General features: G+C 52.5%; 64 protein-coding genes and 1 riboswitch (2 of these 65 cut by a window edge). Of the genes, 16 read left to right on the top strand and 48 right to left on the bottom strand.

Annotated features, from left to right (window positions below; all coding sequences use genetic code 11):
- The 3 genes from NSQ24_RS11565 to dxs form a co-directional block, all read right to left on the bottom strand.
- Window positions 1-58, bottom strand: partial view of an NAD(+)/NADH kinase gene (locus NSQ24_RS11565; protein WP_024984906.1) — the 5' end (the start) only. It extends 800 nt beyond the left edge of the window; 58 of the gene's 858 nt are visible here — the first part of the coding sequence; the start codon lies at window positions 56-58; the stop codon falls past the left edge of the window.
- A 110-nt stretch (window positions 59-168) separates the two neighbouring features.
- Window positions 169-981, bottom strand: a complete 813-nt coding sequence (locus NSQ24_RS11560) for a TlyA family RNA methyltransferase (RefSeq protein ID WP_172920381.1) — start codon at window positions 979-981, stop codon at window positions 169-171.
- Window positions 978-2,864 carry a 1-deoxy-D-xylulose-5-phosphate synthase gene (gene dxs / locus NSQ24_RS11555; protein WP_024984905.1) on the bottom strand — a complete coding sequence of 629 codons (1,887 nt, stop codon included), beginning with the start codon at window positions 2,862-2,864 and terminating at the stop codon, window positions 978-980. Before dxs ends, NSQ24_RS11560 begins: the two co-directional genes overlap by 4 nt.
- Window positions 2,865-3,070: 206 nt before the next feature.
- Between dxs and NSQ24_RS11550 the strand changes: the two genes are divergently transcribed.
- Window positions 3,071-4,777, top strand: coding sequence for a M3 family oligoendopeptidase (locus NSQ24_RS11550; protein WP_039070837.1), 1,707 nt, complete (start codon window positions 3,071-3,073; stop codon window positions 4,775-4,777).
- 62 nt (window positions 4,778-4,839) lie between these two features.
- On the opposite strand, the gene NSQ24_RS11545 is transcribed toward NSQ24_RS11550, so the two are convergent.
- The 21 genes from NSQ24_RS11545 to NSQ24_RS11445 form a co-directional block, all read right to left on the bottom strand.
- Window positions 4,840-5,736 (bottom strand): polyprenyl synthetase family protein, encoded by an 897-nt coding sequence (locus tag NSQ24_RS11545; RefSeq protein ID WP_003387255.1) that lies wholly within the window; start codon window positions 5,734-5,736, stop codon window positions 4,840-4,842.
- Window positions 5,736-5,990 carry an exodeoxyribonuclease VII small subunit gene (locus NSQ24_RS11540; RefSeq protein WP_003387257.1) on the bottom strand — a complete coding sequence of 85 codons (255 nt, stop codon included), beginning with the start codon at window positions 5,988-5,990 and terminating at the stop codon, window positions 5,736-5,738. Before NSQ24_RS11540 ends, NSQ24_RS11545 begins: the two co-directional genes overlap by 1 nt.
- Window positions 5,959-7,338 (bottom strand): exodeoxyribonuclease VII large subunit, encoded by a 1,380-nt coding sequence (xseA, locus tag NSQ24_RS11535; RefSeq protein WP_003387259.1) that lies wholly within the window; start codon window positions 7,336-7,338, stop codon window positions 5,959-5,961. The genes NSQ24_RS11540 and xseA overlap by 32 nt, the downstream gene beginning before the upstream one ends.
- A gap of 107 nt (window positions 7,339-7,445) precedes the next feature.
- Entirely contained in the window at window positions 7,446-8,297 is an 852-nt protein-coding gene (folD, locus tag NSQ24_RS11530; protein ID WP_003387260.1) for a bifunctional methylenetetrahydrofolate dehydrogenase/methenyltetrahydrofolate cyclohydrolase FolD, read from the bottom strand.
- 92 nt (window positions 8,298-8,389) lie between these two features.
- Window positions 8,390-9,349: an O-sialoglycoprotein endopeptidase gene (locus NSQ24_RS11525; protein ID WP_024984903.1), complete on the bottom strand. Its 960-nt coding sequence runs from the start codon at window positions 9,347-9,349 to the stop codon at window positions 8,390-8,392.
- Between the two features lie 16 nt (window positions 9,350-9,365).
- The gene (gene nusB, locus NSQ24_RS11520; RefSeq protein WP_003387262.1) at window positions 9,366-9,770 is read right to left on the bottom strand and encodes a transcription antitermination factor NusB; all 405 of its coding nucleotides are present in this window, start codon (window positions 9,768-9,770) and stop codon (window positions 9,366-9,368) included.
- A 39-nt stretch (window positions 9,771-9,809) separates the two neighbouring features.
- Window positions 9,810-10,022, bottom strand: a complete 213-nt coding sequence (locus NSQ24_RS11515) for a DUF2273 domain-containing protein (RefSeq protein ID WP_003387263.1) — start codon at window positions 10,020-10,022, stop codon at window positions 9,810-9,812.
- Window positions 10,023-10,034: 12 nt separating this feature from the next.
- Window positions 10,035-10,601 carry an alkaline shock response membrane anchor protein AmaP gene (gene amaP / locus NSQ24_RS11510; RefSeq protein WP_171506318.1) on the bottom strand — a complete coding sequence of 189 codons (567 nt, stop codon included), beginning with the start codon at window positions 10,599-10,601 and terminating at the stop codon, window positions 10,035-10,037.
- Between the two features lie 95 nt (window positions 10,602-10,696).
- Window positions 10,697-11,107, bottom strand: coding sequence for an Asp23/Gls24 family envelope stress response protein (locus NSQ24_RS11505; RefSeq protein ID WP_003387265.1), 411 nt, complete (start codon window positions 11,105-11,107; stop codon window positions 10,697-10,699).
- 60 nt (window positions 11,108-11,167) lie between these two features.
- Window positions 11,168-12,523 carry an acetyl-CoA carboxylase biotin carboxylase subunit gene (gene accC / locus NSQ24_RS11500; RefSeq protein WP_024984902.1) on the bottom strand — a complete coding sequence of 452 codons (1,356 nt, stop codon included), beginning with the start codon at window positions 12,521-12,523 and terminating at the stop codon, window positions 11,168-11,170.
- 16 nt (window positions 12,524-12,539) lie between these two features.
- Entirely contained in the window at window positions 12,540-13,049 is a 510-nt protein-coding gene (accB, locus tag NSQ24_RS11495; RefSeq protein ID WP_003387267.1) for an acetyl-CoA carboxylase biotin carboxyl carrier protein, read from the bottom strand.
- Between the two features lie 177 nt (window positions 13,050-13,226).
- Complete coding sequence (locus NSQ24_RS11490) at window positions 13,227-13,892, bottom strand: SpoIIIAH-like family protein (protein WP_003387268.1); 666 nt, start codon at window positions 13,890-13,892, stop codon at window positions 13,227-13,229.
- A 13-nt stretch (window positions 13,893-13,905) separates the two neighbouring features.
- Complete coding sequence (gene spoIIIAG / locus NSQ24_RS11485) at window positions 13,906-14,544, bottom strand: stage III sporulation protein AG (RefSeq protein ID WP_339167828.1); 639 nt, start codon at window positions 14,542-14,544, stop codon at window positions 13,906-13,908.
- 31 nt (window positions 14,545-14,575) lie between these two features.
- Window positions 14,576-15,244, bottom strand: coding sequence for a stage III sporulation protein AF (gene spoIIIAF / locus NSQ24_RS11480; RefSeq protein ID WP_339167826.1), 669 nt, complete (start codon window positions 15,242-15,244; stop codon window positions 14,576-14,578).
- Window positions 15,245-15,253: 9 nt separating this feature from the next.
- Complete coding sequence (spoIIIAE, locus tag NSQ24_RS11475) at window positions 15,254-16,438, bottom strand: stage III sporulation protein AE (protein ID WP_003387272.1); 1,185 nt, start codon at window positions 16,436-16,438, stop codon at window positions 15,254-15,256.
- Window positions 16,439-16,455: 17 nt separating this feature from the next.
- Entirely contained in the window at window positions 16,456-16,845 is a 390-nt protein-coding gene (gene spoIIIAD / locus NSQ24_RS11470) for a stage III sporulation protein AD (RefSeq protein WP_003387273.1), read from the bottom strand.
- Window positions 16,846-16,858: 13 nt separating this feature from the next.
- A complete protein-coding gene (gene spoIIIAC / locus NSQ24_RS11465; protein WP_003387274.1) occupies window positions 16,859-17,062 on the bottom strand; it encodes a stage III sporulation protein AC in 204 nt (67 codons plus the stop codon).
- Window positions 17,063-17,078: 16 nt separating this feature from the next.
- Window positions 17,079-17,597, bottom strand: coding sequence for a stage III sporulation protein SpoIIIAB (spoIIIAB, locus tag NSQ24_RS11460; RefSeq protein ID WP_003387275.1), 519 nt, complete (start codon window positions 17,595-17,597; stop codon window positions 17,079-17,081).
- Window positions 17,585-18,547, bottom strand: a complete 963-nt coding sequence (gene spoIIIAA / locus NSQ24_RS11455) for a stage III sporulation protein AA (RefSeq protein WP_339167824.1) — start codon at window positions 18,545-18,547, stop codon at window positions 17,585-17,587. The genes spoIIIAB and spoIIIAA overlap by 13 nt, the downstream gene beginning before the upstream one ends.
- 244 nt (window positions 18,548-18,791) lie before the next feature.
- Complete coding sequence (locus tag NSQ24_RS11450) at window positions 18,792-19,286, bottom strand: CD1247 N-terminal domain-containing protein (protein ID WP_003387277.1); 495 nt, start codon at window positions 19,284-19,286, stop codon at window positions 18,792-18,794.
- 78 nt (window positions 19,287-19,364) lie between these two features.
- Window positions 19,365-19,628: a YqhV family protein gene (locus NSQ24_RS11445; RefSeq protein WP_003387278.1), complete on the bottom strand. Its 264-nt coding sequence runs from the start codon at window positions 19,626-19,628 to the stop codon at window positions 19,365-19,367.
- Between the two features lie 152 nt (window positions 19,629-19,780).
- On the opposite strand from NSQ24_RS11445, the gene NSQ24_RS11440 reads away from it, so the two are divergent.
- Genes NSQ24_RS11440 through NSQ24_RS11430 form a run of 3 tightly spaced genes read left to right on the top strand, consistent with a single transcriptional unit; the run spans window position 19,781 to window position 21,813 of the window.
- Window positions 19,781-20,602 (top strand): phosphosulfolactate synthase, encoded by an 822-nt coding sequence (locus tag NSQ24_RS11440; RefSeq protein ID WP_003387279.1) that lies wholly within the window; start codon window positions 19,781-19,783, stop codon window positions 20,600-20,602.
- Window positions 20,593-21,309 (top strand): 2-phosphosulfolactate phosphatase, encoded by a 717-nt coding sequence (locus NSQ24_RS11435; protein ID WP_003387281.1) that lies wholly within the window; start codon window positions 20,593-20,595, stop codon window positions 21,307-21,309. Before NSQ24_RS11440 ends, NSQ24_RS11435 begins: the two co-directional genes overlap by 10 nt.
- A 42-nt stretch (window positions 21,310-21,351) precedes the next feature.
- Window positions 21,352-21,813 (top strand): DUF441 domain-containing protein, encoded by a 462-nt coding sequence (locus NSQ24_RS11430; protein ID WP_003387283.1) that lies wholly within the window; start codon window positions 21,352-21,354, stop codon window positions 21,811-21,813.
- 106 nt (window positions 21,814-21,919) lie between these two features.
- Here NSQ24_RS11430 and efp read toward each other — a convergent pair whose 3' ends face one another.
- The 4 genes from efp to NSQ24_RS11410 all read right to left on the bottom strand — a co-directional run bounded on the left by efp (window position 21,920) and on the right by NSQ24_RS11410 (window position 24,706).
- Window positions 21,920-22,477, bottom strand: coding sequence for an elongation factor P (efp, locus tag NSQ24_RS11425; RefSeq protein WP_003387284.1), 558 nt, complete (start codon window positions 22,475-22,477; stop codon window positions 21,920-21,922).
- Window positions 22,478-22,518: 41 nt separating this feature from the next.
- The gene (locus NSQ24_RS11420) at window positions 22,519-23,589 is read right to left on the bottom strand and encodes a Xaa-Pro peptidase family protein (RefSeq protein ID WP_024984897.1); all 1,071 of its coding nucleotides are present in this window, start codon (window positions 23,587-23,589) and stop codon (window positions 22,519-22,521) included.
- A 78-nt stretch (window positions 23,590-23,667) separates the two neighbouring features.
- Window positions 23,668-24,108, bottom strand: a complete 441-nt coding sequence (gene aroQ, locus NSQ24_RS11415; protein ID WP_003387286.1) for a type II 3-dehydroquinate dehydratase — start codon at window positions 24,106-24,108, stop codon at window positions 23,668-23,670.
- 97 nt (window positions 24,109-24,205) lie between these two features.
- Window positions 24,206-24,706 (bottom strand): YqhR family membrane protein, encoded by a 501-nt coding sequence (locus NSQ24_RS11410; protein ID WP_024984896.1) that lies wholly within the window; start codon window positions 24,704-24,706, stop codon window positions 24,206-24,208.
- 134 nt (window positions 24,707-24,840) lie between these two features.
- Between NSQ24_RS11410 and NSQ24_RS11405 the strand changes: the two genes are divergently transcribed.
- Together NSQ24_RS11405 and NSQ24_RS11400 are read left to right on the top strand one after the other, a co-directional pair.
- On the top strand, window positions 24,841-25,776 hold the full coding sequence (locus NSQ24_RS11405; RefSeq protein WP_172920383.1) for a DUF1385 domain-containing protein: 936 nt from the start codon (window positions 24,841-24,843) through the stop codon (window positions 25,774-25,776).
- A gap of 29 nt (window positions 25,777-25,805) precedes the next feature.
- Entirely contained in the window at window positions 25,806-26,150 is a 345-nt protein-coding gene (locus tag NSQ24_RS11400) for a hypothetical protein (protein ID WP_003387289.1), read from the top strand.
- Between the two features lie 14 nt (window positions 26,151-26,164).
- On the opposite strand, the gene NSQ24_RS11395 is transcribed toward NSQ24_RS11400, so the two are convergent.
- The 3 genes from NSQ24_RS11395 to NSQ24_RS11385 form a co-directional block, all read right to left on the bottom strand.
- A complete protein-coding gene (locus NSQ24_RS11395) occupies window positions 26,165-27,109 on the bottom strand; it encodes a patatin-like phospholipase family protein (RefSeq protein ID WP_003387290.1) in 945 nt (314 codons plus the stop codon).
- A gap of 185 nt (window positions 27,110-27,294) precedes the next feature.
- On the bottom strand, window positions 27,295-27,732 hold the full coding sequence (gene mntR / locus NSQ24_RS11390; RefSeq protein ID WP_172920384.1) for a transcriptional regulator MntR: 438 nt from the start codon (window positions 27,730-27,732) through the stop codon (window positions 27,295-27,297).
- Window positions 27,733-27,827: 95 nt separating this feature from the next.
- Complete coding sequence (locus tag NSQ24_RS11385) at window positions 27,828-28,385, bottom strand: NADPH-dependent FMN reductase (RefSeq protein WP_003387293.1); 558 nt, start codon at window positions 28,383-28,385, stop codon at window positions 27,828-27,830.
- Between the two features lie 155 nt (window positions 28,386-28,540).
- Between NSQ24_RS11385 and NSQ24_RS11380 the strand changes: the two genes are divergently transcribed.
- On the top strand, window positions 28,541-29,554 hold the full coding sequence (locus NSQ24_RS11380; RefSeq protein WP_003387294.1) for a hypothetical protein: 1,014 nt from the start codon (window positions 28,541-28,543) through the stop codon (window positions 29,552-29,554).
- A gap of 9 nt (window positions 29,555-29,563) precedes the next feature.
- On the opposite strand, the gene NSQ24_RS11375 is transcribed toward NSQ24_RS11380, so the two are convergent.
- The gene (locus tag NSQ24_RS11375; protein ID WP_024984892.1) at window positions 29,564-31,297 is read right to left on the bottom strand and encodes a PAS domain-containing sensor histidine kinase; all 1,734 of its coding nucleotides are present in this window, start codon (window positions 31,295-31,297) and stop codon (window positions 29,564-29,566) included.
- A gap of 231 nt (window positions 31,298-31,528) precedes the next feature.
- A complete protein-coding gene (locus NSQ24_RS11370) occupies window positions 31,529-32,803 on the bottom strand; it encodes a PA domain-containing protein (RefSeq protein ID WP_003387296.1) in 1,275 nt (424 codons plus the stop codon).
- A 315-nt stretch (window positions 32,804-33,118) separates the two neighbouring features.
- On the opposite strand from NSQ24_RS11370, the gene dat reads away from it, so the two are divergent.
- Complete coding sequence (dat, locus tag NSQ24_RS11365) at window positions 33,119-33,970, top strand: D-amino-acid transaminase (protein WP_003387297.1); 852 nt, start codon at window positions 33,119-33,121, stop codon at window positions 33,968-33,970.
- A gap of 78 nt (window positions 33,971-34,048) precedes the next feature.
- Here dat and NSQ24_RS11360 read toward each other — a convergent pair whose 3' ends face one another.
- The 4 genes from NSQ24_RS11360 to gcvT all read right to left on the bottom strand — a co-directional run bounded on the left by NSQ24_RS11360 (window position 34,049) and on the right by gcvT (window position 38,946).
- Window positions 34,049-34,879 (bottom strand): biotin/lipoate A/B protein ligase family protein, encoded by an 831-nt coding sequence (locus NSQ24_RS11360; protein WP_003387298.1) that lies wholly within the window; start codon window positions 34,877-34,879, stop codon window positions 34,049-34,051.
- Between the two features lie 112 nt (window positions 34,880-34,991).
- Complete coding sequence (gene gcvPB, locus NSQ24_RS11355; protein WP_031931795.1) at window positions 34,992-36,458, bottom strand: aminomethyl-transferring glycine dehydrogenase subunit GcvPB; 1,467 nt, start codon at window positions 36,456-36,458, stop codon at window positions 34,992-34,994.
- Window positions 36,451-37,800, bottom strand: coding sequence for an aminomethyl-transferring glycine dehydrogenase subunit GcvPA (gene gcvPA / locus NSQ24_RS11350; protein ID WP_003387300.1), 1,350 nt, complete (start codon window positions 37,798-37,800; stop codon window positions 36,451-36,453). The genes gcvPB and gcvPA overlap by 8 nt, the downstream gene beginning before the upstream one ends.
- A gap of 42 nt (window positions 37,801-37,842) precedes the next feature.
- Entirely contained in the window at window positions 37,843-38,946 is a 1,104-nt protein-coding gene (gene gcvT / locus NSQ24_RS11345; protein WP_039071165.1) for a glycine cleavage system aminomethyltransferase GcvT, read from the bottom strand.
- A 191-nt stretch (window positions 38,947-39,137) separates the two neighbouring features.
- Window positions 39,138-39,231, bottom strand: a riboswitch (glycine riboswitch).
- Between the two features lie 222 nt (window positions 39,232-39,453).
- Between gcvT and NSQ24_RS11340 the strand changes: the two genes are divergently transcribed.
- From NSQ24_RS11340 to NSQ24_RS11330, 3 genes are all read left to right on the top strand, one after another.
- Window positions 39,454-41,157: an SNF2-related protein gene (locus tag NSQ24_RS11340; protein ID WP_003387302.1), complete on the top strand. Its 1,704-nt coding sequence runs from the start codon at window positions 39,454-39,456 to the stop codon at window positions 41,155-41,157.
- A 39-nt stretch (window positions 41,158-41,196) separates the two neighbouring features.
- The gene (locus NSQ24_RS11335) at window positions 41,197-42,372 is read left to right on the top strand and encodes a YqhG family protein (protein ID WP_003387303.1); all 1,176 of its coding nucleotides are present in this window, start codon (window positions 41,197-41,199) and stop codon (window positions 42,370-42,372) included.
- Window positions 42,373-42,482: 110 nt separating this feature from the next.
- Window positions 42,483-43,343 carry a hypothetical protein gene (locus NSQ24_RS11330; RefSeq protein ID WP_003387305.1) on the top strand — a complete coding sequence of 287 codons (861 nt, stop codon included), beginning with the start codon at window positions 42,483-42,485 and terminating at the stop codon, window positions 43,341-43,343.
- A 103-nt stretch (window positions 43,344-43,446) separates the two neighbouring features.
- On the opposite strand, the gene NSQ24_RS11325 is transcribed toward NSQ24_RS11330, so the two are convergent.
- From NSQ24_RS11325 to NSQ24_RS11305, 5 genes are all read right to left on the bottom strand, one after another.
- Window positions 43,447-43,701: a YkuS family protein gene (locus NSQ24_RS11325; protein ID WP_003387306.1), complete on the bottom strand. Its 255-nt coding sequence runs from the start codon at window positions 43,699-43,701 to the stop codon at window positions 43,447-43,449.
- Window positions 43,702-43,723: 22 nt separating this feature from the next.
- Window positions 43,724-43,885 carry a YqzE family protein gene (locus NSQ24_RS11320; protein ID WP_003387307.1) on the bottom strand — a complete coding sequence of 54 codons (162 nt, stop codon included), beginning with the start codon at window positions 43,883-43,885 and terminating at the stop codon, window positions 43,724-43,726.
- 61 nt (window positions 43,886-43,946) lie between these two features.
- Window positions 43,947-44,471, bottom strand: a complete 525-nt coding sequence (locus NSQ24_RS11315; protein WP_122958429.1) for a shikimate kinase — start codon at window positions 44,469-44,471, stop codon at window positions 43,947-43,949.
- Window positions 44,472-44,474: 3 nt separating this feature from the next.
- A complete protein-coding gene (locus tag NSQ24_RS11310) occupies window positions 44,475-46,340 on the bottom strand; it encodes a stalk domain-containing protein (RefSeq protein ID WP_003387309.1) in 1,866 nt (621 codons plus the stop codon).
- A gap of 135 nt (window positions 46,341-46,475) precedes the next feature.
- A complete protein-coding gene (locus tag NSQ24_RS11305) occupies window positions 46,476-47,444 on the bottom strand; it encodes a helix-turn-helix transcriptional regulator (RefSeq protein WP_172920388.1) in 969 nt (322 codons plus the stop codon).
- A gap of 170 nt (window positions 47,445-47,614) precedes the next feature.
- Here NSQ24_RS11305 and modA point away from each other — a divergent pair, with 170 nt between their 5' ends.
- From modA to NSQ24_RS11290, 3 genes are read left to right on the top strand one after another with little or no spacing between them, the layout of a single operon-like run.
- Window positions 47,615-48,442, top strand: coding sequence for a molybdate ABC transporter substrate-binding protein (gene modA / locus NSQ24_RS11300; RefSeq protein ID WP_003387311.1), 828 nt, complete (start codon window positions 47,615-47,617; stop codon window positions 48,440-48,442).
- A 38-nt stretch (window positions 48,443-48,480) separates the two neighbouring features.
- A complete protein-coding gene (gene modB / locus NSQ24_RS11295; RefSeq protein ID WP_003387312.1) occupies window positions 48,481-49,164 on the top strand; it encodes a molybdate ABC transporter permease subunit in 684 nt (227 codons plus the stop codon).
- Window positions 49,165-49,181: 17 nt separating this feature from the next.
- On the top strand, window positions 49,182-49,811 hold the full coding sequence (locus NSQ24_RS11290; RefSeq protein ID WP_031931792.1) for an ATP-binding cassette domain-containing protein: 630 nt from the start codon (window positions 49,182-49,184) through the stop codon (window positions 49,809-49,811).
- A gap of 82 nt (window positions 49,812-49,893) precedes the next feature.
- Here the strand turns inward: NSQ24_RS11290 and NSQ24_RS11285 are convergent, their stop codons facing one another.
- Together NSQ24_RS11285 and NSQ24_RS11280 are read right to left on the bottom strand one after the other, a co-directional pair.
- A complete protein-coding gene (locus tag NSQ24_RS11285) occupies window positions 49,894-50,658 on the bottom strand; it encodes a 5-oxoprolinase subunit PxpA (protein WP_024984885.1) in 765 nt (254 codons plus the stop codon).
- Window positions 50,659-50,800: 142 nt separating this feature from the next.
- Window positions 50,801-51,157, bottom strand: coding sequence for a DUF2129 domain-containing protein (locus NSQ24_RS11280; RefSeq protein ID WP_003387315.1), 357 nt, complete (start codon window positions 51,155-51,157; stop codon window positions 50,801-50,803).
- A 52-nt stretch (window positions 51,158-51,209) separates the two neighbouring features.
- Here NSQ24_RS11280 and NSQ24_RS11275 point away from each other — a divergent pair, with 52 nt between their 5' ends.
- Window positions 51,210-51,557, top strand: a complete 348-nt coding sequence (locus tag NSQ24_RS11275) for a hypothetical protein (RefSeq protein ID WP_003387317.1) — start codon at window positions 51,210-51,212, stop codon at window positions 51,555-51,557.
- Here the strand turns inward: NSQ24_RS11275 and NSQ24_RS11270 are convergent.
- Complete coding sequence (locus NSQ24_RS11270; RefSeq protein ID WP_003387318.1) at window positions 51,552-52,007, bottom strand: YlbF family regulator; 456 nt, start codon at window positions 52,005-52,007, stop codon at window positions 51,552-51,554. The genes NSQ24_RS11275 and NSQ24_RS11270 overlap by 6 nt on opposite strands.
- A gap of 177 nt (window positions 52,008-52,184) precedes the next feature.
- Window positions 52,185-53,963, bottom strand: a complete 1,779-nt coding sequence (locus NSQ24_RS11265; protein ID WP_339167811.1) for a hypothetical protein — start codon at window positions 53,961-53,963, stop codon at window positions 52,185-52,187.
- Window positions 53,964-54,015: 52 nt separating this feature from the next.
- On the opposite strand from NSQ24_RS11265, the gene NSQ24_RS11260 reads away from it, so the two are divergent.
- Window positions 54,016-54,441, top strand: a complete 426-nt coding sequence (locus NSQ24_RS11260) for a protease complex subunit PrcB family protein (protein ID WP_003387320.1) — start codon at window positions 54,016-54,018, stop codon at window positions 54,439-54,441.
- Window positions 54,442-54,535: 94 nt separating this feature from the next.
- On the opposite strand, the gene NSQ24_RS11255 is transcribed toward NSQ24_RS11260, so the two are convergent.
- Window positions 54,536-54,964: a hypothetical protein gene (locus NSQ24_RS11255; protein WP_003387321.1), complete on the bottom strand. Its 429-nt coding sequence runs from the start codon at window positions 54,962-54,964 to the stop codon at window positions 54,536-54,538.
- Window positions 54,965-55,031: 67 nt separating this feature from the next.
- Window positions 55,032-55,614, bottom strand: partial view of a thermonuclease family protein gene (locus NSQ24_RS11250; protein ID WP_122958433.1) — the 3' portion only. 230 nt of this gene lie beyond the right edge of the window; only the last 583 of its 813 coding nucleotides appear in the window; the start codon falls outside the window, past its right edge — the gene reads right to left on this strand; the stop codon is at window positions 55,032-55,034.

Below are 55,614 nucleotides of genomic sequence, written 5' to 3'. Positions count from 1 at the left end.
TGGCCACAATGCGGGCCTCAGGTTTTCCTTTATTCGCTACGATACCAAACGTCTTCAACATGGCCCACCCCAAAACTTCGTCGGTTGGAAATCCTTATACAAGTATACAACTTTTCATGCATACAAAAAAAGCCTCGACTTCCCGCATCGAGGCTTTTTGTCCTACTTTCACTTCAATTCGCGGTGAGCGATAGCCACAGTCTCACTCACCTTTTTCAGCCATTCCTCCGAAGCGAAGCCTCCGCCTGCCTTTTTTGCGTGCAGCAAAAACTCGATGTTTCCTTCTCCTCCGGTAATGGGCGAGTAAGAAAGACCGTGCAACGAAAAGCCGATTTGCATCGCGGCTTGTCCAATGTCGATCAACACAGCCTCGTGAATGTCCGGGTCACGAACAATGCCGTTTTTCCCGACGTTTTCCTTGCCTGCCTCGAACTGTGGCTTTACGAGGGCAACGACGTCGCCGCCTTGTTCCAAAAAACGATACAAGACCGGCAATATCAGTTTCAACGAAATGAAGGACACATCAATGGAAGCGACTTCCGGCCGCTCATCTTCAAAGCTGTCGGGGTCCATGTGACGGAAATTCGTTCGTTCCATCACCACGACCCGCTCGTCCTTCCTCAGCGACCAGGCGAGCTGATTGTAGCCAACATCAATCGCATACACTTTTCTCGCGCCATTTTGCAGTGCGCAATCCGTAAATCCGCCTGTTGAGGAACCGATATCCATCATGACTTTGCCGTCTATGACGAGGTCGAATATGTTCAATGCTTTTTCCAGCTTTAATCCGCCGCGGCTCACATACGGGTGAACCTCGCCCTTTACCGTGATGGCAATATCCTCGGGAAATTTGGTGCCCGGCTTGTCGCACCGCTCCCCTTTCACCTGTACGAGACCGGCCATTACTGCCGCTTTTGCCTTTTCTCTGGTGTCATACAATCCGCGTTCTACCAGCAGAACGTCCAGCCGTTCCTTTTTCATGCCTCGACAACGCCTTTCGATACGGGCAAAAATGCGCGGACACAGGCGACGATTTGCTCAGCCGTCAATCCGACCTCCAGCCGTTGTTCTTTCACGCTGCCATGCTCGACGAAATAGTCGGGAACGCCTATTGTTTTGACTCGGATATGATGGTACCCCGCTTCAGCCAAAAACTCGCGGACAGCACTTCCAAAGCCGCCCATCTCGGAGCCTTCCTCAACTGTAATGAGGTCATAGCCTTCCCGTGCCAGCCTGGTCAGCAGCTCCGCATCAAGCGGCTTGCAGAAGCGGGCATTTACCAGCATCGGATGGATCCCTTCGCGGCTGAGCTGTTCCACCGCGTGTTCCGCGATTTCGAAAATATGACCAAATGACAGGATCGCGACGTCTCTTCCTTCGCGGACGATTTCAGCCTTTCCGATCGGAAGCGGCTTCATCTCGTCATCGATCTTTACGCCTCGGACGCTTAGGCGGGGATAGCGGAAGGATATCGGACCGTCCTCGTACGCGACCGCCGTTTTCATCATATGGCGCAGCTCGTTTTCATCCTTCGGCGCCATGATGACCATATTCGGGATGGCCCTCATAAATGCGATGTCATACACGCCCTGATGCGTCTCCCCGTCAGCACCGACCAGGCCTGCCCGGTCAACGGCAAAGATCACGTTCAGCTTTTGCCGGGCCACGTCGTGAATCAACTGGTCGTAGGCCCGCTGCAGGAATGTCGAGTAAACCGCGAAGACAGGCTTCAAGCCTTGTGTTGCCAAGCCTGCGGCAAACGTGCATGCGTGCTGCTCTGCAATCCCTACGTCAAACAGCCGATCCGGGAAGCGCTCGCCAAACGGGATCAGACCGGAGCCCGCGGGCATAGCCGGTGTTACCGCCACGATCCGCTCGTCCTCTTCGGCCAGACTGATCATCGTGTCCGCGAACACCTTCGTATACATAGGTGCCGATTTCGGGGTATCGCCAGACTCGATTTTGTACGTGCCGATACCGTGCCATTTGACCGAATCCGCTTCTGCAGGCGCGTAGCCTTTGCCTTTTTTGGTGATGGCATGGATCAGCACCGGCCCCTTCGTCTGTTTCGCCGTTTTCAGGGTGTCGAGCATGAGCTCCATGTTGTGTCCATCAATCGGACCGATATAGGTAAAGCCCAGTTCCTCAAACAAGATGCCGGAGACGAGCAAATACTTCATGCTGTCCTTGAATCGCTCCGCCATATGGGCAAGCCTTCCGCCTACCGCCGGAATCGATTTCAGCAAATGCTCAAGCTCTTCCTTTGCTCGTTTGTAATTGGTCGCGGAGCGCAATTTGCCCAAATAATTGTGCAGGGCACCCACGTTTGGCGCGATGGACATTTCATTGTCGTTGAGCACAACGATGACATTTTTGCCTTCATGGCCGATGTGGTTCATCGCTTCCAGCGCCATACCGCCAGTCAGGGCACCGTCGCCGATGATCGCCACGACGTGGTTCTTTTCCTTTTTCAAATCGCGTGCGGTTGCCATTCCCATAGCGGCGGACAGGGACGTACTGCTGTGCCCTGTTTCCCAGACGTCATGCGGGCTTTCGCACATTTTCGGAAAGCCGCACAATCCTTTATACTGGCGAAGCGTCGGAAACATTTCGCGCCGGCCCGTCAAAATTTTATGTACATAGGCTTGATGTCCTACGTCCCAAATCAACTTATCTACCGGGCTGTTAAATACATAGTGTAGGGCGAGCGTCAATTCCACTACACCAAGATTAGGTGCCAGATGGCCGCCCGTTTTGGACAGGTTTTCCACAAGGAACTGTCGGATCTCGTCTGCCAGTGCGTATAGCTCAGGCAATGAGCATTTCTTCAGATCTTGAGGATTGTTGATGCTAGTTAGCAGCATTACTATTCCTCACTTTCACTCATTCTTGGGTCATTGGGTATGCTGCAATCCGAATCACTTTCGGACAACCTTGGTTCATTTAGCTTGCTTCATTATAACGGTTTCTTCATAAAAACTCCACTTTCATCTGTTTTCAAGAGAAATCGCGTCCAGCTTCTGGTAAAATAAAATCAATCCATCAAACCTTTTATGGGAGGGTTTCGTCCATGAGCACAGCAGTACCTTTTTCACAAATCAACTATGAACGCATCCCGCTGGCAGCGATCGAAGCCCGATTTGAAGAGCAGCTTGCTGCCTTCCAGCGGGCGTCCACCTGGCAGGAGCAAGACGAGGCGATGCTCCGCATCCAGGAGATCCGTCAGGAGGTAGAGTCTGCACGTGAAATTTCTCACATCAGACACACGATCGACACAACCGATTCGTTTTACAAGGACGAACAGGATTATTGGGATGAAGCAGGACCACAGTATCAAGGATTGGTGACAAAGTATTATGAGGCGATTGTCCAGTCCCGTTTCCGCAAGGAGCTGGAGGCCAAATGGGGAGCGCAGCTCTTCCGCATCGCCGAAACCAAGATTCGCACCTTTTCTCCCGAGGTCGTTCTCGACTTGCAGGAGGAAAACCGGCTAAGCAGCCAATACATGGCTTTGATCGCTTCGGCCCGCATTCAGTTCGAGGGCGAAGAGCGGACACTGCCGCAATTGATCCCGTTCCAGACATCTATCGACCGGCAGATGAGAAAGAGAGCGCACGAGGCTCGCTACAGCTTTTTCCGCGAGCATGGCGAAGAGCTTGATCGCATCTATGACGAGCTTGTGAAGGTGCGTACCCGAATCGCCCGCAAGCTCGGCTATCAAAGCTTTACAGAGCTGGCCTATGCCCGTCTGAATCGGACGGATTACAATGCAGAAATGGTGGCCGTCTTCCGCAAACAGGTGCTGGAGCATATCGTTCCTGTCGCCAGCAGCTTGTATGAAAGACAGCGTGAAAGAATTGGCGTGGAGACTTTGCGCTACTATGACAAGCCGTTCCAGTTCGCTACCGGAAATCCTACGCCCAAGGGCTCTCCCGAATGGATCGTGGAAAACGGCAAGCGAATGTACAATGAGCTTTCCAAGGAAACCGGGGAGTTCTACTCTTTCATGCTTGAGAACGATTGCATGGATCTGTTGAGCAAGAAGGGCAAAGCGACAGGCGGTTATTGCACGTACATCAGCCAATACCGACTCCCTTATATCTTTGCCAATTTCAACGGCACTTCCGGCGACATCGATGTCTTGACACACGAGGCCGGACACGCTTTTCAGGTTTACATGAGCAGGGACTTCGCCGTTCCGGAGTACCATTTCCCTACCTATGAGGCTTGTGAAATTCACTCCATGAGCATGGAGTTTTTGACCTGGCCGTGGATGGAGCTGTTTTTTCAGGAAGATACGGAAAAGTACAAGTTTTCCCATCTCGCCGATGCGCTTCAGTTCATTCCTTACGGCGTAACGGTTGACGAATTCCAGCACGCCATCTATGAAAATCCGGATATGACTCCCGCGCAGCGGAAACAGACATGGCGCGAAATCGAGCGCAAGTATCTGCCTCATCTCAATTATGAAGACAATGATTTCCTCGAAAACGGAGGGTACTGGCAACAGCAGGGCCATATTTTCATGGACCCCTTCTATTACATCGATTATACGCTTGCGCAAATCTGCGCCTTCCAATTCTGGAAGCGGGCCCAGCATAATCCGGCAGAGGCGTGGGACGATTACCTTACCCTTTGCAAGGAGGGCGGCAGCAAGTCGTTTACCGAGCTGGTAAAAGTAGCGAAGCTGGATTCGCCGTTTGAGGACGGCTGTGTGTCTTCCGTGATCGGGGATATCAAAAAATGGTTGGACGGCGTGGATGACAAGGCTTTGTAGGTGTAACAACCTTGTCAATCTAATGACGAAAAAAAGACGCGGAAGCAACTGCTCCGCGTCTTTTACTTTTTCCGTTCCATGACGTAATCAGCCAGTGGCATGAGGGCCGAGTGATCCATTCCAGCGCTTCTCAACACTTGCTTGGCTTCGGCGACAAGCTGCAGCAAACGCGCCTTCGATTCATCCATGCCGATCAGCGCCGGATAGGTAGCCTTTTGCCGATCCGCATCGCTTCCGACGGCTTTGCCGAGCTGAGAGGAATCCCCTTCTACATTCAAAATATCGTCCTGAATTTGGAAGGCCAGTCCGATGTTTCTTCCGTATTGGGTCAAAGCATCCATCTGCTTCTCTGTCGCTTCCGCCAAATAGCCTCCGCCCCGCAGCGCAGCAATCAGCAAATCGCCTGTCTTATGCTTGTGGATGTACTCCAGTTCCGCCAGACTCAGCTGTTTGCCTTCGCCCTCAATATCAGCCATCTGTCCGCCGACCATGCCGGTTGCTCCCGCCCGTTTTCCAAGCTCCGCAACCAGTCGTACAACCGTCTCCGCCTTTACATCGGGATCGTTCAGATACCGCTCGGCAATCAAACCGAAGGCGCGCGTCAGCAAGGCGTCGCCGGCCAGGATTGCTGTTGCTTCGCCGAACACTTTATGATTCGTCGGTTTGCCTCTCCTCAGGTCGTCATCATCCATCGCAGGCAAATCATCGTGAATGAGCGAATACGTATGTATCATTTCCAAAGCAGCCGCATAGGGGATGCCGCGCTCTACGGGCTTGTCCAGGGCTTCCAGAACGGCCAGAACCAGCATCGGGCGCAGGCGTTTTCCCCCTGCCATCAGCGAATACGCCATGGATTCGTACAGTGTAGCCGGAACACCCTCCCGCTCCAACAGCGATGTCAGATGCTGCTCGATGAAGCTTGTCTTTTCTTCCAGATAGGATTGGAGGGATACGGCCATCAGATTTCACCCTCCACACGAAACGGCTTTTGCTTCAGCTGGCCGTCTTCTTCGATCAGTTGTGTGATTTTGGCTTCGATCGCATCCAGCTTTTGGCCGCAGATTCGGGAGAGCGTAACGCCTTCCTGATAAAGCTGGATCGCTTCCTCCAGAGGAATCTCTCCTTCCTCCAGCCGATTCACCACTTCTTCAAGCCGTTTCATCGCTTCTTCAAACTGAATGTCAGCCTCTTGGTCCGTCTTTTTCCGTGCCATCTCGCTTCTCCTCCCGGTAAATCTGTTCCACGCGTGCAGTAGCACTTCCATCCTTTAATCGTAACATGAGTTCTTCGCCTGGAGCAAATTGCTCAACCGATTTTACCAGTTGTCCGGAAGCGTACACGAGCGAAAATCCGCGCTGCATGACTTTCAGCGGGCTTAATGCATCCAGCTGCGCAACGGATGAAGCAAAAGACATCCTGCTCTTGACCAGACGCTGCTTCATCAACTCGTCAAGCCGGGCACGGCTCAGCCCAATCGCCTTTTTCTGTCGTTCGACCACATCTGTAAGCCGATACCGCCTGACCCGATCGGACAGCTGATTGTACCGATCCCTGCGTCCTTTCATCAGGTGTTTGACCGCTTGACCCAGCCGCAGGGAAACCTCATCGAGCCGTTGCTGCGCTTCTTCCACCCGTCTCTGTGGTCGCCGCATCGCATAGGATTGGGCAAGTCCCTCCAGACGCTTTCGCTCCGAGGCCAGCCGTCCATGCAGCGCTCGACTCATCCGGGTGTCCAGCTGCTTCACCCGCTCCAGCCATTCGAGGTAATGGGGAACAGCAAGCTCGGCTGCCGCTGTAGGCGTCGCAGCGCGAACATCTGCTACAAAATCGGCGATTGTGACATCGGTTTCATGCCCGACTGCGGAAATGACGGGAATCGAGGAAGCTGCAATGGCACGGGCGACCTGCTCCTCGTTAAACGCCCACAGCTCCTCGATTGACCCGCCTCCACGTCCGACGATGAGAACATCGATGTCTGGCTGACTGTTCATAATCCGAATCGCTGCAACGATGGAAGCAGGCGCTTCTGTCCCTTGGACGACAGCCGGGGACAAGACGATTTCCGCCTGTGGATAGCGGCGCCTGATCGTCGTGCAAATGTCGCGGATGGCCGCTCCGGTAGGCGACGTGACTACCCCGACTCTTCTCGGAAAGGCTGGCAGCGGACGTTTTCTCTCTGCGGCAAACAACCCTTCTCCCGCAAGCTTTGCTTTTAATTGCTCAAAGGCAAGATAAAGAGAACCGATTCCGTCCGGCTGCATTTCCTTGGCATAAAATTGATAAGCGCCGTCCCGTTCATAGGCAGAAATGGAACCGCGCACGATCACCTTGGTTCCATCCTTGGGCAGAAAGCGAAGAAAACGATTGTAGCCGGCGAACATGACCACCTTGACCCGCGACTGGCTGTCCTTTAAGGTAAAGTACATGTGACCGCTTGTATGATGAACAAAGTTGGAGATTTCACCGCGCACCCAAATGTCCTGCAAGCGGACATCCTGCTCCAACACCTGCTTAATGCAGCGGTTCAGGTCGCTGACTGAAAAAATTTGACGACTCGTCATGCGTACCTCCCGTTTTGGTAAGTTTCATCACGGACGCAAAAATCGCTCGCCTGAACCGTTTTTTCTGCATGCTTCGTGGTAGCTGTACCTGTAATCGTCTGCAGAAACTACCTGGCGAGATTTCTGGCCGCTTCAATTGTATTTTTCAGCAGCATTGTAATCGTCATCGGACCGACACCGCCCGGAACGGGTGTGAGGTAGCTCGCTACTTCCTTTACTTCATCAAAGCGGACATCTCCGACGAGCTTGCCGCTCTCAATGCGGTTTACCCCGACGTCAATCACCACTGCTCCCGGTTTCACGTCCTCTTTTCCGATCATGTGCGCCTTGCCGGCCGCGACGATCAAAATATCAGCCTGACGTGTGTAGGACGGCAAATCAACAGTCCGCGAGTGGCACATCGTCACCGTCGCATTTTCTCGCTGCAATAAATACGATACCGGTTTTCCGACGATGTTGCTGCGGCCGATGACGACTGCGTGTTTGCCTTCGATCGTCATGCCAGTGCGCTTGATCAGCTCGACTACACCGTTGGCTGTACAAGGCAGCAAAGAATCGTATCCGATCATCATGTTCCCGACATTGACCGGGTGGAACCCGTCGACGTCTTTTTCCGAACTTATCGCCTCGATGACTGCCTTTTCAGAGATATGAGCCGGAAGCGGCAACTGTACCAAAATGCCGTGAACGTTCGGATTTTCATTCAATTGATAGACGATCTCCAACAATTCCTTTTCGGTGATGGATGCGTCCTTATAAATGATTTCCGAGCGGATTCCCACTTCTTCACAACCGCGAGCTTTCCCTCTGACATAGGAATGCGAAGCGGGATCATCTCCCACAAGAACGACGGTCAATCCCGGCACGATTCCATTTTGCTTCAGTTCTGCAACTTCGCCAGCCAATTGTTCCCGAATATCTTTTGCAATTTCCTTGCCATACAAAATAGTTGCTGCCATGGCGAAGAACCCTCCTTCGTTTGGATCACTACGTTAAGTGTACCGATTCAAGGAGATGATGTAAAGCCGAATTTTATAAAGTTAATAATTGTTTAATGTTCGTGTTTTAGTTTTTGCCAGCCCAACATGGCCACTCCGTACGCATTGTCTCCAGAATAGACTGGATCGCAAAAGTACAAGCGCGCCTTGACGGCAGGATGTTCCAAACGCTTGGTCAACCGCTCTCGTATGTACTGATTTGCCGCTACACCGCCAACGATCAGAATTTCCCGAGGAAGACCCTCCTCTACGGCATGACGGAGCACTTTTTCCAGCGTGCTTGCTATACATTGCTCCGTCGCCCTGGCAATCTCTGCGGCCGGTACGCTTCCGCCCTCAATCGCCCGCAACAGTGCCGCTTCCGGTCCAGAGAAGCTGAATGATTTCCCCTGCACTGAGGAGGAGACGCGAAAATCTCCGGACGCCTGCAAGGCGAGCTTTTCCAACTGTGGTCCGGCCGGGAAAGACATCCCCAGCGCCACGCCGATCCGATCAACCAGTTGACCTGCGTGCAGATCTGTCGTTCCGCCCACTTTCTCGATCTGGTATCCGTCTTCCTTTCTTTCGCACAAGAGCAGTTCGCTCGTTCCCCCAGACAAATGAACCGCGAGAAACCGGTTTTCACGCGGCCGCTCTGCTGCGGTATACTCGCCCGCTGCGATATGCCCCTCCTGATGAGTCGTCAAAAAGGCGGGTACCTTCATGTAGGCTGACAGTGACTTCGCCAAGCCTTCCCCCACTTTAAACACCGGCATGTACGAGCCATCCACCGGACGCGGCTTTTCGCTTGCACAGACGGCAACGATATCGTATTCGGTCCATCTCATCTCATTGCTCAGCTCGGGGAGGTTCATCACATGCTGAAAGACGGCTTCTGATTGCTGCAGACCACGCTTGCCTTCTTTTACTCGAAGAAGTCGTTTCGCTTCTGCCACAATCCGGCCGTCTTCCGCTGCCAAGCACAACGATGTCCGGTAGTTGCTCGTATCAATTCCCAACAATACCTTTGTCATGCTGCTTCACCCATCTCTACGCGTTCGCAGTTTGGCGAGCTTTCAAATAACTGGACAAAACGCCGTTAATATACCGATAAGATTGTTCGTCGCTGAACAGTTTGGCAATCTCGATCGCCTCATTCAACGCCACTTTATCCGGAATGTCCTCTTCAAACATGATTTCAAAAAATGCAAGACGAAGGATGGCCCGGTCTACATTGGCGATTCGCTCCAGACGCCAGCCGCGAAGATATTTTTGGATCTCGGCATCGATCTCTTGCAGACGATCAAGTACGCCCTTTACCAGAAAATGAAGGTAAGAGGCGTCTTCTTCGCTATCTTCCATAACCAGTTCGAGGGCAGCTTCCATACTTACATCTGCCATGTCGATCTGAAACAAGCATTGAACTGCTTTTTCTCGTGCTGTCCTACGTTTCATCACGTTCACCTACTCATAAAATTGAGGTCCCTGCCCCGCTTAGCGAAACTTCCCAGGGAGGATACGATCAAGAATTTCGCGCAAATCCTCTTTGTGATCCAGTTTGCGTCCAATGTAATAACCGGTGGAGACAAAGACGACAAACACCAGTGTATCCCAAAAACCGACGAGAAGGTAGATGATGCCGAAAAAAAGTCCGGCGGCTACCCCCAGTAGTTTCCCCTTGTGTTCCCACAACAACTCCCATATCATGACTTTCACCTACTATTCCACTCGTTTGCGAGCCGCGTAATTCTCATGCTGGGCTACTTCCGTCACAACGACCGCCACCTCGGAGATGATGACGCCGGCAATACCCTCCACCTGCTCCTTGATATCGGTCTGCAGCTTCTGGGTCAGCTCCGGCAAGGGCGTCTCTCCGTCGACAGAGACGCGGACTGTGATCGTGTTTCCGCTTTCCAGCGCCCGTACGACAGTCTTTAAATCGCGGACCCCCTTCACTCTTCTGGCCGCCCTCTCGGCGATTGTCTGAATGGTTTGCAGGGTTATGTTTACTTCACCCAAGTCGCTGCGCTGGCGAATGCCCTTCTCCGTTTTCGGTTTCTTGGAGCGGCGGAAAGAACTGAAAAAGAACCGCAAGCTGACAATTAAAAAAATCACCGCCGTGATCAGATAGGCAGGCTGGAAACCGCCAAGCAGCTGCTCTAAATAGGGGCGTATGTATTCAGCTGGGATCAGTCCGCTCGAGGCTCCGATCACGCCGACAGAGAGGACGATCAGCGCAAAACTGTACAAAGTCAGGATAAAGCGGTCAAACAAATTCACAAGCATCTCTCCTTTGGTGCAAAGGTAACAAGGAGGCCGTTACTCTTAGATGAGGAAAAATGCCCCCTGAGGCATAGGGGGCATCCAAACTTGCTGATGAACTAGCGGACGCGCTGGAAATCTTCCACGGCAGCCGGCGCTTTTTCTTCGGGCTTCAGCTCTACGTCCACAATATGTACGTTTACTTCCACGACCGACAGACCCGTCATGCTTTCGATGGCGTTGCGCACACTATCTTGAATATTTCGAGCGACATCCGGGATACGGTGTCCATATTTTACGATAATCGATACATCAACTGCCGCTTCGCGCGAGCCTACCTCTACGCGTACGCCGCGAGCTATATTTTTACGGCCGAGCCGTTCGACAATCTCACCTACGAAACCACCGCTCATTTGTGCTACACCCTCTACCTCAGAGGCAGCCATACCGGCGATTACTTCCAGGACTTCGGGAGCGATCTGCACCTTACCAAGCTCTGTTCTTTCTAGATCCGGTGTAAACTCTTCCACGCTTCGCACCTCCCTATGGTTTTGTAACCCATTATAACAAGCAGCTTCCACTTTTACAAATCAAGCTTCGTCCAGATTCAGTTCATGAATCTCCAGGAATTTCGTGTCAAACTGACCGCTGGCGAACACTTCGTGGTCAAGCACCTTGAGATGGAACGGAATCGTCGTGTGCACACCCTCCACGACAAACTCGCCGAGCGCGCGCTTCATGCGTTCGATCGCTTCCGTGCGGTCTTTGCCCCAGACGATCAGCTTCGCGATCATCGAGTCGTAATAAGGCGGGATGACATAGCCGGTATAAGCGGCGCTGTCGACGCGCACACCGAATCCGCCCGGAGCGAGATACGTCGTGATTTTCCCAGGGGATGGCATGAAATTCTTGACCGGATTTTCCGCATTGATCCGGCATTCGATGGCCCAGCCATTCAGCTTGATGTCGTCCTGTGTAAACGACAGCGGCTGGCCTGCAGCTACCGTGAGCTGTTCTTTAATCAAATCAAATCCGGTTACAAGCTCTGTCACCGGATGTTCAACCTGAATGCGGGTGTTCATCTCCATAAAGTAGAACTTCCCGTGTTTGTCCAGAAGGAATTCAACCGTTCCTGCGCCGTGGTAATTTACCGCTTTGGCTGCAGCTACGGCCGCTTCCCCCATCTCTCTCCGCAGTTCCTCGCTCAGGGCGGGAGATGGCGCTTCCTCAATCAATTTTTGATGGCGTCGCTGAATGGAACAGTCGCGCTCACCCAAATACACGACATTGCCGTGCTTATCTGCCATGATCTGAATTTCGACGTGGCGCGGTCCTTCGACGAATTTTTCGAGATAAACGCCCGGGTTGCCAAAGGCAGTTTTCGCCTCGTTTTGCGCTTGACGGATCGCCTTTTCCAGATCCTCATCGTCTACAGCAACGCGCATCCCGCGGCCTCCGCCGCCGGCGGTTGCCTTTACCATCACCGGATAGCCGATTTCATTGGCCGTCTTGATCGCATCGGCGATATCCTCGACAAGGCCATCTGTTCCCGGAACAGTCGGTACACCGGCTGATTTCATCGTATCCTTGGCGGTGGATTTATCGCCCATCTTGACGATGGCCTCCGGGTCAGGCCCGATAAATGTGATGTTGCAAGCGGCACAAATCTCGGCAAAGTCGGCGTTCTCTGCCAAAAACCCGTAGCCGGGATGGATGGCGTCTGCCCCAACCTTGGTGGCTACACTCATGATGCTCGCAATGTTGAGGTAGCTTTCTTTCGATGCTGTGGGTCCAATGCAGTAAGCTTCGTCAGCCAATTTTACGTGCAGCGCTTCGCGATCTGCTTCGGAGTACACAGCTACCGTACGAATGCCCAACTCGCGGCAGGCGCGAATGACACGGACAGCAATTTCGCCCCGGTTGGCAATCAATACTTTTTGAAACATTACGCTCTCCTCCAACCTATTCTGGCTTCACCAAAAACAGCGGCTGGCCGTATTCCACCAGCTGACCATCCTCAACCAGCACTTTCACGATCTCCCCGGATACTTCTGCCTCGATCTCGTTGAACAGCTTCATCGCTTCCACGATGCAAACAACCTTGTTCGGGGTCACCTTGTCGCCCGCTTGGACGTAGGCAGGCTTGCCCGGCTCAGGGGAACGGTAGAATGTTCCCACCATCGGGGACACGATTTTGTGCAGGTTCGACTCATCTACGGCTGCTGCTGCCGGCTTCGGAGCCTCAACCGGCGCCGCAGGAGCTTCTGCCACTGCCGGTGCAGCTGCTACGGGAGCCGCTGCTTGGGCGACCGGAGCCACTGGAGCCTGTACGACCGGTTGCGAAACGTAGACGGTTTCCCCGGCCGATTTTTTCATTGTTACCTTTGCTCCATCGATTTCAAGCTCGAATTCGTTAATGGACGACTGATCAATCAACTTGATAATTTCACGGATTTCATGAATTTTGAACACAGGTAAGCACTCCTTCATTTCGAAAGATAACCAGGGAGTATGGTATGTATCGAGGTCTAACAATCATGGTAGCTTGTCACCACCCCAACGTCAAGAAAGGATTTCCCCTCATTTCCAGCGAAAAACGAGGAGAAACCCTTACCAGCATGCCCGTTTTCAATGATCCTTAGTACCTCGTCAGGAAGCTTTGAATTGTACGGTGATATTGGTTGCCGGGACGTTCAGATGCTGTTTTACATTGGAGATGATGTCCACCACTTCATCTGCGCCCAGTTTGTCTTTTTGCACGATTACTGTCACCTTGTCATTTTGCGTGAACACGACAGCGTCTTTGTAGCCGCTTGTTTTCAGCATTTCTTCTACGGCCATTGTGGCGCTCTCCATCGTAGAGAGCTCTTCGTACTTCGCTTTCGCCTCTGCTACTGCCTGCGGGGTCGCATCCGGGCTGCCCATGATGCTCATCTGCTCGTCTTTTTGCTGCTGGAGTTGGGCTTCCCGCTTCATTTTGTACCCGGTGAAAATTTCGCTCGGGGTATCAGCCAGCGTCGCCGTTTCCTTGGTATCTGTCTGCTGCTCCTTGTTGGCATTTGCCGTATCTGCTGCCGCAGGTTCCGTTTTTGGCTTGCCCTCGACAGGAGCTGCGTCAGTGGCTGGCGTCTCTGTCTGTTTGCTCTCAACCACGACACCAGAAAGCGAGTCCTGCTCAGGCTGCAGCTGCTGCAACTGTTGCTGCCCCAGCGTCGACACTTGACTGTCCGGCCCTTTGACCAAATAGTAGCCCGAGAGGACCACCATCACGGCCAGCATTGTCAACAACCATACCGTTTGCTTGCGAAGCATCATTTGTCATTACCTCCTAACCTTTTTTAGGCAATATCGAAATTTTGTAGGCAGGCACATCCAATACTTTTTGAACCGCTTCGGTGATCCACGCTTTGACTTGTATGTTGTCGGCGCCTTTTGCCACCACCAAAACCCCTCTTACCTTTGGCTTTAGCGTTTTGAGGATAACGGGCTGATCCTGTTTGCCTCCCTGGACCACGACCACTTGTTCATCGCGGGATTGGTCATTTTGATTCCGCGTGGCTCGCTCCTTGTCCGTTTCCTGATTGGTAGAGGAACGGGTATTGGTGTTTTTCCCGACGACCAGCTCCGGCGTCGAATCCAGATTGACCATGACTTCAACCTCTCCCACACCAACTACGCTGGCCAATATTTCCTTCAGCTGCGTTTGATACATGTTTTCGTATTCTGCGATGATGTCGGGCGGATTGGCTCCTCCGAGCACCGGCGCCGACTGTTCGGTTCCAAGCGGTCCGGTCGGTTCATTGCCTCCAATCCCGAAACCCATCGGCTGATCGCGTTCAACATTCAGGAAATCGGTCAAAATCATGATGGCCATCCCGATTCCCAATATGACGATAAAATAGTGGATCGGCTTCAGCTTCTTTTTATCTGAATCTGCGGCCAACCATTGCTTCAGCTTCCCAAACACCCCTGCTCACCTCACCTTGAACGACTGCATGTCACCGCTTCTCAATCTTGTCCTGATCCCTGGTAACGACTACCATATCCTCGCTTAAGCCCCATTGCGCTGCCAGATCACTGGCAATCCGTTTGGACAGGGCATCCTTCTGCTGTGCAACAGCCGGCAGCTCCCTTTCTTCTTGCCCCTGGCTTTGACTGTTTACCTCGATGCGTATCGGTTCGATCGGTTCGATCGGCTTGATCGCGCTTGCTGTTTCCCCGCTGCTCCCTTCTGGGGCGATCGCTACCTCGATGCGCTGCAATTTTGCCTGGTCTGCATTCTTGTTGTCCAACAGAACCTTGACTGCCGTTACCTCCACTCCGTGATCCTCCTTGAGCTTCGTTCGAATGGATGCCTCCACCTGACTTTGCACGTAGGCGTCTATTTGCTTTTCCTGCTTTCCGGCCAGCCTCTCGGCGATGCGCTTCCACTCGGTGTCGGAGGGCCGGTTCATCTGCTCCTGGTAGCGGTCCAGCTTAAGCGCCAGATCATCCTGAGAGAGCTGAAACAGGGCGAACACAGGGGAGATGATCGTCATCAAAATAATCAGTCCCATCACCATTTTGACGTAGCGCTGCATGCTGGTATTGGGCAAAATGAGGTCGAGGAACGCAGCCAGGAGAACAAGTAAGATGATCTTTTTCAGCCAGAGCGTAAGCCATGTCATCTGCTTCACCTACCGAACCATCATGGAGATATTGCCCGCCGCAATGATAATGGTGATGGCCAAAAAGAACATCAGCCCTACCGTGGCCAAAGCCGCAAAGACAAAGATTAGATTTTTCCCGATCGCTCCGAGTGCCGCGATGATCGGACTATTGCCCAAAGGCTGCAGGACGGCGGAGGAAAGATTGTAGATCATGGCCAAAATCAGGATCTTGAGGGCCGGGAATGCGCACAGGAGGAGCAGAATCAGGACCCCTGCCAATCCGACTGCGTTCTTGACCAGAAGAGAAGCATTGAGCACTGTGTCTGCCGCATCTGAGAACATCCTGCCGACAATCGGGATGAAATTGCCGGTAATGTATTTGGCCGTCCTCAGGGTTACCCCGTCAGCTACTGCCGACGTAGCCCCCTGGATGGAGATGATCGCCAGAAATATGGTAAGAAAGGACCCGAGCGCTCCCATTGCAATATTGCGCAAGAGGGAAGCAAGCTGCGTGACCTGGTATCTTTCCGAAAAGAGGCTTGCGATCGACAGCATGGCGGACAGAAACAGGAGCGGAAATATGACGTAGGAAATGAGTATCCCGCTGGTATTGATGAGAAAGATGATGAGCGGGTGAAACATCGTCGCTGACGCCAAATTTCCTACAGAAGCGAGCAGAGCGATGACCAGAGGAATCATGGCCAGCATAAAGTCGGACATGTCGCTGATCGCTTCTTTGGCGTACGTGATGGCCACATGGAAGCTGTTAATGGCGAGCACCATCAGCACGAGATAGGCAATCGAATAGGCTACCGTCGTCACGGTGTTGCGTTCAAAGGCGTTTTGCATCGTCTCCAGAATCATGGCAAAAACCGTAATAATGATGATCGAGCTGAGCAGTTTGCCATTCATCAAAATTTCATGGAAAACAAATTTGCCGAAGCCCTTGAGAAACCCGGAGAGACTAAAGTCCCCCTGCTGCATCAACAACTGGAGAAAACCGGGAGCCTGCAGATCAGGAAGATACCCTTTGTAATCGCGCTGCAGCTCTGTCCAAAACCTTTCGACCCGGTCAACCTGCAAATCGTCTACCTGCTGCTTGATCAGGTAATCGACAGAAGGTGCTGGTGTCGTCACGGCAGCCGAGAGAGAGGTTGACGGCAGGAAGACAAACAGCAGAAACAAGAAGAGCGACCAGCCCGCACGAGTCACTTGCACCCCTCCCCCAACTACGCCGGCAACAGGTCTATGACCGTTTCGATAATGATCTGAATGATCGGAACGGCCATGATCAGAATCAACACTTTCCCAGCCAGCTCGATTTTGGAAGCGATGGCTCCCTGACCGGCGTCTCTGGTCATTTGTGCCCCGAATTCAGCGATATAGGCAATTCCGATGATTTTCAAGATGGTTTCCAAAAATACGAGATTGAGGTCAGCTTGTACCGCCAGACGCTCCAGAATCCTGATGACCTCCGCTATTTTACCGATCAGAAAGTAAAAGATGACAACGCCGCTCGCGATGGCCAGCAGGTAGGCGAACATCGGTTTTTGTTCCTTGATGACCAGCGCGAGAATCGTAGCCACCAATCCCAGTCCGACGATTTGTACGATCTCCATTCGCCTTCCCTCCTCAATTAAACAGGAAGACGCGTTTTACCTCGGAAAACAGGTCGCCGACATAGTGAGCTACCATGTACAGCACGATGATAAACCCCACCAGCGTCGCCCAGTGTGCGATGTCCTCCTTGCCAGCCTGCTTCAGAACCGTGTGCAGAATGGCTGTAATAAATCCCACCGCCCCGATCTGAAAAACAGGTGTCAAATCAAAATCCACAGTGAACACCTCGCCTTTAGAACATCAGGATGACGACCAACAACCCGCACAGGAAGCCGAGGCTTTTGTACATTTTCTCGTACCTGTTTTGTTCCGCTCGCGCCTCTTCCTCCAACCCGCGAAGGTGTGTAACGGCGAGACGCAAATGCTTTTGCTGGTCTTCCCGATCAGATGATCCGAGCACCTGTCCCAGACTGGTCAACACATCCCGCTCTTGCTTGCGAAGCGACGTTTGCTGCCAGTGTCTATCGATGGCCAGTCTGAGCGCTTCGTCGGCGTTCTGTGCTCGCTCCTCGCGAAGGCTGCCCGCAGCAGTCTGGAACAGCTGTCCAATCTCTGTCGGCAGCCGGTTTCCCACTTTGAGCAGGGCAGGCTGCAACGGGGTCAGGCCGTACACGATCTCCGTCTCCAGCATCTGCAGCCCTACGAGAAGAGCTCTGAGCTGCACGGGACGATACGCATAAAACCGACCAATTTGCCACCCTACCATGGAAGCCGAGAACAGGATCAGCACGGCTCCGATCAGCTTAACCATGCGACCTCCCCCTTATCGACCGGTTCGAGACTCCGGTCGTAGACGCCTTGAATCGTCCCTACGCCCTTCGAGCGGCTCAGAACAAAATAGCGGGAGAAGACGCCGCTTTGAATCAATTTTCCCAGTGCCGGACGCCTCGCCACCTCTTCGATCTCTGCGCCGTGCGCAGAACAGATTACGGAAACACCGGCATGGACGGCTTCCCATACGGCTTCGCCGTCTTCCGGCCGCCCCACCTCATCCACGATCAGGACATCGGGTGACATCGAACGGATCAGCATCATCATTCCTGCTGCTTTTGGGCAAGCATCCAGCACGTCCGTTCTCGGGCCGACATCCCGCTGCGGAACACCGTTCAAGCAGCCGGCAAGCTCGGAACGCTCGTCCACAATGCCCACTTTGCGGCTGGAGGACCATTCGTTCCCATAGCTGATGGAGCGGGCAATATCTCGCAGGAGCGTTGTTTTTCCGCACTGTGGAGGCGAGATGATCAGGGCATTCAGGATTCGTCCGTTTTCGAACAGATAGGGCAGGACCTTCTGTGCCGTCCCTTTTTTCTCGCGAGCGATCCGGATGTTAAAGCTGGTAACGTCGCGAATCCCTCTTACTTCTCCCCGTTCCAGGACGACCTTGCCGGCAATGCCGATCCGGTGTCCCCCTGTAACAGTGATGTAGCCGCGTTTCAGCTCTTCTTCCAGAGTGTACAGAGAGTGCTGGCTGACCAGGTTCAACAGCTTGACCGACTGTTCTTCAGTGAAGGTCCACCCTTGTCTGGCATTGGCTGTCAGCTGTCCTGCGGCTGTCACGTAGCTCGACTGCTGCCCAAATCTTATTTCCAGCGGCTGATTTTGCCGTAGGCGGATTTCCTCCAGATGCTCTCTGACGGCGGAGGGCAATGCAGTCAGAATGCTGCGGATGGTCGCCGGCAAAATCGCCATGATCTCGTTCACGACTTATCCCTCCTTCGTGTCTTTGACACTTCAGCCTTTGTCCACGTCGACTTACCTCCATCCTATGCGGGTCTGGACGAGTTTTATGCCAAGAAAACGCCAGAGAAACGCTTGCTAGCGAAAGTCGCGGGAACCGCACGAGTACTACGCGTATCAACGCAATCATTTCTCAAACAAAAAAACCGGCTTCCATACCGGTCGGTCCGGATGAAAGCCAGTTCACCATTTGTTCGCTCGATGTTTTTCAGGTGGCATTGATCGGTTCATATTGCCTGTCCTGCGGATAGGGTTCGATGATGTAATGATGGTACCCTTCATCATCCTCCCCCTCTTGAAAGAACATGATCTCATGGCACGAGGGACACTCGATTTCATAAGAGGCTATCACATTGTCGTCAGAATCCAGCTCGTAAGTGGAGGCATCCTCGTCGTCCTGATCCGCAAATTTATCATAGAGGACGCTGTCGTCGTCTTCGTCACAGTCATCCACCATCTCGTACAGATCATTCTCATCGCCGAAAAGGTACAACTCCACATCGTCGAGATCATCGTCAATTGCCTCTACGTAATCTTCGGTTTCCTCGATCCTGGCGTGCAATTCCCTGAACTGACCGTACATTTCGTCCAGTACCTCAATTACTTCCGACAGTACCTTTCCCTCATTGCTGTTCTGTGTCAGGTCCAACCCATCTGCCAAGCCGCGCAGATACGAAATTCGATTAGCCAATGATTCAAGCACGAGGAACCCTCCTTTATCCGTTTACTTTCGCTATTGTTCCCGAAAGTCGGGAGGGTTACTAATGCCAAATCGTATCCGTCATTTTCTGACCCCGATGAATATACAGACGATGCCCGCAAATATCCACATGATTTTTGCGAAGCTGATCCGGTCCGACATGCCGATCAGTCCGATTGTCGTAGTCGACAGCAGTACAAGCGGACCTACAATGGCAAGTCCCGAATTGATCAGCAGCGCCTTCTCCACCTCGTTTACTTTTAAAATAAACAGGGCCGCCAGCACTTCAATGGTACCAGACATCACTCTTAGTGTAGCCATCCCTATGATCGCTTTTTCCCACATCACTCCTCGCCCTCCTCCCTATCACTCTATGCTCGTCCCGGGCAGATTCATCACTGAAAGCTGGGCAATCGCCTATAGGCTTGCGGCTCACTCCCAACCTCACCCGCACATAGACTAAAAGCAAACGCCTAGAAGAAATGAGGAAAACAGCCATGTTTAACCGCGATCTTCCCTTCTGGCCCGATGGATGGTCGGACCCGTCCCGGCGAAGACAACCCAAACCACGCGCGACCGGATTAACCATGGTCATCGATAAAGGAATGGGTCGCGCAGCATTTTACGACCTGATGGAGCTGGCTGCCCCTTACATCGACATTTACAAGCTGGGCTTTGGTACATCCGTCCTCTACCCCGGCAAATTTCTGCAACAAAAAGTGGAAGAGGCCAAAACGTGGAATCTGCACATCATGCCAGGCGGAACCCTTTTTGAAATTGCCCTTTGCCAATCCACTCTGGAGGCATATATCGAACAAGTGAAAGCAATCGGGTTTAATGCGGTCGAAATCTCCGACGGAACCTTCCCCCTCCCCGCCGACCTCAGAAAAAGGGCGATCAGTACGGCGGCAGATGCCGGGCTGATCGTCTACTCGGAATTTGGCAAAAAATCGGCAGATTTCCGTGCCGAGCAAGACGAGCTGCTGCGTACACTGGAGGCTGATCTTCTAGCAGGCGCCAGCTACGTGATCGTAGAAGCCCGCGAGAGTGGGACGGTAGGCGTATTTGATGGGAAAGGAAAAGTGGAGACCAGCTTTTTGCTGGATATTCATAAGGCCGCCGGCTCCCTGGCAGACCGGCTAATCTGGGAAGCTCCCCAAAAGGAACAGCAGGTCGCCTTGATTCAGACGCTGGGCGCCAGCGTAAATCTGGGGAATATTGCTGGTGCCGACGTATTAGCCGTCGAGACGCTGCGAAGGGGGCTGAGGGGTGACACTGCAGCGATGATGGCCGAAAGGAGGGCCGCTACGTGCGAATAGATGTCGTTCCCACCGTTGAGGAAATTCGCTACGATCAGATCGGCAACCGCGTCGTCATCGTCATCGATGTACTGCGTGCGTCTAGTTCGATCGTGACCGCGCTGGGAACCGGCTTTTCGGTTGTCGTTCCCGTAGAGACCATCGGGCAGGCCAACGCGCTGCGGACAGAAAACTGCTTTCTTGCCGGTGAAAGACATTGTCGGAAAATCCCTGACTTCGACTACAACAACTCTCCTACCGAACTGGCTGGCCACTCGCAAAAAGGGAGCGTTCTTATCCTCACTACCACGAATGGAACACGTGCGATCCAAAAAGCGGAACGTGCCTCCTCCCTGTTGATCGGCTGTTTTCTCAACGCAACCGCTTGTATCCAGTACGCACTGTCACAACGTCTGGACATCACCCTGTACTGTGCCGGAACACGATCCGAATTTGCTCTCGAAGACGGTCTGGCTGCTGGCCTCATGATTCACAGAGCAAAGCTGCTGCAGCCGCAGGTTCAACTCTGCGATTTGGGAGAAGCGCTCCGGGCCAGCTATTTGCATCTGTCGGACCGATTGCCGCAGCTTTTGCCCCACACGACGACGGGCAGAAGACTGGTCCAGCATCATTTTGCCGATGATCTTGCCTTTTGTGCACAGATTGACCACTATCGCCTGGTCCCGATTGTACGAGAGAAGCGAATACTTCCCCACCTTGTCTCATAAAGTGAAAGAAGACTAGGGACGTGGACAGGGGTTTTGATGCCGATGGTATCAGGGGAAATCATGCTTGTCATCTTGATCGTCATAGGCTTGATCGGGCGATCGCCAATTATTGCGACTGCAGCGAGCATTCTGCTTGTTTTGAAGCTGACCGCACTCGAACGCCTGTTTCCTGTAGTTGAGCGGCGGGGGCTTGAGCTGGGTCTTTTGTTTTTGACGATCTCCGTACTTGTTCCGTTCGCCAGCGAAAAAATATCGTGGCGTGACATTACTCCGCTCTTCACGACGGTGATCGGAATGATGGCACTCGCCGGAGGGGCAATCGCCACCTGGATGAACGGAAAGGGACTCGATTTGCTTCGAACTGAGCCGTCCATCATCGTTGGTTTGGTCATTGGGTCGATCATTGGAATTGTCTTTTTGCGCGGAATTCCCGTCGGCCCGCTAATGGCCGCCGGCATTACCGCCTTTGTCTTGAAGCTGTGGGAGTGGTTTGGCGGACGCTGAGCGGCGGACGCTTCGTCTTGACGCAAGGTTCCCAAGAGAAACGAAAAGAGCCGTACCCATGGCAGGTACGGCTCTTTTCCGTCGCTCGCTATTCGTTCTCTCGTCTTTATGCGCGAGATACGTATGCTTCGGTACGCGTATCGATGATCAACTTGTCTCCTTGTTCTACGAAAAGCGGCACGTTTACCACAAAACCCGTTTCCAGGGTTGCTTTTTTCGTAACGTTGGAGGCAGTATCTCCTTTTACGCCCGGCTCACATTCAGTAACAGTCAGTTCAACTGTATTCGGCAATTGCACCCCGAGGGTTTCGCCGTTGTACTGCATGATTTGCACGTTCATGTTTTCTTTCAGGAAGTTAAGCTCGCGCTCGATCTGCTTGCTTGTAAAGGTGAGCTGCTCATACGTTTCTGTGTTCATAAAGGTATGCTCATCGCCGCTGGCATACAGATATTGCATGGTAGAGGTTTCGATGCGGGCAGGACTTACTTTTTCACCGCCGCGGAACGTCATCTCTGCCACGTTGCCGTTACGCAGGTTGCGCAGTTTGGAACGAACAAAGGCTGCACCTTTTCCTGGTTTCACGTGTTGGAATTCGAGCACTTGGTAGATATTGCCATCCACTTCGATGGTCAGGCCGGTACGAAAATCATTAACAGAGATCATGTTAGTCCTCCCAAATCAACAAATAACACAAATAGTATAAATTAGACGGGCAAAATGAGCAACTCTTTCGTGGATTGGGTCAAGACATCATGACCATCCGCCGTAATCAATACGTCGTCCTCGATCCGAACGCCGCCCAAGCCGCTGATGTAAATGCCTGGTTCCATCGTGACCAGCATTCCCGGCTCAAGGATAAACGGACTTGCAGTCGACAAGTTTGGCAGTTCGTGAACGTCCATGCCAAGGCCATGTCCCGCACTGTGTCCGTACGCATCTCCATAGCCGGCAGCCGTGATGATATCGCGGGTAACCGCATCGGCTTCTTTACCCGAAATTCCCGGTCTTAACGCTTCGACACCAGCGATCTGAGCCTTGAGGACAATCTCGTAAATTTCTTTCATGCGAGGATGGGGCTCCCCGACAGAGACCGTCCGGGTAATATCGGAGTTGTAGCCCTGATAGGCCGCGCCAAAATCGAGCGTCACCATTTCACCGGCTGCAATCACCTTTTCGCTCGCTCTTCCATGCGGCAGCGCACCGCGGTGGCCTGAAGCGACGATAATGTCAAACGCGGAAGCAGACGCCCCCTGTCTTCTCATGAAAAACTCCAGCTCCAGCGCCACTTCGATTTCCGTCACGCCAGGCCTGATATATCCGAGAATGTGCTCAAAGGCATCTTCGGCGATTTTCACCGCCTGTCTGATCACCTGCACTTCGGACTCTTCCTTGTACATCCGCAGCTTTTCCATAAAGCCGCTGGTCGGAACCAGCTCGACACCTTCAAAGCTCTTGCTCCAATTGGAATAGGTTCCGAAAGACAGGCTGCTTTCAAAAGCAAGCCGTTTGACGCCGGCCTTTTTCAGGACTTGCGCGATCGCTTCCAGAGGCTTGCGCTCATTGTTGACCACGGTAAAGTGCGGGCACTCCTCCTGGGCTTGATCGACATAGCGGAAATCCGTTACCAAAAACGCTTCTTTTTCGGTGACGATAACCCATCCCGTCGAGCCGGTAAAACCGCTCAGATAACGACGGTTCACCGTTTCTTCCGTAATCAGTGCGTCAGCCCCGATCTGTGCCAAGGCATCGCGCAATTTGCTCAAGCGATTGTTCATTTTCCTCTCCCTTTCTTTGTCTGCCGTTCAACCGATCTGTCGCTTCCCGAACAGACCGGCTCACTTGCCCGGTTCCGTTCATTTCTTGCCGATTTTGTTTGCCAGCGATCTCAGCGCCCACTCATAACCGTCGATGCCAAGACCGACGATTTGACCGATAACAACAGGAGCAATGACTGAATGGTGCCGGAATGATTCGCGCGCGTGTACATTGGAAATATGGACTTCAATCGTCGGCAATTCCACGGCTGAGATCGCATCCCGAATCGCATAGCTGTAATGCGTAAATGCACCCGGATTGATGATGATGCCGTCATGCACGCCTTTTGCCCGGTGAATGGCATCGATGAGAACGCCTTCATGATTGGACTGGCAATGCTCGAGGCGACCGTTCCACTCTTCCATGACCTTTTCGAGCCGAGCGACAACGTCTTGAAGTGTCTCTCTTCCATACACATCGGGCTCCCTTTGCCCCAGCAGGTTGAGGTTGGGGCCATTGAGCAACAGGACGGATAGCACGGTTCATTCCTCCCTTATGACACTTCCGCTTCCCTTTTTGTAAAAACATTTTTACTAGAGAATAATTTTACCATAAGGGAGAAGAGCTTGAATAGCCTCAAGCCTCGTCATGGCTCTCCAGCGTGATGGTCATGCCCACGAACATCCCGAAGGAGAGAAACCAGGCCGCTTCCGTGGCAAGCGTCGCCACGTCCCAATTGCCCATGCGAAAGAAGAAACCTGCCACTACTAACAGCATCAGGCCGTAGAGCAAGCCGCTCCACCACATTTTGCTCCTTTGGAACAGCAGAGAGTATAAAAACACTGCGATCACACTTTCAAAAAACAGCAGGATCACTCCCAGGCCAGTGGCAGACCAGGAGTCCTCATCTGCCTCCCAGAGAAAGGGACGGGCATAGGCTCCCAAACCGTAAGGCGTAAAATTGAGAAAGTGTGCAGCCAGCCTGACGATTCCCCAAAATACCGTTCCCCAAAAAGCAATTTCAACCAGCTTTGCAAAAGGCAGCGTCTTCGCTTTGCCAGGCACATCGGCACGGGCAGTTCTTCTTTCCTCTGTAAACCTGCCCCGCAGGTGCCCTCTTGTCTTTGTCAAACCCATCGTCATCACCCCGTATCTAGTATGTGCCGAACCTATTATTTTCACTTACGGTTGACATTTTGACGGGGATTGGAACTGCCAGTAGCCTCCGCGCTCCGTTTCCGTTAGAATATGTAATAAGGATGGTGATAGGATTGGCGCAACAAAACGTACCTAGCTACGGCGGTCAAGCCGTCATAGAAGGCGTCATGTTTGGCGGTAAGCAGGTAACCGTCACAGCGATACGCAGAAAAAACCAAGAGATTGAATACTTCGAAGCTCCGCGGAACGAGATCCCGTGGGTCAAGGCACTGAAGAAAATTCCTTTCCTGCGGGGAATCGTCGGCCTGATTGAAGCAAGCGCCAACGGAGCAAAGCACCTGAATTTCGCCTCCGACCGATACAGCATGGAATCAGATGAAGAGGTTTCGACTGGTCCGTCCAGACTGCAGATGATTTTGGGTGTGGCCGTCGTAGGTATTTTGTCGTTTCTATTCGGGAAATTTGTATTCACCCTGGTACCCGTGTTCCTCGCCGATTTTCTGTTCGGGAAGTGGATCACCAATCAATACGCCCAAAACATCTTGGAAGGCGTAATCAAGCTGATTCTGCTCCTGGGCTATATCACCGCGATCGCGCAGGCTCCGCTCATTAAACGGCTGTTCCAATACCACGGAGCTGAGCATAAGGTGATTAACGCCTATGAATCAGGGGTAGACTTAACCGTAGAGAATGTGCAAAAATTTTCCACCCTGCACTACCGTTGCGGAAGCAGCTTTTTGATCTTCACCGTGATCATCGGTGTCGTGATCTATTCATTCTTCTCGTATGACAGCTTATGGGAGCGAGTGGTTCAGCGGATCGTGCTCCTGCCCGTTGTACTCGGTGTATCCTATGAGGTCCTGCAATTTACCAACAAATTGCGTGACACGCCCGTACTGCGGTTTCTCGGTTATCCGGGGTTGTGGCTGCAAAAAATCACAACACGGGAACCTGATGACAGCCAGGTGGAGGTGGCGATTGCCGCATTTAACAAAATGCGCGAACGCGACCATGAGATGACCAATCCAGGGTTGGTTTCTGCCGGTTAAGCATTTAGATAACGATGAGGTGAGGCGCTATGTTTCCCCGGATTCCCCCAATCATCTTGATCATCTTGTTGTTTGCTGTATACGGTCTGTTGAATCGGATCATTGAGAAGCCTCTGCAAACCTTGGTCATCATCGGTTTGTCTGTCCTTTTGTTCGTGGTGGTCAGAAACTATTTGAGGAGCGGCAAATTCCTTCCCGGAGCTCCCAAGCAGCAAAAACAGGCAAAACCGAAAACGCCGGTTTCGAGAGCTCCCCTGAAAAAGAATGCACAACAGGCAAGGCGAAACCATCCGTTCCGGGTGATTGACGGAAACAAAGGCAAATCGAAGGAAAATCAAGGCGACCAAGATCCTCATAATCATATTTCGCAATAAAGAAAACAGGCTGCCTATACAAGGTAGCCTGTTTTGTCTGTCGGGGGTGTACCTTTTTGGAATACCTCTACGTATTGTTCAAAGCTCCACTGTTCCAAAAAGCGGGTTGCGGATTGCAGTCCGGACTCGTACAGTCGATTCCGAAGTTCTTTTGAGAGCTGGAACTGCGTCGTCCGCACTCCCAATGTATTGATGAACACGGTGCGGAGAGCTTGGGCCCGATCGACGTAAAGCCGGTCATGGGCATCCAGCATAGTAGCGATCAACTGCTTGGAGAATGAAAACAATCCCCTGATCCGGTAGGCCTCCCGATCCACCTTGCTGTCATGGAGCCGGAAGCCGATGGTCGGCCAGAGGGGAACCCCCGGCACATCGAACAGCCAGACCGGATAATTGCTCAAAAGCGCTCCATCCACGATCAAATGGACTTCACCGTCTTTGGTCAAACGCGTCGGCTGAAAAAAGAAGGGGATCGATGACGACATGCGAACAGCGCGTGCGATGGAAAATCGTTCGGGGACAATATCGAAATGGCTCAAGTCCTCCGGCAATATCAGCATCTTTCCGCCCGTAATGTCAGAAGCGATGATGCGGAGTTTATCCTTTGGCAAGTCTCCAAAGGTCCGAATCCCCTTTTGGCGAAGCAAATCATCGATAAATCTCTCCAGCCTGTCAGTCCGGTATATCCCTTCACGGAATAGCAATTCGTATAAGGGTCCGACTATCGGCAGACGTCCCAATCCTCTCCGTTCAAGAAAAAACAAGTAGTCCAGCTTTTCAAAAATGGGACGCAATTCCCTGCTTGTGTAGCCGGCACTGAGCAATGCCGCCACGATGGACCCGGCCGAAGTCCCCGCCAACCTTTCCCAGACAAAGCCGTGCTCTTCCATCACCTGCAAGGCGCCAATAAAGGCTATGCCCTTTACTCCGCCTCCTTCAAACACTGCATCCGCCTTCATCCTGATTCCTCCTCGGACCTTCACTGCCCCCCTTTTACCAATATATAGACGAAGTGCTTGTCGAATGCGATTCGAAAGCTGGTTATGCATGCGCTATTTGGCGATACCTTGAACACATCCGTAAGTCATCACCGGATTTCGACTGTTCGTTCACAGAAAAAACGCAAGCCCGAAGGCCTGCGTTTCTAGGACAACTCTTCTTCTTTTTGTTCCTCTTCCTTCTGGATCCGGCGAAGATCCTCGACACGCTTCGGATCCTCCTGAAAGTAGCGGACCAGATACTCAAAGCACGAGATTGACTCCCAGCTCAGATGGTGTTCGATTCCTTCCACATCTTTATAAATATGTTCTTCGTCTACGCCGATCAAACGCATGAACTCCTCCAGGAGACTGTGGCGATCGACAAGCCGTTTTCCGATTTTCTTACCCTTTGGCGTAAGAATCAGACCGCGATATTTCTCATAGACGAGGTACTTGTCTTTATCAAGCTTTTGAACCATTTTCGTGACAGAAGAGGGATGCACCTCCAACGCTTCCGCGATATCGGAGACACGAGCATATCCTTTTTCCTCGATTAAGCTGTAAATACGTTCCAAATAGTCTTCCATGCTGGGAGTTGGCATATGTATCCCTCGTTTCCAAACGGTATTTCGGCATGGCAAAAAAAGCACGTAGATTTATCATACCGTGGATTGAGGATGAGTTGCAAGGAAAAACTCTATTTTAGCTGTTTTTCCGCACTCTTTAGATTTACGGTCTGCACGAGTTGACCGCCCAAGGTCTCCAATCGCTCCTGAAGACGCGGATCTTTCAGTTTTCCATCGGCATCAAAAGCGCTGTATGCATTCGGAACACTAGGACTTGCCGGCAGTGCCCAGGCGTGCAAATTTCTCATAATCAAATGCAGCGTGTTTACCGTGTTAGTCGCCCCCATGCTGCCCCCGGCTACACCCAGGACAGCGACCGGTTTATCCCGCAGATAACGTCCTTCCAAGAAATCGAGCGCATTCTTTAACGCTCCACTGATGGTGCCGTGATACTCGGGAGAAGCGATAATCAACCCGTCCGCTTCCGTTACCTTGCGAACGAAGCGATGGACAGTTTCCGGATAGGTGGAGAAATCATCTCTCACATCATAAATGGGCATCGGCCATTCCGCCAGATGGATCAGCTCCGTATCAGCCCCAGCTTTTTGTGCTGCGGCAAGTACGATCGCCACTGCTTTTTTTGTGGTAGAATCGGGATTCATGCTTCCAGAAATGCCGAGAATTTTCATTATTTTTCACCTCATACCCTATTATAGCTGATTACTGTTAGTATATCCCATTTATCACACTTAGTAAATAGTTATGTTTATTAAATTGCTTGATGTTCTGAACAAGCCCCCTTTCCACATACACTTGTACCAAGGTTGGGAAAAGGATGATGCTCATGGACAGAGGTTCCTGGCGAATCGCCGTTCTATTTGCAGCTGCTGCACTTGGCGGGACATACTTGGGAGGGGCTGACGGCCTGCGTTTTTTTGCATATTTCGGCTCATGGGGCATACTGGGAATCTTATTGGTCAGTGGGGGCTTGGGGTGGCTCAGCTACCGAATCCTGACTCTCAGTCATCATCTCGGTTTTCGTTCGCTTCATGATTTGCTCTGTTACTGGTTCGGCGAAAAGGCAGCACCTGGCTTGTCTGTGCTGCTGCATTTGCTCCTGCTGGCCTGGGCAGGTACTTCGCTTGGAGAAATGGCACTACTTTTAAACAACGGCAACACCGCCTGGGCTTTTGCACTCGTCCCTGTCCTTGTGGCCGTGTTTCTGTTGGGAAAAGGCTGGCCGGTATTCATTCGCGGCGTAACTATTTTTCTTGGGATCGGACTTCTCATGATCGCATCCGCCTACATCGAGCAGAGGCATATCGATGTTCCATCCCTTGGCTATCAATTAAACCTCCAGTGGTTGGTTCATTCCCTCTATTATTTTTCGCTTCACTTCATTTCGATCTTGGTCATTTGCCTTCCATTGGCTTCACGGGCATCCCGTGCACACTTCATTTCACACGGCGTTGTCCTCGGCAGTCTTCTCTTTTTCTTCACCACATTGCTGATGCAGGGGATCTTGCTCGGCTACTGGCATGATATCCACTCCTCTTCGCTGCCGCTCCAGACCGTGCTTGCATCTATCTGGCCAGGCGGACAATGGATCCATGCCCTTGCAGTTCTCGGCTACTCCGGAATCGTGCTGGCAATCACCGTTTACGCCCTCGCTTCACCTGTAGCCTTGCGTTACGACATCAGCCTGACCGCCTTGTTCGTTGTCATGATGATCGCCGTTTCCATCTTCGCTTTCCTTGGAGTCGCCTGGCCAAGCGTCGGATATGTGATTGCAAGCGCCCTCACCTACTCCGGACTTTTCCTGGTCGTTTGGCTATGCTGGAAAATGAGCAAAACGTAAAGCCCTGGATCAGACTGCATCCAGGGCTTCATCTTTTAATGGAAAAATGGGGACAGATGATAAGGCCGGCAAGATAACCTCCACCATCGTACCTTGCATCGGCTCGCTGTGTATCTTGATGCTGCCGCCATGCTCCTCGATAATCTTGTATGATACCATCAAGCCAAGTCCCGTTCCGTTCTCCTTCGTGGTGAAAAAGGGTTCCCCCAGCTTTGGTATCCGTGCAGACTCGATGCCATAACCCGTATCGCGGATTCGTACCTTGACCGTCCCATCTGACAGCGATTTCGCTTCCACATGCAGGTCGCCTCCCTCTGGCATCGATTCAATCGCGTTTTTGCAGAGGTTGATCAATACCTGCTTTAGCTGATTATCTTCGCAGGAGATCAAGGGAAGTTCCTTGTCAAAATGTGTGTGAATCTGGATGTCGTTGAGAATCGCCTGACTATCCAACAGAGAGAGCACGTTTCTGATAATGTCTCTGATGTCTCGCGCCTGATATTTGACAGCCTGCGGCTTGGCCAGCATCAAAAGCTCGCTGACGATGCCATTGATCCGGTCCATCTCCGCAAGCATGATTTCCCCGTAGCGCTTGTCCTCCGCAGTAGACTGCATCAACTGGATAAAGCCTCGTAAAGCGGTCAACGGATTGCGTATCTCGTGAGCGATGCCAGCCGCCAGTTTGCCGATGACCGAAAGCTTGTCCGACTGGCGAAGCAGCTCCTCAGCCCGCTTGTTTTCCGATATATCCCGCGTTACCATCAATGCGCCCAACAGCCGGCCAGACTCGTCGACAATCGGCTTCGTTCTCGTCTCCAGATGAACCCAGTGCCCCAGCTTGTGTTTGAAACGATATTCAAGGGTAATCATCTCGTTCTGTGTCTGTATATTTCGAAAGGCTTTCCTGACCATTTCCAAGTCGTCAGGATGTACAAGCTCAAACCGTCTGTACAACTCCTTGTACCTCTCGTTCGGGTATCCCAGGACAGCTTCATGTGAAGGCGAAGCGTACGCGACTGTACCGTCCGGCTGATAAATGCAAATCATATCCGTCATATTTTCCGTGATCAGACGATACTTCGCTTCCTTTTGCCTCAAACGCTGCTCTACTTTCTTTTGCTCGGTAATGTCTCGGGCGCTCCCTGCAATGCCGATCACCTGCCCGTTATCCGAATAAATCGGACTCATCGACAGCGATATGTGAAGAAGCCGTCCGTCCTTGTGGTAGCGGACTGTCTCAAGTCCGATGATTCTCTTTCCAGCGAGCACCTGCCGGTGATAGTAATCGACTTCTTCTTTCAAATATTCCGGGACAAATGGCATCGGTGCTCCGATCAATTCTTCTTCCGTGTATCCAAAAATCATTTCCGAAGCCTCATTTACGCGAAAAACATTTCCGTGAACGTCCAGCATGGAGATAGCGTCTGGCGTTTGCCTCATAAAGGATTCAAGCAAATCCTTTGAGGCCAGGTCGTCCCAATGCATGCTGACTCCTTCTTTGTCTCCGCCCTCTGCAGTCCGATCCTTTGATTTCATCTGGACGTCCTGTTCTGATTGACGGATGGAACGAACGCACGATCTGATGAAAAAATATGTGCCTACAACAAAACCTGTCCAAAGCACAGCCAATCCCCAATATTGAATGCCTTCCGTATGATGGACAAGCCATGCAGCAGTTAGCGCCAGCCAAGCAAGAGATGCGAACCCATACACGACAACGAGTTGGATACCAGTTCGTTTCATCCATACCTCCATGACTTAGATCTCGTAAATGATAGCTTGTAGGTCGAGATGATGAGGTTGTAAGGCATTCCATTCTGCACGATTTATTCTTTTGTCAAAGTATTCGTAAAAATTATACTCCCTTGCAGCGCTTCTTACCATTCTTTACTAATCGACAGATCATGACATTCTTAGACAAAAAAACCTTCTGCAGGGGGCAGAAGGCTGCTGCTTGTTTCCCATATGCTTTTTTCAACGGGAGTCTGGCAATGGATAAGGACCCGACCCCGGATCTGTCATCGTTGTAATCGCATCGACCACGGTACGGACCGCGTCTGTCAGTTTCTCGCCATCGCTCTTTTTTTCAGGAACGTTTTTCCCGCTCTGTGAAGCTGCAACACGTACGATCTGCACCGCATTTGGGATGTTAGCTTGAGCGATTCGACCCAACCGGCTCAGCACCTCTTGCGGAGCGGCAGAGGAAAAGCCGGCTCCTTTTGCGTCCAGCAGATCTGCTGCCAGATTGCGCTTGCCATTTGAGGTGTACACCGCCAGTTCACCGTCTTGTTGCCTCACATTGCCGAGATACAAAAATGCCGCTATTTTGGTTCTCTCTGCATCCGTCAGAGACCGCACATAATCGTCGAGCCCCCGCCCTCCGTCAGAGGCGGCGCCAAGGCTGACAAAACGCACTTCGGTATCTCGCTGTTGCGCAGTCAGCAGGCGTGCCGTTTCCAGCAGCACAGCGATTCCTGAAGCATCATTTTCCTCCCGCGCGGCGAAGGAAGCGTCGTGATGGGCAGCCACCAGCACAATCTGTCCGGTGTTCCCGTTATTGGGTTTCAACTCCGCAGTGAGATTGTAGGACGTTTTCTTGATGATCGAAGCGCCCGACACCTTCAAGGTGGCTGTCAGTTTCTCCCCTTTTTGCAGCAGCTGTCCGAGCTGCTCTCCCTCGGCTGGTGAGACGGCCAGTACGGGTACATGCATATCAAGCGGTCCCCCGAGAGATGGCCTTGGTGCATTTGCTCCCTGCGTCAAAATGATCCCTTTGGCCCCCGCCGCCGCTGCGTGACGCACTTTTTCCGCCTCTGACATTCCCCCCGGACGTACGAAGACGATCTTGCCCTCGATATCGGCTCTCGCGAAATCCTGTTGTGTCCCTGTACCGACGTCGAGAACTGCTCCCGTCGCCTCTCCTGCCGGCCCGAACAAAACGCTTCTGGGGGCCCATGTCTTCCCGCGGATCTCGGGGACCTGCAAGGAGATCTGTTTGGGTTCCGTATAAACGTAATAGGAGAAAGGCAGCAGCTTTGTCTGATAACCGAAAATGCGGAGCCACTCTTCTATGTAAACTACGGCGCGAAACTCCGATTCTGTTGCTGGAATTCGCGGGGCTGTCGACAGTTTTTCCACGTGTTCGAGGAGGCGATCCGTGTCCGCTTGCCCTCCGGCTTCCGCACCCGCCGGACCTGGGAAGAACATCAACGATCCCCATGCGATGAAGACAGTGATCAACCATTTCATTTCGGCTCTCATCCCATTCCCCTTTCCAAATGGCCTCTTTTTATTATGGGCGGCAATTCAGGAAAACGTCTAGTCAGAATAGTCCGTCAAATAAAGATACGTGGCGCCATCTGACGACAGCAAGCAACCGAAGTGTGACAAGTTTCCCCTCCATTCATTTTGAAATTGACCCTCGACCCAGTATTTGTTAAGGTTGTCTCATACATCACTCGACGCTGATTTCAGGAAAAGGCGGCGGGGGCTGTACGTTTGCAACTGGCAGGTTCAAACGAAAAAAGACATAATATTTGCGTAACTGAAGAAGGAGGATTCACCATGCTTTACGTGGATGGCAAATGGGTCGGCACAGACGAGCTGACTGTTCACCCGGAAGACCGCGGCTACAATTTTGGTGACGGTGTTTACGAAGTGGTTCGCATTTACAAAGGGAACATGTATCAATGGGAAGGTCATTTGACCAGGCTGTTCCGCAGCGCTCGCGAGATCATGCTCGACCTGCCGTGGACGGCAGAAGAACTGTCGGCGATTGCGCATGAGCTGCTTGCGAAAAACAACATTACATCCGCAGACGATGCCACCCTGTACCTGCAGGTGACCCGCGGTGTGTCTCCACGTGTACACGATATACCAAAAGGCATTCGCCCTGTGATCATGGGCTTTGTCCGCCGCAAGGAACGCCCGCTGGCCGATATGAAAAAGGGACTGAGCGCTCAGCTGGTCGAGGATATTCGCTGGCTCCGCTGCGACATCAAAACGTTGAACCTGCTTGGCGCTGTCATGGTCAAGCAGTACGCCAAAGACGCCGGCGCCCAGGAGTCGATCCTGCACCGCAGCGGCATCGTCACTGAGTGCAGCGCAGCCAACGTGTTTGTCGTAAAAGACAACGAGCTGTACACGCATCCCGCCAACCACCTGATTCTGAACGGCATTACCCGGCTGGACGTCATCGCCCTCGCGAAAGCAAACGGCATTATCGTTCATGAGGAGCCGTTTACTGTCGACTTCCTGAAGCAGGCGGATGAAGTCTTTGCGACAGGGACAACTGTCGAGGTTATGCCCATTATCTCTGTCGACGGCCAGGCTGTAGGCGGCGGAAAGATCGGACCCGTCGTGGAAAAGCTGCAACAGCTGTTTGAAGAACATATTTACGCAAACGCATTGGTCTAATCCGAAAAAATGGCTCTCACAGGAGTTTCGCTCCTAGAGAGCCTTCTTTGTTTATCCACTTACCTTTCGCATATTGAACTATCGGCGGAGGTTCCATTCGTCGGTCGAGTAGCGCGAAGCGGCCAGCTCTTCGGCGAGCGCCCTCTCCTCTGGAGTCAATTCGCCTTTTACGAGCTCTACCTTCAAGCCTGTGGCAAAGCCGTCGCGAAATGCCTCCATCGCTTCCTGAAGCGATACCGGTCTATTGCTCACCTCGTTGATCGTCACCGCTTTTTTCCGGAAGCTCTCCATCATGCGTTCCTTTAGCCTGTCTGAGGAGAAGTGAAGCAAGGAGAACAGCAGCTCGACATCCATATCCAGCAAAATGGAGCCGTGCTGAAGGATGACGCCCTTTTGCCTGGTCTGCGCACTGCCTGCCACCTTTTTCCCTTCCACCACCAATTCGTACCAGGAGGGGGAATCAAAGCAGGCGGACGATCCCGGCGAGCTGTACTTTTCTTTTTCTTCTTCGCTTGCCAGTGAAACCATTTCCGCATCCAGGCCGAGGTTTTGAAAACCGTGTAGCAGTCCCAGACTGATCACCTTGTACGCCTCGGTGACACTGGAAGGCATCTCGGGGTGGCTTTCCGACACGACAACACTGTAAGTCAGCTCCTGGTCGTGCAGGACAGCCCTTCCTCCCGTAGCACGCCTCACAAAACCGATGCCCTTTTCTTGAACAAGCTCCAAATTGATTTCCTTTGCCGCTTTTTGAAAATACCCAATCGACAAGGTTGCCGGGTTCCATGTGTAAAACCGGACGGTTGGAGGAACCTTGCCCTCGCTGTGAAGCTGCAGGATTGCTTCATCTACTGCCATATTCATTGCCGGGGACATCCCCTCGGTCACGATAAATCGCCATTTTTCCATGCTGCGCATGTCCTCCTCTCACCCTCTCCATTGTACTTCTCCCGATGATGAAACGGCAACAATGCGGCATGCAAAAAGGCCGCCGAAACATTCGGCAGCCTCGTCTGCGTTCTTATTCCGGCTGGTAGCGGAGTACCGGCTTGCGTGCAGCAGTGGCTTCATCCAGACGCTTCACGATTGTCGTATGAGGAGCCTCCTGCACGAGTTCCGGTGTTTCTTCGCACTCGCGAGCGATCTGCAGCATTACGTCAATAAACTCATCGAGTGTTTCTTTGGATTCAGTCTCTGTCGGTTCGATCATCAGGCACTCGTCTACGATCAGCGGGAAGTAGACAGTCGGCGGATGGAACCCGAAATCAAGCAAGCGTTTTGCAATATCCAGCGTCCGCACGCCCAGCTTCTTCTGGCGAACGCCGGACAGGACAAACTCATGCTTGCAAACACGGTCATAGGGAAGCTCGTAGGCTTCTGCAAGCTTGCGCATCATGTAGTTTGCGTTCAGCACCGCATTTTGCGAAACCTGCAACAGACCTTCTGGTCCCATGGAGCGAATATAGGCATACGCGCGAACGAGAATGCCGAAGTTGCCATGGTACCCTTTTACGCGGCCGATCGATTGCGGACGGTCGTTGTCCCAGAAGAAAGTGCCATCTGCCTTTTTGCCTACGATTGGAGCTGGCATGAACGGTTCCAGAATCTTTTTCACACCGACAGGGCCGGCACCGGGACCGCCGCCGCCATGAGGGCCGGTAAAGGTCTTGTGCAAATTGAGGTGAACGACGTCAAAGCCCATGTCGCCGGGACGAGCGATGCCCAGGATGGCGTTGGCGTTGGCGCCGTCGTAGTAGAGAAGGCCGCCAGCTTCGTGTACAATCTTTGCCATCTCGACGATGTCCTCTTCAAACAATCCAAGCGTGTTCGGATTGGTCAGCATCAATGCCGCCGTGTCCGGTCCTACTGCCTGGCGCAAAGCTTCGATGTCTACCAGCCCGCGGTCGTCGGACGGAATCGTAACTGTCTCCAAGCCCGCTACAGCAGCGGAAGCCGGATTCGTTCCGTGTGCGGAGTTCGGTACGATTACCTTGGTCCGCCCTTTTTCGCCGCGGCTTTCATGGTAAGCGCGGATCATCAATAGTCCCGTCCATTCGCCTGCTGCCCCTGCTGCCGGCTGCAAAGTGACGGCATCCATGCCCGTGATCTCCGCCAGTTCGTTTTGCAGGTTATACATCAGTTCCAGCGCGCCTTGCACAGATTCTTCCGGCTGGTACGGATGGGTTTGGGCAAAGCCCGCGTAACGGGCAACGTCTTCATTGATTTTCGGATTGTATTTCATGGTGCAGGAGCCGAGCGGATAAAAGCCGTTGTCAATCCCGTGATTTCTGCGGGACAGCTCCGTGTAGTGACGAACCAGCTGCAGTTCGGACACTTCCGGCAGTTCTGCAGGGGTTTCGCGAATCAAGTGCTTCGGCAGCAAATCGGTTACCTCTACCTCTGGCACATCAAGCGCCGGGAGATTGTACCCTACGCGACCAGGCTTGCTCAATTCAAAGATCAACGCTTTTTCTTTGTCGTTATGCACGGGTGATCGCCTCCAATTCCTGCGCGAGATCGTCGATTTCTGCTTTTGTTCGGAGTTCCGTTACGGCAAGCAGCATATGGCCGGAAAGCTCGGGATAATCGATTCCAAGGTCGTAGCCGCCGATAATCCCTTTTTTCAGCAGCTTCTTGTTTACTTCCGCTACCGGTTTATTCAATTTCACTACAAATTCATTGAAGGTAGGTGCGCTGCCTACGATCTCAAGTCCTTTTGCTGCCAATGCTTGCTTGGCGTAATGAGCTTTCTGCAGGTTGAGCATGGCGATTTCCTGTACGCCCTGCTTTCCGTACGCGCTCATCGCGATAGAGGCCGCGAGAGCCAGGAGAGCCTGGTTGGAACAGATGTTGGATGTCGCTTTTTCGCGGCGAATGTGCTGCTCGCGCGCTTGCAGGGTCAAAACGAATCCGCGCTTGCCGTTTTCGTCTTTCGTCTGTCCGACGATCCGGCCGGGCATTTTGCGCATCAGCTTGGAGGTGGTGGCCAAATACCCACAGTGCGGTCCACCGAATGAAGCGAAAATTCCGAATGGCTGCATATCGCCAACAACGATGTCTGCGCCCAAACGTCCCGGCGCTTCCAGCACGCCGAGCGAGAGCGGATTGGAGGAAACGATCAGAAGCGCTCCTTTTCCATGTGCAATCGGCTCAATGGAGGACAGGTCTTCTACTTGACCGAAAAAGTTCGGGTATTGAACGATGACAGCTGCCGTCTGGTCGTCAACAAGCGCGTCCAGTGCTGCCGTGTCGGTTCCATTGTCCTTCAGGTCTGCTTCCACGACCTCTACGCCTTGGCCGTACGCGTATGTTTTCAGCACGCTCCGCGCTTCCGGATGGACGGAACGGGAAACCACGACCTTGCTCTTGTTCGTGTGGCCTGCCGCCATCATTGCTGCCTCTGCCAAAGAAGTAGCGCCGTCGTACATCGAGGAGTTGGCCACTTCCATGCCCGTCATTTCACATACCATCGTCTGAAACTCAAAAATAGCCTGCAGCTCCCCTTGGCTGATTTCCGGCTGATACGGGGTGTATGCGGTAAAAAATTCGCCCCGCAGCAGCATGTGGTTGACGACACTCGGGATATGATGCTGGTACACACCCGCTCCCAGGAAGTTTGCATGCGTACTGAAGTTGGCGTTTTTATTAGCAAGACCGGAAAAATATTTGACCAGCTCCGGTTCGGACAGAGCCTCGGGAATTTGCAGGGAACCTTTGAAACGAACTTCTTCCGGAATATCCGCGAACAGCTCTTCCACCCGGGAAATGCCCAGGGTGTCCAACATCTCGCGTTTATCCTGATCGGTTTGAGGCAGGTAACGGTATTTCACGAACGTTGTCCTCCTTGTTTATCGGATCTTGGATTGGTTGGTTTACTTTTTGGGACGTTTGTAGAACGGTGTGGCTGCCACGACAGCCTTCAGCCGCTTGCCGCGAATTTCTACTTCCAGTTCGGTGCCTACAGCTGCATACTCGGATTTGATCAGCGCGAGTCCCACATTCTTTTTCAACGTCGGAGACTGAGTGCCCGTCGTAACCTCGCCGATCTGCTCTTCCCCGACAAAAACAGGGTAATGCGTACGCGGGATGCCGCGGTCGATCATTTCAATCCCAACGAGCTTGCGGGGAGCGCCGTTTTCCTTTTGCGCCTTGAGGGCTTCCTGTCCGATGAACGGCACTTCTTTGTCTACCTTTACTGCAAAGCCGATACCCGCTTCGATCGGCGAGATGTCTTTGCCGAGCTCTTGACCGTAGAGCGGCAGCTTCGCTTCAAAACGAAGCGTGTCCCTGGCGCCGAGGCCGCATGGTACCAGCCCTTCCGGCTTGCCGACCTCGAGGAGGCGGTCCCATAGCTGAATCGCTTTGTCGCTGTCCAGGTAGATCTCAAATCCGTCTTCTCCGGTATAGCCGGTGCGCGAAACGAGAGTCGCAATGCCGTCGATCACGACATTCCGCTTGAAACGGAAAACACCGATTTCCGTCAGGTTCGTGTCGGTCAGCTTTTGCAGGATCGATTCGGCAAGCGGCCCCTGGATCGCCAGCTGTGCTGTTTGCGGTGAGATATTCTCGATCTGTACACCCTCGCTCAGATGCTGCTGCATCCATGCGTAGTCCTTGTCGATATTTCCCGCGTTAATCACCAAGAGGTAGTGATCGTCGGCGTATTTGTAGACAAGAAGGTCGTCCACCGTGCCCCCGTCCGGATAGCAGAACACGCTGTATTGCGCTTGCCCTGCTTCCAGCTTGGAAAGATCGTTGGTTGTAAGGCGTTGCAGGTAGAGATAGGCTCCCTCCCCTTTTACCTCAACCTCTCCCATATGAGAGACGTCAAACAAGCCTGCTTTCGTCCGCACTGCTTCATGCTCCTGCGTGATACTGGAAAATTGCACGGGCAAATCCCATCCGCCGAAATCAATCGTTTTGGCCCCGTATTTTTCATAGACAGGGAACAGCGGCGTGCGTTTCAGTGTCGTCATTTCGGGCACCTCCTGTTTTTTTCATGCAAAAAAGGACAGAACAAGAGAAATGAATACGCCAAATAAGGCGCCCATTTCTCCTCCTCTGTCCTTGGTACCTGAGAGTTGCCTCGCTTGATGCGAGCCGTTCCTTTGGCATCGCTTGCAAGTTTCCCCTTTGGTGGCTCCCGAAGAAGCTCTCTCCAGAGATGCGTCCAGTAGAGGTACTTTTGCCTGAGAGATTCACCATACCCGGCTTGCTCCTTCGGCGCTGCCTTACAAGCAGTCTCTCCCTGCTACTTTCATTCGCGGTGGATACTGGGTGATACATAAATGTTCCAAATACATTCCATACTAGTTGAATGAACTCCTTCTTTATCCTACCACGTGAGCGCATTCTTGAAAATATGCAAATTGCGAATTAACTTGGAAAATCACTAACAAATTTTTTGATCAAAAAGAATAACGTTCACCTTTGATTTACGATATAGCATTTTCATGACAAAACCCCAAAGCGGAGGTAGTCATATGCCGAACGTTCCCGTTTCCTTCGATACCGATTGGATGGATTTGCTAAATGAACGAATGAAGCAGGACGGCCCCTGGGACAAATGGGAGCTGTTCCAGCTTACTTTGGAAGCCGAAGAGGCGATGGCTATCCGCGAGTTTGACCAGCTTCAGTGCTTGCAATACCTGCCTACGCTCCAACCGTTTCCCCATCAGCTGCAGACGGCGGAGCGCGTTTTGAACGAAATGCGCGGCAGGGCCATTCTCGCTGACGAGGTGGGCCTGGGCAAAACAATCGAAGCCGGGCTGATCATGAAAGAGTACATGATCCGCGGGCTGGCGAAAAAAATACTTATCCTCGTGCCGGCATCGCTCGTAATCCAGTGGACGAAAGAATTGAATCAAAAATTCGGCATACCCGCTGTCGCCCAAAAGAAGGAGTATATGTGGCGGCAATACGACGTCGTGGTTGCCTCGATCGATACAGCCAAACGCGATCCCCACCGCCGTCACGTCCTGGACATCGATTACGACATGCTGATCATTGACGAAGCCCATAAGCTGAAAAACAAAAAAACGCGCAACTACCAGTTCGTCAAGGAGATTCGCAAAAAATACTGCCTGCTGCTGACCGCTACTCCGATCCAGAACGAGATGGATGAGCTCTACAATCTGATCAACCTCTTAAAGCCCGGCCATCTCGGACACACGTCCAGCTTCTCCACAACCTATGTGGAAGGCAAGCGGCAGGCAAAAAACAATGAGCAGCTCAAGACCGAACTGGACAAAGTGATGATCCGGAACAGACGCAGCGACGGAGGCGTGCATTTCACCAGCAGACGCGTCCAGTCCATTCCGATCGAGCTTTCCCCCGAGGAAGCCGCGTTGTATCAGGGCGTAACGCGCTTCGTCAAAGAACAGTATCACACCGGATCGGGCGGCTATAACTCGCTTGCGTTGATCACGCTGCAGCGCGAGGTTTGCTCCAGCCGGGAAGCCGCCTTTCTCACGCTCTACAACATGCATCAACGGGCAGCAGAAGACTCCCCTGTCCGCGCGGAAATCATGGAGCTCGTCGAGATGATCAAGAAAATCGAGTCACATTCCAAAGCTGCCAAGGCAGTCGAGCTCATTCAGCAAATCAACGACAAGGTCATCATCTTTACCGAGTACCGGGCCACGCAAAACTACTTGCAAAAATACTTGCACGATCACGGCATCACCTCTGTTCCGTTTCGCGGAGGATTCAAACGGAGCAAAAAGGACTGGATGACCGAGCTGTTTCAAAATCGCGCACAGGTATTGATCGCCACGGAAGCCGGCGGCGAGGGGATCAACCTGCAGTTCTGCAATCAGGTCATCAATTATGACATGCCCTGGAATCCGATGCGGGTCGAGCAGCGGATCGGCCGGGTCCATCGCTTGGGCCAGCAGCGGGACGTACACATCTACAATTTGTCTACAGTAGGCACCATCGAAGAGCATATCCTCCAGCTCCTCTATGAAAAAATCGACCTGTTTGAAATGGTGATCGGCGAGCTCGATGACATCGTCGAACGGCTGAACCTCAAGCAATCCCTGGAGGAAAATCTGATCAGCATCATCATGGACTCTTCGTCGGAGAAAGAGATGGCTCTCAAGCTGGACAACATGGGCCAAGCCATCCGTGCCATGCGGTTGGCCAGGAAAACCAAGGAGCCGCTGCCGGAAACAGCCGAACAGTAAGCTCATCTTGCAACCTGCAGTCTCGGGAGGGATAGAACGATGAACCAGCAGCGAGTCCGCAAGTATGTGGAGCAGTACTTGTCCGCCTTTTCTTCACACATCATGGAGACACATCCAGATTTTCTGACTGTCAAACTGCCGGTCGAGGTAGACAAGGATATCGGAAACCGCCCTTTCTACTGGAGCTGGGTCGAAAAGATGAACCTGCCCTACCAGCCGCTGGTGCTGACTTTTTGCTTCGATCCAGACCGCATGCCGGACGACAGGCGGGCGGAGCATTTGCATTTGGGCGCAGCTCGTCTGCAGCAGATTTTTCAGTCGACGCGCAAACACGGCAGCTTTGTCTGCATGTACGAAACGCTGCCGCAAACCCGCGCTCAAGCCTCTTCCCGCCAATCGGTGCCGCTGGTCCCCTGGCTTGGGGTGAATTGGAAGGTCTCATTTATTTGCGACAAAAAGCGTGATCTCATCCTGCATTTCGGGGTGAATTTACACCAGCCGCACATCGTACGGGACTTTTATCCGTTCCTGCTGCAGCGTCAACTTGCCCCCTCCATCCCGGATTATCACTATACGCTTGACCGCCGCATTACGATCAGCCAGGCGTTTGCGATGATGGAAGCAGAGATCCGCCGCATTCTGGCTCAGGAAGACCAGACATGGGCGGCAGCAGCGAAACAGCGACTGGAAGAAGAGCTGCAAATCCTGGAGGCGTATTACCGGGAGCTGGAGGAGAGGCAACGCCGAACGGCTGATGATGGGAATGAGGCTGCCAACGAAGCTGATAAGGGCGGGGACGAGCTGCAAGACGGGCACTCCGGGAAATCAACAGGTTCAGCAAGCAGCGCAGCAGACAATGTTGAGAGTGCTGCAGCCGAGCCAAATGGCTCCCTGAACCTTCTCCTGGAACAGGAAACCGAACGCCAAACGACTGCGATTCAAGCGGTCAGCCCGTCATTGGAGGAGCATCGCTCGGCAGGCGGAAGAATTCTCGACTTTTTGCGGGCCAACAGCTTTCAAGAGACGCCCCGCGAGAAGATCGACCAGACCGAATGGGTGGCCAGTACACCCGAGGAGGAAAAGCGGCGTCGCATGGAAGAGATGCGCTGGCAATACGAGCCGAGAATATCGGTTCAGTTCATCAATGGCGGCCTTTTTTATCTGCAATCCGCTCCGCCCTCAGCCCCTCCGCACGGCAACGGGCGAAAAATGTAAAAGGACAGCGAGAAAATACGAACGGCAAGAGACAATAACCAACAAATCTTTTCGCCCATTCTGGTTACAATAGGTACCATAGAAAGCCTTTCCAAAGGTGGTGCTTGACTGTGACTGGAAAAACCTCCGTTTCCCGCTCTCTGTGCGCATTGCTTGTCGCACTGGCCCTTTGCTTGCCCGGACAGACAACCGTCTTGGCGGAAGAAGGGCAATGGGATCAACGTTTTCAAACACAAATCGGAGAATGGAAAAATAGCATAGTCGGACAAGATCCCCAGTTTGCCGACTGGAGGAATGCCCGCATCGACGTCCAAACGCTCGGTGCCAATCAACATCAGTGGCTGGTCAGCTTGACGCAAGGCAGCAAGCAGGTGGGGTACATGGTCGTGGGAGAAGTTCCTTCGACGGAAGGCAATCCAACGTTCGTCCTGCTCGAGTACGGGCTAGGCGAGTACATTTTATTCGACGATACATTTGCCCCGCGTGAAGTTGCCGCCGAGCCGGTGTACGACGGCTTTGCCTCGCACTGGCTGGTCTCGCTGCCAAAAGAAAAGCAAGTTGTCGATGCCAAGACGGGTGAGCGGTATCTAAGCACGACTCGTACTGAGGAATCCGTCATTCAAAGCTTGCAGGAGCAGGATTTGGCTGCTCCTGGACAGAAACTCGTGGCTACCCGTGTCATTCACGCTGAAGCAGTGAATCCGTTTGACAATATCAGCTGGTTTACTCCCCTTGTCTATGCTCCCACTCCCGGCAAGACCGTAACATGGGAAGATTTGTGGCAAAAGAACGCGAAGGACATTACGTTGGCAGTCAGCTTGTACCACTCCGAGGTGCTCTCCCCTTTCTCTGTCGGGTCTTTGCATGTGTGGAATGGGCAAAAACCGTACATCGGCGTCTGGGACGAGGGATTGCGTTTTCTCCCATACGCCTATGCGAGCAAGGTGGGAAAATTTCATATTCAAAAGTAAATGTCTGCAAACGAAAAAGCTCTCTGTCGAATCATTCGCAGAGAGCTTTCAACATTTTTCCCGAGGAGGCCTGTTTGGAAAAATCGCAGACCCGCCCCGATCATCAGTGATGTTCGGTAGGAGACAATCTGACGTGTACCGCATGAAATACTTCCTGCGGGGTCATGCCCGACGCATTGATCACAGGGGCGCCAGTAATCGTCTTGCTCTGGTCATTCAGCACATTGACATCCTGACCTGTAATGACGACGGCATCCACTGTATTTTGCCAGTTACCCAGTTCGACGACCTGATACCCATTGTCACGAAGCATCTTGGAAATTTGGGTAAGGGAACCTTCCACAGCAACTCTCGCCATTTTGCTACCTCCGTTTGGATGGTTACTTGCGCCACAGAAGCTTGATGGACATCGGAATCGCCCCAAACCAGCGGGCAGACCAAGACTCGCGCGGAGCCTTTTTCATCTTCCGCTCCGTTTTCGGCGTTTCCACGTACTGGACAAACAGGCGGGTCAAAAATTTCAGGTATTCTTGAAACGACATCGCACGTGCCTCCTTCGTACGCGCGGATCGCCCCGTACTAACAGAAGAGCGCTTCCTTTCCCTAGTCTTTCCCGATGAGACCCTTTTCAACCATCGCCAGGCGGATTTCAGCTACAATCTCAGCTACCTCTTTTCCAGTCGTATCGATCTGAACCGGTGCGAATGTGTATGAGTCCTTGCGCTGCTCAAGCAATGCTTTTACCCGCTGTGCTACTCCCCCGGCCAAAAGCGGTCGGTTTTGATCCCGCTCCAGTCTCCGCACCAGCTCTTCTTCTGTCGCGGACAGGGCGACGACCAGCCCTCCCTCGAGCATTCGCTGCACATTTTCCGCCCGCAGAACGGCCCCTCCTCCGGTCGTCAGCACCAAACCATGCTGCTTCAGGAGATCGGCGAGCACAGCCGCCTCCATGTCGCGAAAAAATGCCTCTCCCTTTTGTTCAAAGAGCTGCGGAATCGTACAACCCGCGCGCTCTACAATCGCCTCGTCCAGATCCCGATGAATCATGCCCAGCTCCTCCGACAGAGCGGCTCCTACAGTCGTCTTGCCCGTCCCCATAAAACCGACAAGAATCAGATTGTTTCGCATGGCCTACCTCCCTCCACCTGTTTTTCCGGATGGAAACCGCAATTTTACCGTCCTGGACTTTTCGTCCAATTCGGCTTCGCTGCCCAGTACCTGATCAAAAAAGGCAAGCGGCGCCAATGTTCGTCCTTCGATTTCGATCATCCGTTTCCCGAACTCCACTTTTCTTCCGTCCAGCTCGGCGTATGTACTTTTTTCCTTGATCCAGATGGTTCGTCCGTACCCCTTTACTTCAATCGCTGCCTTTTCCTCCGACCAGTTGACTTTGTAACCGAGCTCTTCGGCAACATCGCGGAGCGGCAAGTACGCAGTTTGGTCCGTTATGCGCGAGGGGACCTGCGGGTAGAAGCTCACGCCATTTACGACCGTGGTCACATAAGGAACCAAGGTTACGGGCGCAAACGGCTCGTTGTTGTGCTTTTCAATATTGGGAACGAAATAGCGGGCTTCCCCTTGCAGAACCTGTCCCAAAGCCTGATCCAGATGCTCAGGACCGATCACGCTGCCGTGATAGGAGCGCTGTACCCGCTGCAAGAAGCGTTTGTACGCGTCATCCCCCACTTGCTGACGAAGGTTTTCATACAGGAGCGCTCCTCTGGAATACCAGGTCCAATGAAATTCGTCCTGAGTCGTAAATTGATGAAGCTCTTTCCCCAGCTTGCCGTATGGAAAGCGCTGCGAGAGCCTCTCGACGTCTTTTCTGTAATCAGCAAGCAAGGATTCCGCTTGCGAATCGCCGTACCGCGCCTGCTGATAGTGGACAACACTGCGTTCGACGAGTCCTTCGTCAAGCCAGCCGTAGCGGGCCTCCAATGTTGCTACACTGTTGTACCACCAGAGATGGGCAATCTCATGGGGCAGCCAGTGCTCGATCAAGCTGTTTCTTTGCAGGTCCCTTTTAAAGATTGCCATGTTGGCGTATTCCATGGCGTAGGTCGTTCCCGTACTCGTCTCGGCGATCGAGACGCGCTGGTACGGCAGCGGACCGTACCATTCCGTATAGGTCGGAATGACCGTTTCCGCGATATTCTTGATCCGAGCGATGTTGCGTTTGTCGATCGAGGCAATATCGACGGTGAGATTCGGCGCAAACGTGACTGTCTCGATCTGGTACAGCGGGCTGCCTACCAAGGCAAAGTTAAGCAGCTTTTTCCCGTTGTAATGCACTTCCTGCCTGTTTCCTTCCAGCGGCTTGGATTCGCCGATCCCGACCGTGCTTACCCACTTGTAGCCTTGCGGAGATATGAATGAAATGTCGTAATCGCCGTAATGATAGACAAACGGATCTCCGAAGTCGATACGCTGCGGAGGCTCGTACCACTGCCCGCTTTGATTCTGAGCACCCAGCATCGGATACCAGGTGGTCAGCGTCCAAATGTCGTCCTTTACCCCAAATCTTGTACCGCGGCGCGGAACAGAGTTTTCAAACTGGATGGTGAGCGTGCCTCTCTTCTCCTGCCCCAGCGGATTTGCGAATTGGACAACCGCCTGGCGCCTGTTAAATGGCAAGGACTTGTCCTTGTATCGAATCGAGGTTATCGACATCGGGCTCCACTTATAATCGTAGATGAATAATCGGAGATCCTTCGTTCCCGGGTTGTCAAAATCAAGAGTAACGGTCCCCTTGATTTTCGCTTCCGATGTATGAAGCTCGGCTCGTATCCGGTAATGAGGCTTCAAATCCTTCACGAGTGACGGAATCGGAGGATCATAGGAAAACGGGTCTACACCGGTCTCCGGCCTTACCTCCGGTTTTTCCAGAGCGGAGATCCAGGTGGCAATCGTCTGCCAATTGAGAACCACTGCTGCCGAGGCAAACGGGATCAATATGGCTAAACAAATCAACAAGCTTGTTTTATGCAAAGGTTTCATGCCAGCCCCCAACTTTTGAGCGACAAGCGTCTATTTTTATCCTGCTATTGTATCAAATAACAATTCAACTGAGTAGAAATTTGCAGAACTGTGCAGAAATCGTAGACAATCGATTCCAGCTAGCGCGCCCGCTTCTCACCAAGTCTCGTACATAATCTTTCCGGTGGAAGCCAGATCATAGCCTCCAATCGCAGCCAATTCATTTTGAAATTCTTCGGAGAGCAGGGTTTCACGCACCTGTCGAATCAGCGCTTTGTTTTCATCTGTCTTTAGCATGACCAGATCATATCGTTCCTGAATGACAGGCAAAAAATCGACCCCGACGAGCTGCCCGGCTTTTTCAATGCCAACGCCAATGTCCGCTTCTCCCCTTGCGACAGCCCCGGCAACAGCAAGATGATTCCCTTCCTCCCGTTCATACCCTGCTGCCTCATGACCGGCGATGCCGTGGAGACGGAATTGTTCTTCGATCAAGGTCCGAATCCCCGAGCCCTTCTCCCGATTGACCATGCGAACCCCGGCTCGGCGGAAATCCTCCCAGACAGACAGCTTTTTCGGGTTGCCTGGCTGGACGTAAAAACCGGCCCAGCGCGAAAGCAAATTGATAACGAGGTACCTGTGACCGATCAGCATTCTCCGTACATACGGGATGTTGTATTCTCCCGTGTCTCCATCGAACAGGTGGGTGCTGACGATGTCCGCCTCTCCTCTGTACATGGCCCACAAGCTGTTGATGCTTCCCACGTAGGAGCGGAGCGGCCTAATGCTGTCTCCATTCCTTTCCAAATGATTGGCCAGCATGTCCAGACTGACGTCCTGCCCGCTGATAATGACAGAACGTGTCGCCTGCCCGTGCTGAGTCGGAACGTGGGAGGTCGTGCCTGCCGGAGTGCTTGCCGACTGGTGCGGGTATGGATGTACACTCCGGTATTCCCCTTTGGCCCGTTGCTTGTAGGCTTCCAGATCAGACGCGTCCACGCGCATTTGTCTGCCTACCCGGTAGGCCGGAAGCTCTCCTTTTTTGATCAAATCATAGACGGTCAATTTGGATATCCGCAGCAGCTTGGCTATTTCTTCTGTCGTATATGAATTATCGTGAGTCATGCTTGCCTCCCGTATTTCATCGCTCGAACTCCCTCTTATTCCTATCGTCGTTCTTTCTATTTTCCTTTAACTTTTTGAAATTCGCAATTGATTATCCAGTTCAATTCCATATAATCTAGTTATAACTAGTTATATTTAATTATAACCAAATATGAATTGGAGGTTCTTTTATGTACCCGCAATTTAGGAAATATCTCTCGACTCTGCTATTTGCTATTCTCTTGCTTATGGCGGCCGGCTGTTCGACACAGACCGCTCAGCCGCAAAGTCAACAGCCGGATACCGCTTCCCAGTCGGCAGAAAAACCGCTCCAAATCGAGTTGATGGTCTCTGCAGCCGCTAGCTTGACGGACGCCTTAAACGAGATCAAGCCGCTGTTTGAGCAGGAGCATCCCGGTGTAACCCTTACATACGTGCTGGGCAGCTCTGGCAAGCTGGCTACCCAGATCGAACAAGGAGCCCCGACCGATGTCTTTCTTTCCGCCAGCAAGAAGGACATGGACAAGCTGGAAGAGAAACAATTGATACAGAAAGACAGCCGCACCGATTTCGCCAAAAATGCGTTGGTTCTCGTGGTTGGAAAAGAAAGTACGCTTTCTGTGGGCTCCTTCGAGGACCTGACCAAGGACGAGATCAAACATCTGGCAGTCGGACAGCCGGATAGCGTACCAGCCGGACGCTATGCAAAGGAAGCGCTGGAGCATCTGAAGCTCTGGGAGCCTCTTGCAGACCGGCTCGTATTCGGAAGCGACGTCCGCCAGGTGCTGACCTTCGTCGAGTCGGGGAACGCCGAAGCCGGTATCGTGTATGCCAGCGACGCCGCCATCTCGGAAAAAGTCAAGGTTGCGGCCAAAGCAAATGAGGAATGGCACAAGCCGATTGTCTACCCGGGTGCAATCACTTCCTCTACGGAGCATGCTGATCTTGCCAAAGCATTCATCGCTTACCTGAGCAGTGAAAAAGGAAAAGAGATTTTGCAGAAATACGGGTTTCAATAATAGATCATGCGGATTCAGCTAAAGGAGATGGACGGTACGTGGATTCCAATCTGACACCCTTGCTTCTCTCCCTAAAAGTGGCCGCCATCTCCACTTCTGTTGTGTTTGTTGTTGGTTTGTTGATGGCACGGCTTCTGACGCAAAAGGAGTTCTGGGGAAAACATTTTCTGGAATCGCTCATTTTGCTGCCGATCGTCCTCCCGCCGACCGTTGTCGGTTTTGGACTCTTGCTCGCTTTTGGAAAAAACGGCTTTCTCGGCCAGCTGCTCTACGACATGTTCGGGATACAGATTGTGTTTACCCTCACCGGAGCTGTGATCGCATCTATTGTCGTTTCGTTTCCGTTGATGTATCAGAGTGCCCAGGCTGCCTTTACAGGAATTGATCGCCGGTTTGAGGATGCAGCACGGACGATGGGCTCCTCGGAATGGCGCGTCTTTTGGACCATCTCCTTCCCCCTCGCCTGGCCCGGTCTGCTGGCGGGGCTTGTCCTTTCTTTTGCCAGAGGCTTGGGTGAATTCGGAGCGACGCTGATGCTGGCCGGCTACATCCCGGGAAAAACAGACACGATCCCGGTAGCGATTTACTTTGCGGTTGAAGCCGGACAGATGGACAAGGCCATGTTCTGGGTGATCGTCATCGTCGCGCTTGGTATGGGGACAACCGTCTGGCTGAATTGGTGGAGCCGCCGAAGCATGCGCCGTTTTGCCAACACGAAGTGAGGAGAGAGGGATGGAACATGCTGCAAGTCGACTTTCAAAAAAGTCTGCCGGAATTTCAGTTGTCCGCCCGGTTTGCGGTAAAGGATGAGATTCTCGTCTTGTTCGGACCGTCGGGCTCGGGAAAAACAACGATATTGAATTGCATAGCCGGGCTTGCTCACCCCGAGTATGGAACGATCCGGCTGGCTGACCGTCTTTTTTTCGATCACAAAGACAGCATCAAGCTGCCTGTACAGAAGCGGAATGTCGGCTACCTGTTTCAGGATTACGCCCTCTTTCCGCATATGACGGTGGAAAAAAATATCCGCTACGGCATGCAGCGGGATGCTCAGGGGCAAGTAGAGGAGCTGCTGCAGTCGGTAGGGATTGACCATCTCCTGCAAAAATATCCCCATCAATTGTCGGGCGGACAGAAGCAAAGAGTGGCCTTGGTCAGAGCGCTCGCGACCAAGCCCGATATTTTGTTGTTGGATGAGCCGCTATCAGCCCTGGACGCGGATACGAGACGCCAGTGTCAGGCTGAATTGCTGCGCATTCACGAGAAGTGGCGCATCCCCTTTCTTTTGGTGACCCACGACCGGGACGAAGCGGAACGGCTGGGTGATCTCATCCTGACCAATAGAGACGGCCACTGGAGCCTCGATTAAAAAAGCCATGCCAGCCCCAGCCGTCCTAAGACGGCACAGAGCAGGCATGGCTTTGCTTTTTCCAATTCTGAGCTTCTTTATGTTAGCGTGGGGTGATCGCTTCCAGCTTCACATCGTTTTGTTTAGCCCAACGATGCAGTTCGATCAAAAATTGGAGCACGTCCGGACTCTCGCAGTGCACACACAGCGTATCCGCGGCCAATGCGATGCTCGTTCCATCGACCGTCTGCACCTTTTGATTCAGAACCAGTTGCCTGGTCTGCTCCATCTGCTCTTCTTTGCTGATCAGCACACTGCCTTCCAATTCACGCGGCGCCAGTCGTCCATTTGGCAAATACGCTCGATCAGCAAATACTTCTTCTGCCACCTGGAGGCCGTATTCCAGACCAGCTTCGACCAGAGCACTTCCCGACAAGGCGTACAAAATCAGTTCTTCATTAATATCAGAAACAGCACGAGCCACCGCCTCGGCCAGCTCCGGGCTTTCCGCCGCTTCGTTGTAGAGCGCCCCGTGAAGTTTTACGTGGTGAAGCTCCCCGCCAAGCGCGCGGCTGACTCCGTCGAGAGCAGACACTTGATACAGAACCAGCTCGTATACTTCTCGTACAGACAGATTCATCGAACGGCGGCCAAAGCCCTGAACATCCGGATAGCCTGGATGGGCACCGATCTTGACTCCGTTCCGAATCGCCGCCTCTACGGTCCTGGCAATAATATGAGGATCTCCGGCATGAAGTCCGCATGCAATGTTCACGGACGTTATCCACTTCATGATCCCCAAATCTTCAGCTTGGCGTCCCCGACCGTATCCTTCTGCCAGGTCGCAGTTAATATCCAAACGTATCATCACGCACCCGCCCTTCCCTTTTCTCTCTATTTGATGCCAATGAAAGCGCAAACATTCGCATCATTACAGGGTTGTATCTATTGTTTAGCATATCACGTACGGGGGTCCAGCAAAAGCAAAAAAGCTGCCGAAATGTGGCAGCTTAGTGCACTGATTCTGTCGAGGCTCCTGCCGGCTGCAAACTGTCTTCCCCCAGAAGGGTATCGGCCAGGGCCATCAACTGATGCTTCTCTTGCTTATAATCGTATTCCTTCGCCTTGTCTGGCTTGGCATTGTTGTATTCAATCGGAATCTCGTGACGATGGGAACGCTCGATCTTCGTCACAAAATGAAGCCGTTCCATCGTGCGGATGATGTCGTCGATTTGGTCGGCATCCACATACATCGAGACGTAATTTAACCGCTTGGAGATGTAATGAATGGTTCCAAATTTGCGTAAATTCTTGGCAGCACGCGGGTTTTTTACCCATACCGCAACTCCCAGACGTCTTTCTCTCATAACGGTCGTCGTGCTCCTTTCCTTGCAAGGTAGAATAGGATGTATCGGCTCCATGAAAACGGAGGTAGATCATCACATGCTTATCGATCAGCTTTATGCTCAACTTGTTTGCTTGCTTCGAGATGAGGGTGTCGTCCTTCATGCCTACTTTCGCGAATACGCCGGCAACCGCTTTTTGTATGTAACCAGTCCGCTCCCTCCTCCGCAGCTTGGCGATTATTTGACGGAGGCGGGGGAGCGAATTGCATCCGGGACAATCATACACCCAGAATGTACGTATGTCCGGACGGCGGGTATGGAGCGGGTCTTCCGATTTCGTTTTCTCATTCCCGAGGACAAGAAATTTTGCTGCGGAAATTTGTGTGACGATTGCTACCTCTTGCGCTCTAAATGGTCATGAATGTTTCTTGATGCTGCAGCCGCAGCTTCCGCCGCCGCCGCAACCGCTGCTCTTCGCTTCCAGAAACGGATTATTGCTGGGCACTTTAATCGAGCTCGACACGGAATCCGCGATGGTTCGGCTGACCTCGTACAAAAGCTGGTCAAGGCTGTCCTCTGCTCGTTTGAATGCCTGGACAGAATCCAGCATTTCGATCGAACGCTTCAACTGCCGGATTTCTTTCGATATTTGATCGTAATCGGGATGATATTTCCCGAACCGCTGCACATCCTCGTACTGGTCTTTTTTCCGCTCAAACAGGGCGAGCAGCCTTTGCGCTTCCTCGTCTGCCTCCATGGCCTGTTTGGCAAGGATATATTCTGAGACCTCGCGGGACTGGTTGATCATCGTCGACAGCTCATGCGAATGGATAATGAGCTCAGTCATATCCACTGTTTTCAACGCTTCCATCATCGAGACCTCCTTTGTTTATACGTAAGTCGCCTCTTATTGTACCACGAAGCAAGCGGGCTAGTACAGATATTCGGGCAGTACAATGCGCACCCGATGAATGTCGTCCAGACGGCATCTTTGTTTTTTGTTTCCCACTTCCAGAAAAACATACCAATAACCCATTTCAATCGATACTTAGCGCGGAATTCCCGCCCTTACCTTTTTGTCCTGCATCTCCGCTTCGATCTCCAATCCCAGCTCGGATGCCCGCTGCAGCAGCGTGCGCATCGTCTGCGGGTGGTATGATTGAAAATGCTGGGTCCACATCTTCGGCAACGAAGAAAGCTGATGCATGCCCTCCAGGCTATCCGGGAAGGTATTTTCAACAGCAAACCCATCCCAAGGGCGGGGGATCGTGAATAGCCCGTCAGGCCCCCCTTCCGCGGCATGACTGCGAGCAGCCTGATCTTCTGTAGATTTTTTGGGCATATACGGAGTGTATCCGTATTTTCGCAACAGCGCGGTTACTTCCTTTTCCTGCTCCGGTGCGATCAGAAAATCGGTCGAGGAAATTGGGAATCCGAGGAAAGGACGAAACTGTTCAAGGGTCTTCAGCTCCTCCAAAATCCCGGGATGTGCAGTACGGACCCTGACCATCGGTTCGAACTGAATCTGACGGGCCTCCCTTCCCCACTGCCGGATCATCTGCCCGATCGATTCAGGCAGTGGATGAGCGCAATACTGCTGCAGGATGTCCATGGCATCTTCTTCTTTTCCCCCAGCCGCCAGATAGGACTGCAGCGGCTTTGCCTGCAGCTCGCCTTGAATCAAATCCCCGGTGAAGACCAGCGGGCAAAACCTGCTGACCTCCCACACAGCTTTCAGCGGAACGAGCGGCGGTATCGTCAAGACTCCTGCAGGATCGATAAACCAGCGCTCCTCAATCGCCAGGCGAGGCAGGCTGTTCCAACGCCAGTACACCTCTCCCTCGGCTGTCGTTCCCATATGCAGCCAACCGAAACCGAGCAGCAGGTGGAGCCATCTGGTTACTGCCAAACTGGCAGCATCATCCGGAACGCGGAAGCCTGTGTCAGCCAATGTCTTGATCTGATCATTTATACTATGCCATTCGTCGGATTTACTCTCCATCATCAGTACAAGCAGTCCATCCCACCAGCTGTCATGCGGCAAATACTCCTCCGCAATCAGTTGAAAAAGCTCGTTCCACCTTGCCTCCTGGCCTTTTTCCAGCCACTTGGCAACGCTTTGCTTCTCCAGGACAAGCTGACCTCCCCGGGCGCGAATCAATCCAAGCCGGATCGCCAAGTCGATCACGACCGCAAGCGCCATTTCACCTTCCTTTGATTCGGGGATCGAATAGCTTGCCCATCCCTCGACATGTTCATCGGAAAGTGTAAGCAGCGGCGTCATTTTCTGGAGAATTCGCCGGTGAATACTGCCCTTCACGGTCAGAGGAACATCCGTTTCCCGTAAAAAGGAGAGGACGCCAAAAAGATCCAGATGTATCCCCCTGCCTGCCGTTATATAATAAGGGAGCGTCTTTGCAGGAGCAGGCGTACAATGACGTTCGGTGATGAGACAAAGGGTAAGCCTTTCTCTCACTTCCTTCGGCATCATGTAGCCGATCTCACCCCACATTTTTCGGACGGTGAGAATGAATCCGAGTCGGCGAAGCTTATTTAACCCGACCGACAGTATTCGCCCCTGGTGCAAAACGATCTTTTCCCAGTCTTTTTTACGCAAAAATCCTCTTGCCGCAGTAGTGACAAAAAGACGGATTACCTTTTTTTCGCTATCGTCGGCTTGTTTCCAGTATGTATCGATAAAGAGCGGATCGGTCAACAGGTCAGTCAATGTCCGACCGTCCTTGATGCCGAAACGTTTGGCATGCTCTTCTAGCATATGCTCTTGGGTTGTTTGTGAAAGAAACTCGACACCCTGCAGGATGCGCACGCCGTTCACCTCGTTTGCTCAATTGATAAAACTACATCTAGGAGGGATGCCTGTGTTACACGCATGGTACAGTTTACTTTTGGCTGCATCTTTGTCATTGACAGGCCAACCGTTCCATATAGATCATCCTACCCCAACACAAGCTGCTGTGGTAGGCGCAGATGAATTGCAAAGCGTATCGGCCCCGTATCCGCCAGCGGTACAGGATGCGCTTCGTTCGGTTCGGAAAAACGGCGGTCACTCTGTCGTCCGCGCCGATCAAAAAACGTATGTCGTCATCGGTGCCGGAAAACGTCCTACAGGCGGGTACCGATTGGTTGCTGACAAGGTGGAACGCAAAGGGACACACGGGTATGTCATCCATGTCCGCGAGCAAAAGCCTGCTGCCGGTTCCATGGCGACGCAGGTCATCAGCTATCCGACCTTGGTCGTTTCTGTCCCAGACAAGCAAGCACAAGTAACCGTATTGTTCCGCTAGTTTTTAGGAATAACGAGAATAGAAAAGCCGACGATCCAGCGCCAGTGCCGGATGTCGGCTTTCTGCTTTTGTGCCCGATTATTTGCGCCTTCCTCTAGGGCTTTACCTCAACCCGGAACTCTTGCTTGATGCCGTATGACTCGTGATTGTTATGCGCCAGCTCTACGACGACGTCATGCGAGCCGCTGGGAATATTTTTTACGATATAATTGTCTTCAAACGCTTTGGCGACTTTTTTCCCATCCAGATAGATGTGAATATGGCCCTCGCCAGGCCGGTTTTCCTTGCCCATATTCTCGATTGAATACGTGAAGCCTGTCACCTTCATCTTCAGGTGGAGGTCGTTTTTCTGCAGACTGTGCGTCACCTCTAGCGTAGGGGCCTTCTCGGGCTGTTCCGCCGCTTGTTTGACTCCTCCCGTCTCCGCATCTCGCGTGCCGTAGAGGGCAAACTCGATCACGGCGACGACACCAATCAGGAGCAGCAGGCGATAAACCAGACGCATGGATTTTTCTTTTTTCATGGGGACACTCCTTTCAGAGACAATCATCCCCATTTTTCCCTAACCTGCGTTGCCGTATTCCTGATGGTCAGCGCTTTGGCGCACGATAGCCCGCTGCTTGCGCTTCCTCTTCTGTTGCAAACCAGACTTCCGCCTTGGTCTGGTCGTAATTTCGCGACCCAGGCACATGATAGATTTTATCCCCTTTGGAATTGATGTTTCCTTTAATCAGCTTTCCTGCAGGGGGTGTTTCCGCTTGTTCGGTATTCTGGTTGTTCGTTTCGCCGGCACTGTTTTTGGGTTGTCCAGTCTTTTCATTGGAATCGGAAGCCTTATCTTTCGATTCAGAAGCCTTGTCCTTGGAGGAATTGGCACCGTTTTTCGATGTTGCATTTCCGTTTTTGGATTCCGCTTTTCCGTTTGACAGTTCCAATCCCCAAAGCCCTCGATTGTGTTCCCGCGCTTCCCGCTCTGCTTCGAGAAACACGTCCGCTTTGGCTACATTCGGGGGGATCGTCATAATTCTGGCATAGCCTTCTTTTACCAATTTTTCATTGACGAACGTGCCATCCATTAAATAGACATAGGCGAGCAACCGTTTGTATCGGTCATGCGGCTCCACGTCAAAAACAAGGCGCACCTCTTGGCCTGTAAGCAGTTCTTTCGTAAAG

The sequence above is a fragment of the Brevibacillus sp. FSL L8-0520 genome (assembly GCF_037963895.1).
Lineage (GTDB): Bacteria > Bacillota > Bacilli > Brevibacillales > Brevibacillaceae > Brevibacillus > Brevibacillus borstelensis.
Note: the sequence above shows the minus strand (reverse complement) of the source record. Positions and strands in the feature narration are given on the sequence as shown.

Coding starts and splice junctions, on each gene's coding strand:
- NSQ24_RS11560 (WP_172920381.1), bottom strand. CDS start 981: ATGAAAAAGGAACGGCTGGACGTTCTGCTGGTAGAACGCGGATTGTAT.
- dxs (WP_024984905.1), bottom strand. CDS start 2,864: ATGCTGCTAACTAGCATCAACAATCCTCAAGATCTGAAGAAATGCTCA.
- NSQ24_RS11550 (WP_039070837.1), top strand. CDS start 3,071: ATGAGCACAGCAGTACCTTTTTCACAAATCAACTATGAACGCATCCCG.
- NSQ24_RS11545 (WP_003387255.1), bottom strand. CDS start 5,736: ATGGCCGTATCCCTCCAATCCTATCTGGAAGAAAAGACAAGCTTCATC.
- NSQ24_RS11540 (WP_003387257.1), bottom strand. CDS start 5,990: ATGGCACGGAAAAAGACGGACCAAGAGGCTGACATTCAGTTTGAAGAA.
- xseA (WP_003387259.1), bottom strand. CDS start 7,338: ATGACGAGTCGTCAAATTTTTTCAGTCAGCGACCTGAACCGCTGCATT.
- folD (WP_003387260.1), bottom strand. CDS start 8,297: ATGGCAGCAACTATTTTGTATGGCAAGGAAATTGCAAAAGATATTCGG.
- NSQ24_RS11525 (WP_024984903.1), bottom strand. CDS start 9,349: ATGACAAAGGTATTGTTGGGAATTGATACGAGCAACTACCGGACATCG.
- nusB (WP_003387262.1), bottom strand. CDS start 9,770: ATGAAACGTAGGACAGCACGAGAAAAAGCAGTTCAATGCTTGTTTCAG.
- NSQ24_RS11515 (WP_003387263.1), bottom strand. CDS start 10,022: ATGATATGGGAGTTGTTGTGGGAACACAAGGGGAAACTACTGGGGGTA.
- amaP (WP_171506318.1), bottom strand. CDS start 10,601: ATGCTTGTGAATTTGTTTGACCGCTTTATCCTGACTTTGTACAGTTTT.
- accC (WP_024984902.1), bottom strand. CDS start 12,523: ATGTTTCAAAAAGTATTGATTGCCAACCGGGGCGAAATTGCTGTCCGT.
- NSQ24_RS11490 (WP_003387268.1), bottom strand. CDS start 13,892: ATGATGCTTCGCAAGCAAACGGTATGGTTGTTGACAATGCTGGCCGTG.
- spoIIIAF (WP_339167826.1), bottom strand. CDS start 15,244: ATGACATGGCTTACGCTCTGGCTGAAAAAGATCATCTTACTTGTTCTC.
- spoIIIAD (WP_003387273.1), bottom strand. CDS start 16,845: ATGGAGATCGTACAAATCGTCGGACTGGGATTGGTGGCTACGATTCTC.
- spoIIIAB (WP_003387275.1), bottom strand. CDS start 17,597: ATGGTTAAGCTGATCGGAGCCGTGCTGATCCTGTTCTCGGCTTCCATG.
- NSQ24_RS11445 (WP_003387278.1), bottom strand. CDS start 19,628: ATGTGGGAAAAAGCGATCATAGGGATGGCTACACTAAGAGTGATGTCT.
- NSQ24_RS11440 (WP_003387279.1), top strand. CDS start 19,781: ATGTTTAACCGCGATCTTCCCTTCTGGCCCGATGGATGGTCGGACCCG.
- NSQ24_RS11430 (WP_003387283.1), top strand. CDS start 21,352: ATGGTATCAGGGGAAATCATGCTTGTCATCTTGATCGTCATAGGCTTG.
- efp (WP_003387284.1), bottom strand. CDS start 22,477: ATGATCTCTGTTAATGATTTTCGTACCGGCCTGACCATCGAAGTGGAT.
- NSQ24_RS11420 (WP_024984897.1), bottom strand. CDS start 23,589: ATGAACAATCGCTTGAGCAAATTGCGCGATGCCTTGGCACAGATCGGG.
- NSQ24_RS11410 (WP_024984896.1), bottom strand. CDS start 24,706: ATGGGTTTGACAAAGACAAGAGGGCACCTGCGGGGCAGGTTTACAGAG.
- NSQ24_RS11400 (WP_003387289.1), top strand. CDS start 25,806: ATGTTTCCCCGGATTCCCCCAATCATCTTGATCATCTTGTTGTTTGCT.
- NSQ24_RS11395 (WP_003387290.1), bottom strand. CDS start 27,109: ATGAAGGCGGATGCAGTGTTTGAAGGAGGCGGAGTAAAGGGCATAGCC.
- mntR (WP_172920384.1), bottom strand. CDS start 27,732: ATGCCAACTCCCAGCATGGAAGACTATTTGGAACGTATTTACAGCTTA.
- NSQ24_RS11385 (WP_003387293.1), bottom strand. CDS start 28,385: ATGAAAATTCTCGGCATTTCTGGAAGCATGAATCCCGATTCTACCACA.
- NSQ24_RS11380 (WP_003387294.1), top strand. CDS start 28,541: ATGGACAGAGGTTCCTGGCGAATCGCCGTTCTATTTGCAGCTGCTGCA.
- NSQ24_RS11375 (WP_024984892.1), bottom strand. CDS start 31,297: ATGAAACGAACTGGTATCCAACTCGTTGTCGTGTATGGGTTCGCATCT.
- NSQ24_RS11370 (WP_003387296.1), bottom strand. CDS start 32,803: ATGAAATGGTTGATCACTGTCTTCATCGCATGGGGATCGTTGATGTTC.
- dat (WP_003387297.1), top strand. CDS start 33,119: ATGCTTTACGTGGATGGCAAATGGGTCGGCACAGACGAGCTGACTGTT.
- NSQ24_RS11360 (WP_003387298.1), bottom strand. CDS start 34,879: ATGGAAAAATGGCGATTTATCGTGACCGAGGGGATGTCCCCGGCAATG.
- gcvT (WP_039071165.1), bottom strand. CDS start 38,946: ATGACGACACTGAAACGCACGCCGCTGTTCCCTGTCTATGAAAAATAC.
- NSQ24_RS11340 (WP_003387302.1), top strand. CDS start 39,454: ATGCCGAACGTTCCCGTTTCCTTCGATACCGATTGGATGGATTTGCTA.
- NSQ24_RS11335 (WP_003387303.1), top strand. CDS start 41,197: ATGAACCAGCAGCGAGTCCGCAAGTATGTGGAGCAGTACTTGTCCGCC.
- NSQ24_RS11325 (WP_003387306.1), bottom strand. CDS start 43,701: ATGGCGAGAGTTGCTGTGGAAGGTTCCCTTACCCAAATTTCCAAGATG.
- NSQ24_RS11320 (WP_003387307.1), bottom strand. CDS start 43,885: ATGTCGTTTCAAGAATACCTGAAATTTTTGACCCGCCTGTTTGTCCAG.
- NSQ24_RS11315 (WP_122958429.1), bottom strand. CDS start 44,471: ATGCGAAACAATCTGATTCTTGTCGGTTTTATGGGGACGGGCAAGACG.
- NSQ24_RS11310 (WP_003387309.1), bottom strand. CDS start 46,340: ATGAAACCTTTGCATAAAACAAGCTTGTTGATTTGTTTAGCCATATTG.
- NSQ24_RS11305 (WP_172920388.1), bottom strand. CDS start 47,444: ATGACTCACGATAATTCATATACGACAGAAGAAATAGCCAAGCTGCTG.
- modA (WP_003387311.1), top strand. CDS start 47,615: ATGTACCCGCAATTTAGGAAATATCTCTCGACTCTGCTATTTGCTATT.
- NSQ24_RS11290 (WP_031931792.1), top strand. CDS start 49,182: ATGCTGCAAGTCGACTTTCAAAAAAGTCTGCCGGAATTTCAGTTGTCC.
- NSQ24_RS11285 (WP_024984885.1), bottom strand. CDS start 50,658: ATGATACGTTTGGATATTAACTGCGACCTGGCAGAAGGATACGGTCGG.
- NSQ24_RS11280 (WP_003387315.1), bottom strand. CDS start 51,157: ATGAGAGAAAGACGTCTGGGAGTTGCGGTATGGGTAAAAAACCCGCGT.
- NSQ24_RS11275 (WP_003387317.1), top strand. CDS start 51,210: ATGAAAACGGAGGTAGATCATCACATGCTTATCGATCAGCTTTATGCT.
- NSQ24_RS11270 (WP_003387318.1), bottom strand. CDS start 52,007: ATGGAAGCGTTGAAAACAGTGGATATGACTGAGCTCATTATCCATTCG.
- NSQ24_RS11255 (WP_003387321.1), bottom strand. CDS start 54,964: ATGAAAAAAGAAAAATCCATGCGTCTGGTTTATCGCCTGCTGCTCCTG.